A 57434-nucleotide genomic window follows, 5' to 3' on the forward strand; every position below is an offset into this window, starting at 1 on the left:
AGTGACCGAGAGCCGCGTCAGCCAGATCCACACCAAGTCCGTGCTCCAGCTGCGGGCCAAGCTGGCCGCCTTCGGACGGTGATGCCGTACTCACTCCCGCCGAGGGTGATGCGTCCGTAGAGTGGTTGACGTGCCAAGGATTCGAGCGGCCTCCGTGGCCGAGCACCGGTCGATGCAGCGAGCCGCCCTGCTGGATGCGGCCCGGTCGTTGCTGTCCGAGGGCGGGACGGAGGCGCTGACCTTCCCCGCCCTCGCCGAGCGGACGGGGCTGGCGAGGTCGTCCGTGTACGAGTACTTCCGGTCACGTGCCGCCGTGGTCGAGGAGCTGTGCGAGGCGGACTTTCCCGTGTGGGCGGCGGAGGTCGCCGAGGCCATGGCCGCGATGGACACGCCCGGGGACAGGGTCGGCGCGTATGTGCGCAAGCAGCTGGAGCTGGTCGGGGACCGGCGGCACCGGGCGGTGGTGGCGATCTCCGCGAGCGAGCTCGACGCGGGGGCGCGGGAGAAGATCCGCGCGGCGCACGGCGGGCTGGTCGCGCTGATCGTCGAGGCTCTGGGCGAGCTGGGGCACGCGGAGCCCCGGCTGGCCGCGATGCTCGTGCAGGGTGTGGTGGACGCCGCCGTCCGACGGGTCGAGCTGGGCGCCGCCGAGGAGCCGGATGTCATCGCCGCGACGGCGGTGGGACTCGTCCTGCGGGGCGTCTGCGGCTGACGCCGGGCCCGGGTGCACGGGCGCCCTTCGCCGCGGGGCCGCCCCCGGGGGAAGGCGGTTCCCCTGTGAGGCGACCCGGGCGTGAGCCCTGCGGCCCCCTCCGGACCGGCCGGGGCGAGCCCTCGTCGGCGGCCGGGGTCGCGTCCGGGGGCATGCTCTCCCCCGGTGGCCGGGGCAGCGGAGGGTGCGGCGCTCGCCGGCGGCCGGGAACGTGGCCGGAGCGGTGCTCCCAGCGGTGCCCGCCTCCGGATTCCCGCCTCAAGGGCAGGGGATGTCAACCGGGCAACGGCACCGAGAGCACCGGGAGCAGTCTCGGCGGGGTCCTCCGCAGGAGGCGAGGGGGCAGGAGGGTCAGCGGATCGAGGTAGACGTCCCCGCGCCGCAGGCCCCAGTGGACACAGGGTGCAGTGCAGTGGGAGCCCGTCGGCTCCACCGCGCCCACCACCTCGCCCGGCTCCACGGCGTCGCCCTGCGCCACGGACGCCGTCACCGGCTCGTACGTGGTCCTCAGCGGTGGATCGCCCGTGCCCGACAGCTCGACGGACACCACCCCCCTGCCCGCCACCCGCCCCGAGAACGACACCCGCCCCGCCGCCACCGCCCGCACCTCGGCCCCGGCCGGAGCCGCCAGGTCCACGCCCCGGTGGCCGCGGCCGTACGGCGTCGCCGGCGGTGCCCAGCCGCGGAGGACGGCGGGCCGCACCCCGACGGGCCAGGCGTGGCCCACGGCCGGCACACCTCCTGCCGGGGTCGGTGTGGGTGTGGATGCCGTTGGGCCGGCGGGCGCGGGGGGTGGTCCGTCCGCCCGCGCAGCCGGGGGCAGGGCCGTCAGAGCAAGCCCCAGCAGCATCGTGCGCACCGCCCGCATCACCCGTACGTATCGCTTCGCTCGCATGCGGGAACCGTCCCGCACCCCGCCCGATCATGGCCGGGACCTGTGGACCACCAGCCGGTTGGGGACAGTGGCGTCACCCGGTGCTTCGCCGGTCCCGTACACTTCTTCTGGCGATCCGGGTCACCGGGTCGACTTCGCACGCCCCGGTACGGCATCCGGAAACGGTCCGTATCAGCGCCTCTCGGTCCTTCGTGGCTCGGCGCACCGTGGGCGTCAGGCGCGGAAGCCGTCCGGCTGCCGCGGCACAACCGAGAAAATCAAGGAGAACGGCCATGGCCGTCGTCACGATGCGGGAGCTGCTGGAGAGCGGCGTCCACTTCGGTCACCAGACCCGTCGCTGGAACCCGAAGATGAAGCGCTTCATCTTCACCGAGCGCAACGGCATCTACATCATCGACCTGCTCCAGTCGCTGTCGTACATCGACCGCGCCTACGAGTTCGTCAAGGAGACCGTCGCCCACGGCGGCACGGTCATGTTCGTCGGCACCAAGAAGCAGGCGCAGGAGGCCATCGCCGAGCAGGCAACCCGCGTCGGCATGCCCTTCGTCAACCAGCGCTGGCTGGGCGGCATGCTCACCAACTTCTCGACCGTCTACAAGCGTCTGCAGCGCCTCAAGGAGCTGGAGCAGATCGACTTCGAGGACGTCGCCGCCTCCGGTCTGACCAAGAAGGAGCTCCTGGTCCTCTCCCGCGAGAAGGCCAAGCTGGAGAAGACCCTCGGTGGTATCCGCGAGATGCAGAAGGTGCCCAGCGCCGTCTGGATCGTGGACACCAAGAAGGAGCACATCGCGGTCGGCGAGGCCCGGAAGCTCAACATCCCGGTCGTCGCGATCCTCGACACCAACTGCGACCCCGACGAGGTCGACTACAAGATCCCGGGCAACGACGACGCGATCCGCTCCGTCACCCTGCTCACCCGTGTGATCGCCGACGCCGTCGCCGAGGGTCTCATCGCCCGCTCCGGCGTCAACGCCGGTGACAAGGGCGAGAAGGCCGCGGGCGAGCCGCTCGCCGAGTGGGAGCGCGACCTGCTCGAGGGCGAGAAGAAGGCCGAGTCCCAGGAGGCCGCTCCGGCCGCCGAGGCTCCGGCTGCCGAGGCTCCGGCTGCCGAGGCTCCGGCCACCGAGGCTCCGGCCACCGAGGCTCCGGCTGCCGAGGCTCCGGCCGCCGAGGCTCCGGCCGCCGAGGGCGAGCAGGCCTGACCCGTCGGCGTTGACGGCGGGAACGGTGACATGAACTCCGTTCCCGCCGTTCACCCGTAGGTCAGCGGCTGGACAGCGGCCTTTGCCCACATGGAGGCCGTACCCCGCAGATCTTCGATCCTCCAGACTTCGAGAAAGACTCACAGACTCATGGCGAACTACACCGCCGCCGACGTCAAGAAGCTCCGCGAGCTCACCGGCGCCGGCATGATGGACTGCAAGAAGGCGCTGGACGAGGCCGAGGGCAACGTCGAGAAGGCCGTCGAGGCGCTGCGCATCAAGGGCCAGAAGGGCGTCGCCAAGCGTGAGGGCCGCTCCGCCGAGAACGGCGCCGTGGTCTCCATCATCGCCGACGACAACTCCTCCGGCGTCCTGGTCGAGCTGAAGTGCGAGACGGACTTCGTCGCCAAGGGCGAGAAGTTCCAGGCCGTCGCCCACACGATCGCCGAGCACGTCGCCAGGACGGCCCCGGCGGACATCGAGGCGCTGCTCGCCTCCGAGATCGAGGCCGGCAAGACCGTCCAGGCGTTCGTGGACGAGGCCAACGCCAACCTCGGCGAGAAGATCGTCCTGGACCGCTTCGCGCAGTTCGCGGACGGCTTCGTGCTCGCGTACATGCACCGCACGATGCCCGACCTGCCCCCGCAGATCGGTGTCCTCGTCGAGCTCGACAAGCCGAACGCCGAGGTCGCGAAGGGCATCGCCCAGCACATCGCCGCCTTCGCGCCGAAGTACCTCTCCAAGGACGAGGTCCCGGCCGACGTCGTCGAGGCCGAGCGCCGCATCGCCGAGGAGACCACCCGCGCCGAGGGCAAGCCCGAGGCCGCCCTGCCGAAGATCGTCGAGGGTCGCCTCAACGGCTTCTTCAAGGACGCCACGCTGCTGGGCCAGCCGTACGCGCTCGACAACAAGAAGTCCGTCCAGAAGATCCTGGACGAGGCCGGTGTCACCCTGAAGCGCTTCACGCGCATCAAGGTCGGCATCTGAGTCCGTACCGCGACCGACGCTCGACCCCGATAGGGTCGACAACAGTCGCCCCTGCCGTACGCGTACGGCGACGCCCACGCGTGCGTCGCGGACGGCAGCTGATCTGACGAGGAGGCCATTGCCGCATGGGATGCGAACCACACCCCACCGGCAATGGCCTTCTTCGTATGTGCACCACGAGGAGAACGCCATGAGCACCAAGCCCGAGAAGAGCGACGACGGCAAAGTACACGGCCGGTTTCTGCTGAAGCTGTCCGGGGAGGCCTTCTCCGGCGGCGGGGGCCTCGGTGTCGACCCCGACGTGGTGCACAAGATCGCCCGTGAGATCGCCGCCGTCGTGCGTGACGGTGCGCAGGTCGCGGTCGTCATCGGCGGCGGGAACTTCTTCCGCGGTGCCGAACTCCAGCAGCGCGGCATGGACCGTGCCCGTTCGGACTACATGGGCATGCTCGGCACCGTGATGAACTGCCTCGCCCTCCAGGACTTCCTGGAGAAGGAGGGCATCGACTCCCGCGTGCAGACCGCCATCACCATGGGCCAGGTCGCCGAGCCGTACATCCCCCTGCGGGCCGTGCGCCACCTGGAGAAGGGCCGCGTGGTCATCTTCGGCGCCGGAATGGGCATGCCGTACTTCTCCACCGACACCACCGCCGCCCAGCGCGCCCTGGAGATCGACGCCGAGGCACTGCTCATGGGCAAGAACGGCGTGGACGGGGTCTACGACTCCGACCCGAAGGCCAACCCGGACGCCGTCAAGTTCGACGCGCTGAGCTACGGCGAGGTCATCACCCGCGACCTGCGGGTCGCCGACGCCACGGCCATCACGCTGTGCCGGGACAACCAGCTCCCCATCCTCGTCTTCGAACTCCTGAAGGAGGGCAATATCGCCCGCGCCGTCAAGGGTGAGAAGATCGGCACCCTCGTGGGTGAGCAGCGCGACCGGGACTGACCGGAGATTCACCCGGACCCTGACCGGGGGATGGACAATGTCCTGCCGGTCGGGAACCGTGCAGGACAGAAGACGCGACGCAGCCGGCCGCCGCCCCCACAGAGGAACCGCAGCCGGGCCTACTCAAGACACGCAGGAGCAAGTGGTGATCGAAGAGACCCTCCTCGAGGCCGAGGAGAAGATGGAGAAGGCCGTCGTGGTCGCCAAGGAGGACTTCGCCGCGATCCGCACCGGCCGAGCGCATCCGGCGATGTTCAACAAGATCGTCGCCGACTACTACGGCGCGCCGACGCCGATCAACCAGCTGGCCTCGTTCTCCGTGCCGGAGCCGCGCATGGCGGTCGTGACCCCGTTCGACAAGAGCGCGCTGCGCAACATCGAGCAGGCGATCCGCGACTCCGATCTCGGCGTCAACCCGAGCAACGACGGCAACATCATCCGTGTGGTGTTCCCCGAGCTGACCGAGGAGCGCCGCCGCGAGTACATCAAGGTCGCCAAGGGCAAGGGCGAGGACGCCAAGGTGTCCATCCGCTCCGTGCGCCGCAAGGCGAAGGACGCCATCGACAAGCTGATCAAGGACGGCGAGGTCGGCGAGGACGAGGGCCGCCGTGCGGAGAAGGAGCTCGACGACACCACCGCGAAGTACGTCGCCCAGGTGGACGAGCTCCTCAAGCACAAGGAAGCAGAGCTGCTCGAGGTCTGATGAACGACTCTTCCTGGGCGGCTCCGCCGCACGCCGGGCAGGCCGGGTACTGGGGCTCCACAGGTCAGGGGCACGTCCAGGGAGCCACCCCGGCGGGTCCCGCGTACGATGCGCAGGACGCACAGCTCACCCGCCCCATGCCCATCGCGCCCGACGTGTCCGCACCCGGCGGAGACCAGGATGACGAGCGGGGGGTCACTCGGCTGAGCGGCCCCTTGTTCCGCGACGAGAATCCGGAGTCCATGCCCGACGCCCCCCAGCCGGTGCCTCCACCGCAGAAGAAGAGCGCGGGCCGTGACCTGGGCGCCGCCATAGGGGTCGGCGTCGGGCTCGGTGCGGTGATCATCGCGTCGCTGTTCATCGTCAAGGCCGTGTTCGTCGGAGTGATCGCGGTCGCCGTCGTCGTCGGGCTGTGGGAGCTGACCAGCCGGCTCCAGGAGCGCAAGGAGATCCGGGCACCGCTGGCGCCGCTCGCGGTCGGCGGCGTCGCGATGGTGGTGACCGGGTACGTCCGCGGCGCGGAGGGCGCGTGGGTGGCGATGGCGCTCACCGCGCTGGCCGTGCTGGTCTGGCGGATGACGGAGCCACCCGAGGGCTATCTGAGGGACGTCACGGCGGGCGTCTTCGCGGCGTTCTACGTCCCGTTCCTGGCGACGTTCGTGGCGATGATGCTCGCCGCCGACGACGGCCCGTGGCGCGTGCTGACCTTCCTGCTGCTGACCGTCGTCAGCGACACCGGCGCGTACGCGGTCGGCTGGCGCTTCGGCAAGCACAAGCTCGCGCCGCGCATCAGCCCCGGCAAGACCCGCGAGGGCCTGTTCGGCGCCGTCGCGTTCGCGATGGTCGCGGGTGCGCTGTGCCTGCAGTTCCTCATCGACGACGGCGCCTGGTGGCAGGGACTGCTGCTGGGCCTCGCGGTCGCCGCCAGTGCCACACTCGGCGACCTCGGCGAGTCGATGATCAAGCGGGACCTCGGTATCAAGGACATGGGCACCCTGCTGCCCGGTCACGGCGGCATCATGGACCGCCTGGACTCGCTGCTGCCGACGGCACCCGTGGTGTGGCTCCTGCTGGTCCTCTTCGTCGGCGCCGGCTGACCGCCGCACACGCACGACAGGTGAGCCCCCGTCCTTCCCCGGACGCTGTTGGCCGATTCCGCCCCGCTGGCTATCCAGCGGGGCGGAGTGCTGCGAGGCGGGAGGTGCGGGTGCGGGCCGGCGGTCTGCCGGTCAGCCAGGCGTCAAGGCGGATGAGGTTCATGCCGGCAGCGGTCAGTTCCTGTTGCCGGCTTGTCCTGGCCAGGCCTCGGTAGCAGCGCGTCCCGCACCCTCATCGCCAGACACCCCTCGGGGAACACCGCACGCGCCACCCGCACGGTCTCCTCCGGGATCTCCTCCGGCTCCACCCCACGCAACGACACCGAACCCCACCCCTGAACACGATGACGGCCTGCACAACCCGAACGGGGTCACACAGGCCGTCGTCACGCAGCCCCCGCTTCGACCGACAGCGTCCGCGGAGGACGGGGACTCGCGCGCGTTTCGGCCACGAATGGTGCTCGCCGCGCTGCGGTGGGACGATTCCCGTGCGGACCCACCAGCGGGTGGGGCGCCCTGGGAAGGGGGCACCATGTCCGGATTCCACGACGAGATCTACCTCGACTGTCGCCCCGAGGACGTCTGGGCGTACGTCATCGACCCCGTGCATCTACCGGAGTGGCAGGCCAGCGCAGTGTCCGCGGAGCAGCTCGACGACGGCCCGTTCGGGCTGGGTTCCCGGATCAGGGTGACCCGGCACCTGGGCCGGCGCGAGGTGGCGATGACGATGGAGTGCACCGAGTACGAGCCGATGCGCTCCTGGAGCGTCCGCGGCATCGACGGACCCGTGCGGGGCGACTTCCACGGTGAGATCATCCCCATGGACGAGGGGCGCCGCACGCACATGACCATGGACCTCGACTTCGAGGGCCACGGGATCGGGAAGGTCCTGCTGCCCCTCGTCGTCCGTCCGCAGGTCCGCAAGGAGATGCCGCGCAACGAGCGGCTGCTGAGGGAGCACCTGGAACACGCCTGACCGGCGGAGACCCACCACCCGTGGGTCTCCCCCCGAGGCGGAGCGTCACGGCCACCCTCTCCGGTTGCCTCGGGTGGCCGGCGGAGCCCGGTCGCCCCGGCCCGGCCGTGGAGGGCGGGCCTGCTCCCCCGGTGGGCGGCGACCCCGGCCGCGCCGGTCGCGGCGCGGCCGGAGAGCCCCACGGCCGCCGGCTGCCCGTCGAGCGTCGCGCAGGTGGCGCCGTCGCCCTGGCCGGGGGTCCTCTCTGCGCCACGGGGTTCACCCACACGGGCGCCGGTGGCCTGCGGGGGCGCCGGGGACACGCCGTAGCTGCCGGGCGGGAAGCGCTGAACGGTACTCCCCACCCGGCAGCGCGCGTCAGTCGTCCTGCGCCGCGTCCTTCTCCGCCGACGCCGCGGCGGACTCGGCCGCGTTCACCTTCTTCAGCATCTGCTCATAGCCCGAGGGCGTGGCCGAGGGGGATGCCGAGGGAGTCGTAGGGGACGCGGTGTCCTGGGGCGCGCAGCCCCCGGTGAGCGCCGCGAGCAGGGCGGCCGCGGGGAGCGCGGCGGCGGCCGCTCGGCGTGCCCGCATCAGCTCGCCGCCTTGCCGCCGTTGTTCTCCTGGCACCAGGTCCGCACGTCCGACAGGTCCTTCCGCCGCTGCGGAAGGGAGGCCGCCAGTGACTTACGGAAGGCGAGCCGGTCCTTCAGATAGGTGGCGATCTCATCGTGGCCGGCCTTCTCGGCGTTGTCCACGCGCTGCTGCAGCCGGGCCACCGAACCGCGTGAGCCGGCACCGGCCTCCACCCGCTTCAGGGCCCGGTCGATCCGCCGTTCCAGCTTGGGCACCCGCTTGCACAGCGCCGCGGCACCGTCGCCGGTCGGCGCCGGAGCCGGGCTGCCGTCGGCCGCGGCCACTCCCGTCGTGCCCGCCAGCACCGCCGCCGCGGCGAGCCCGACCAGCAGGGTGCGCCGTCGTCGTACCAACATCTGTGCCTCCGTTTCCCGGACGGTCACACGGTCCGTCCGATGGTCCGCCGGACGGCCCCGTGGTCCGTCCGGCGCGACGGATGCTAGAAAGCGTCTTTGTGGGAACTCTGTGACCGATTCGTCCCGGCCGTTTCGATCAGCCAGTCACGCCGTTCGGGCGGGGCGGCGCCGCCCGACGGCAGCAGTACCTCGAAGCGTGCCCCGATGCCCTGCGGGCCGTCCGCCACCGTGACGGTCCCCCGGTGCAGCGCCGCCTGCTGGGCCACGAGCGTGAGGCCGAGCCCGGAGCCCTCGCTGTCCGGCCCCCGTCGGAACCGGTCGAAGACGTGCTGCCGCGCCTCGGCGGGGACGCCCGGTCCACCGTCGTCCACCGTCACCGCGGTCCACTCTCCCCTGTGCCGCACCGTGACCGAGACGACCGCCCGGCCCCGGGCGTCGCGGCCGTGGACCAGGGCGTTGGCCAGCAGGTTGTCGAGCAGCAGGCGCAGGCCCGGCTCCCAGCCGTGCACCGTGAGGCCGGGGGCCGCGTCCAGGGTGATCCGGGCGCCGGGGGCGCGGCGCCGGGCCTCGGCGACCGCCGCGTCGGAGATCTCGGCGAGGTCGACGGTCCGGAACGCCTCCGCCTCCACCAGGTCCCCGCGCCCCAGCTCGCGCAGCATCACCAGGAGGCCCAGCAGGCGGGTGTGTTCGCGGCGCAGGTCGCCGAGCACCTCGGTGCGGTCCCGATCCGGGAGATCGGGGTGTGCGGTGAGGATGTCGAGGTTGGTGCCCAGGCTCATCAGCGGCGTGCGCAGTTCGTGCGCCGCCGCCGCCGAGAACGAGCGTGCCGTGTCCAGTGCCTCGGCGGTGCGGCGGGCCTGCTCGTCGTAGCGGGCGAGCACGGTGCTCACGGTCGCCGCGAGGTCGTCGACCTCGGTCACCCCGGTCGGCCGGTGGTACGGACGGGCGCTGCTGGTGCGGGGGTCGAGCCCCGCGGTGCGCCGGGTGAGACGGCGCAGGGGTTTGGTGGCACCCGCCGCCATGGCCCAGGCCATGAGACCGGACACCGGAGCGGCCAGCAGGGTGTTCACCAGCACGCGGCGCCCCACGAGCCGGAGCTGGCCGTGATCGGCGCTGTCCGGCGAGAAGACCCACAGGGTGCCCGAGGCGTCGGCGGTGCGGACCGGCCGGGACAGCGCCCGCCAGCCGGTGCCGCCCGCCCGGACGGTGACCGGACCGGTGGCGTTCGCGGGCAGCGGCACCGAGGCCGCGGGCTGTGGGCCGCCGCTGAAGGTGCCGTCCGGTCCTATGACGCGGATGCCCACGTCGAGCGCGGCGCTGTAGAGCCGCCGCTCCTTGGTGTCGGCCGCCTTGGGCCGGTCGGCGGTGCTGGCACGCAGCAGTGCGCGGGCGTCCGGCAGGAGGGCCGCCGCACGCTGCCGGAGGTGCTGGTCCTCCGCGCTGTGCAGGTCGCGGGCGACCAGATGCAGCAGCAGCCAGCCGAAGGCGAGCACCAGGAGGGGCACGGTGCAGCCCACCGCGAGTCCGATGCGTGTCGACAGCTTCACGGCGCGTCCCGCAGGACGAAGCCCACACCACGAACGGTGTGGATGAGCCGCCGCCGGCCGCCCTCCTCCAGCTTGCGCCGCAGATAGCTGACGAACGTGTCGACGGCGTCGGTGCGCACGTCGAAGCCGTAGCCCCACACCCGGTCCAGGAGCTGGTCGCGGGTGAGGACCAGCCCGGCGTTGCGGGCGAGGGTCTCCAGCAGTTCGAACTCCCTGCGGGTCAGCTCCAGCGGCCGTCCGTCCCGCTCGGCGGTGCGCGCCGCCGGGTCGATCACCAGGCCCGCCGCCCTCAGCACCTCCCGTCCGTCCGGCGGCCGCCGGCGCAGCAGCGCGCGCAAACGCAGCACGAGTTCCTGCAGGGCGAAGGGCTTGACCAGGTAGTCGTCGCCGCCCGCCTGGAGGCCGGCGATGCGGTCGGCTGTCTCGTCCAGCGCGGAGAGCATCAGCACCGGAAGGTCCCGGTCGGCCCCACGGAGCCGGGTGCACACCTCGATGCCGCTCATACCGGGCATCGACACGTCCAGCACGAGCACGTCGGGCGGCGCGTCTGCGACGGCGGCGAGCGCCTCGGGACCGCTGCCCGCGGTGCGTACCGCGAAGCCGCTCAGCCGGAGTCCGCGCTCCAGCGAGCGTCGGATCGCCGCGTCGTCGTCGACGACCAGGACAGCTCCCTGACCTGCCGTACCCCCCATGTGCCCCTCCTCGTCGTCGGGCAAGAGTACGACCCTCCCCGGCCGGGGGACCGCCGCGGTACGGCAGCGGACCGGGATCCTGCGCGACGATCTGCGACACTGGTACCGCCATGCCTAAGCCCGGTGATGCACTTCCGGTACCTCCCGGGAGCGCGGACCTTCCGGCACTACATGCGGAGCTTCGACTACGCGTGGCAGCGGGGCCGGGAGGCGTAACGGGCTCCGGACGTGCAACGCTGAACGCATGGCCCGTGTCGACTACTTCAACGATCCCCACGCCCCGAAGGCGAACAGCCTCGTCCCCTCCGTGACCGCCGTAGCCCGCAACGACGCCGGAGAGGTCCTGCTGATCCACAAGACCGACAACGACCTCTGGGCCCTGCCCGGCGGCGGCGTCGACCTGGGCGAGTCAGCCCCGGACGCAGCCGTACGCGAGACCAGGGAAGAGACCGGCTTCGAGGTGGAGGTGACCGGCCTCGTCGGCATCTACACCAATCCCGGGCACGTCATGGCGTACGACGACGGCGAGGTCCGCCAGCAGTTCTCCGTCTGCTTCCATGCCCGTATCACCGGCGGCCGGCTGCGGACGAGCAGCGAGAGCAAGGAAGTCGCCTTCGTCGACCCGAGCAAGCTGGACGAGCTGAAGATCCACCCGTCGATGCGCATGCGGATCGAGCACGGCTTGGCCGACCGGGCAGAGCCCTACCTCGGCTGATGCGCCAGGCGGTCGCGAGTCCGCTCCACCGCGCCCTGAAGGTACGGCCGTGCCTTGCTGATCGCGTTGTGAACCTCGCTGCCCGGCTCGTAGCGGACGAGGATCTCGTCGATCCGGGTGTCGAAGTCGAAGGACTGCCCGGCGGGTCCGGTCGTCATGTCGGCGAAGATCAGGGCGTCCAGGACCGGGGAGTCTTCCCGCTCGTAGACGGCCAGCTCCGCCGAGAGCCCGCGTTGCTCTGCCTCGTACACCGCCCCGGAGTGATGAGCGACGAGCCGCACCAGGCGCGCCGGCGCACCGAGCGATTCGAGGTGCCGGGCACCGTCGAGGGGATGGAAGCCGGTGTCCCGCAGCTCGGGCGCGTAGCCGATGTCGTGCAGCCACGCGGCAGCGACGAGGAGATCCCGGTCCGCCTCGGACACAGCCGCGGAAGCTTCGCGGGCCCGAGCAGCCACGGCCTGAGTGTGCAGCCAGCGGTTCCCGAGCTGGGGGAGCAGAGACTCGGCGAGTTCGGCCGCTCCCTGGGGCGTGTCCAGTGCAGAAGGCATGCATGGAACGGTAGCCGAGTCGAGCCGAGAGCCGACAGGCCGTGATCGTGGCGACTGCCGATCATGGGTGCGGTACGACTTTCCCTACGTTCATCAAGAGCCCGCGCATGGCGCGGGCGCGCGCCGCCTCTGCGGCGCGGCCTGCCTCCTGTCTTCGCCCCGGCTGGCCGCGCCCGGCGGCGCGCTCGGCGGCTGCGGGCATGAAGTGGGGAGACACCCTCTGTGGCTGGGGCGGTCAGCTCCACGGCTTTAGGCAGCCACTTTGGGGCGAGCCTCTAAGATCATGGCCCCAACGTCGTGCTTTAACGGGCAGGTCCACAGACTGCCCGACGCGCCGGAAGCTTACGGGGCCATGATCACTCGCCCCAAAGCAGCTCCAGCCCAAAGCCGCTCCGCCGACCTCGTCCGACGCTACTGGCGATGTACCTGCAGGACAGGTACGGTTTGAGGGGCGATCAGGGCGGCATCCGTCCTAGAACAGGATGAAACTGCACCTAGCTAGTGAGGTAATCATGCTCCTGAGGTTCCGCGTCACCAACCACAAGTCCATCCGTGACACCACTGAGCTCGTACTCACCAAGTCGAGCTTCGCGGGAGTACGCCCTAAGGGCGGCGACTGGGGCTCAGTAACTAATCGAGTAGTTGGCATCTTTGGCCCCAATGCGTCAGGGAAAACTACACTCCTCGATGCAATGGATTTTGCCGTCAAGGCCATTAGTAATTCTGCTAGGTGGAGTGACCGGGAATCCTTCCCCTACTTTCCGTTCCTCCTTTCTAAGGAATCCAAGAGGGAGACTTCCGCATACGAATTTGATTTCACGGTCGGCGGGACGCGTCACGCGTACGGATTCGAAAGTAGCTCCGCAGGAATCACCTCTGAGTGGCTCTACGCCTTCCCGGAAGGGCGACGCCGCAGTCTATTCGAGAGGAGTGGCTCAGGGGCGGAAGATTTGACATTCAGCAGAAGCCTGAAAGGGGAGAATGTTCGAATTTCCCGTCTAATGGGAAAGTATAATCTTTACCTTTCCACGGCGAGCATGGCAAATCATGCCCAGCTGGCGCATATTAATCACTATCTAACCAGGCATTTGCGCTACGCTGCGTTCTCTGAATTCTATAAGCAGGGTCGAATTAGGGCAGTCAAGAAATGGATCGAAGAAGAGGAGACCTTGGGGCAGGCTCAAACTCTGCTGCGCTTTGCAGACCTGGGAATTCATCGACTCTCATTGGAGGAAATTGACGTCGATGAGAAGACTCAGTCGGCAATGCGTAAAACAATCAGAGCCCTAACGGACGAAGAGGATGACGAAGAGGCGTTTTTCGCCGAACTCTTGGAAGAGCAGAGGAAAGTGATCAGTTTTTGGCACACTGGCTCATCCGATGAGGAGTCTCACAATCTCGACCTGAGTGATGAGAGCAGCGGCACGGTGGCGTGGCTCGCCCTTGCTCTGCCTGCGATGCGAGAGATTAAGTACGGCGGAGTGTTGATCGTTGACGAACTCGACTCTAGTCTGCACCCGAGGCTCGCGTCGGCACTCATCGCCATGTTTAAGTCTCCAGAGATCAATCGGCGCGGGGCCCAGCTTGTCTTCACCTCGCACGACACCTCCCTCATGGGGCACCTCTCGGGTGAGGGACTAGATCGGGAGGAGATGTGGTTTTCGGAGAAATCTCCCAATGGAGTCACGGAGATTTATCCCCTGACAGATTTCCCCATCAAGAAAGATCATAACGTGGAGCGCCGTTATCTCGGCGGAAGGTATGGGGCGGTCCCAACGCTTGCCTGGGAGGAATTGCTTGCGTCTCTGCGGGTGGAGGGGAAGGCGTGAGTAATCGTCAGTTGCGCGGCACTCGGAGAATCTCGAAGTCAAAGAACAAACGTTTCGAGCACACAAAGATCCTCATCGCCGCCGAAGGTGCCAACACGGAGCCGCAGTACTTTGAGAAATTCACTGCATCAATTAGGGCCAAAGCCGTCCGAGTCGTCAGTGTCAAGCCGGTCGGCGTCGGTCGAGATCCTTTAAGTGTGGTAAACGAAGCGAAGCGACTTCGGGATCTCGAAAAGAGGGGTGGCGATCCATATGACGCGGTTTGGTGTGTTGTTGATGTAGACGAGCACGCGAGTCTAGAGAGGGCATGCATCGAAGCCAGTCGTCTGGGTATCGAAATAGCGATCAGCTCGCCATGCTTCGAGATTTGGCTATGGTGGCATTTTGAGAACCGTACGGCATGGGTAGATGCAAATGCGCTCTCTAAACTGCTGCAAAAAAAGGGATTTTCCGGGAAGAATATGCCGGACGGATTCCCTTATGGGCAGTACGTAGAGGCAATGAATCGTGCCGCTAAATGTGAATCGGCTAAAGTGAAGCACGCGCCGCCAAATCCGCATAGTTCAGTTCCGAAACTGATTTCGGCGTTGCTTGAAGCGCACGGACAGGGGTCTTGACGTTCGGCCTGTCGCGGTCGCGTCAGGCAGACGAGCCGAGCCCTCTGGGCCGTCCCTGGGCCGTCCGAGGTTGACCAACACTGACAGTCGGCACCCACGGGTGACCACCCCCACCCCGCTCTGGCCTGGGCTCCCCGAGTTGATCTGCGACACTGGTACCGCCATGCCTAAGCCCGGAGAACTCACCTTTGTCGCGCCGCGCGGAGCCAAGAAGCCGCCGCGGCATCTCGCCGATCTCTCGCCCGCCGAGCGGAAGGAGGCGGTGGCTGCGGTCGGTGAGAAGCCGTTTCGCGCCAGGCAGCTGTCGCAGCACTACTTCGCGCGGTTCGCCCACGACCCGGCGGAGTGGACGGACGTTCCCGCCGCGTCGCGCGAGAAGCTGCGGGAGGCGCTCTTCCCGGACCTGATGACCGTCGTGCGGCATCTGTCGACCGACCAGGGCACCACCCGCAAGACGCTGTGGCGTCTGTTCGACGGGACGCTCGTGGAGTCGGTCCTCATGCGCTACCCCGACCGCGTGACCATGTGCATCAGCTCGCAGGCCGGGTGCGGCATGAACTGCCCCTTCTGCGCCACCGGGCAGGCGGGACTCGACCGGAACCTGTCGACGGCCGAGATCGTGCACCAGATCGTGGACGGCATGCGCGCGCTCAGGGACGGGGAGGTGCCCGGCGGCCCGGCGCGGCTGTCGAACATCGTCTTCATGGGCATGGGCGAGCCGCTCGCCAACTACAGGCGGGTCGTCGGCGCCATCCGGGCCCTCACCGACCCCGCGCCGGACGGGCTCGGGCTGTCGCAGCGCGGGATCACCGTGTCGACGGTCGGGCTCGTGCCCGCCATCCACCGGTTCGCGGACGAGGGCTTCAAGTGCCGGCTCGCGATCTCCCTGCACGCCCCCGACGACGAACTGCGTGACACCCTGGTGCCGGTCAACACGCGCTGGAAGGTGCGCGAGGTCCTCGACGCCGGTTTCGAGTACGCCGAGAGGTCCGGCCGTCGGCTGTCCATCGAGTACGCCCTGATCAGGGACATCAATGACCAGGCGTGGCGGGGCGACCGGCTGGGCCGGCTGCTCCGGGGCAAGCCGGTGCACGTCAACCTCATCCCGCTCAATCCGACGCCCGGGTCCAAGTGGACCGCCTCGCGGCCGGAGGACGAGAAGGCGTTCGTCGAGGCGATCGCCGCGCACGGGGTGCCGGTGACCATCCGGGACACCCGGGGTCAGGAGATCGACGGGGCGTGTGGTCAGCTCGCGGCCACCGAGCGGTAGTCTGAGGACCGTCCACATCTTCATATTCCGACAGGGGAGCGCCACAGCGCTGAGAGTGCGGCGATCGGGCCGCAGACCCTCTGAACCTCGCCCAGGTCATTCTGGGTAGGAAGTTCGGTCACCACTCAAGCTGTTGCGCCCTGCCCGGACACGTCCGGTCAGGGCCGCGTCTCTTCCTGGTCACCTCCAGGAGGAATCCAGTGCACACCAGGACGTTCGTGGCCGCGGCCGTCGGCCTCGGCCTCGTCACGCTGTCCGCCTGCGGCTCGTCGTCCGGCGGCAGCGGCTCCGGCTCCGGCGCCGCCTCCGGCGGCTCCCGGACCGTCACCCTCGTCAGCCACGACTCCTGGGCCGCCTCCAAGAGTGTGATCGCCGCGTTCGAGCGGCAGTCCGGCTACAAGGTCAAGGTCCTCACCAGCGGCGACGCCGGCCAGGCCGTCAACAAGGCCATCCTGACCAAGGACAACCCCCAGGGCGACGTCTTCTTCGGCGTCGACAACACCCTGCTCTCCCGCGCGCTCGACAACGGCCTGTTCCAGCCGTACGCGGCCAAGGGGCTCGACCGGGTCGACGCGGCCTACCAGCTCGATGCGGACCGGCACCGCGTCACCCCGATCGACCACGGTGACATCTGCGTCAACTACGACAAGAAGTACTTCGCCGATCACCACCTGACCCCGCCGGCCTCCTTCGACGACCTGATCAAGCCCGAGTACAAGGACCTCCTGGTCACGGAGAACGCCTCCACCTCCTCCCCGGGCCTCGGCTTCCTGCTGGGCACCGCCGCGAAGTACGGCGATGGGGGCACCTCCGGCTCCAGCGACGCCGGGAGCGGGGGAGGCTGGCCGGACTACTGGAAGAAGCTCAAGGCCAACGGCGTGAAGGTCGTCAACGGCTGGGAGCAGGCCTACAACGAGGAGTTCTCCGGATCGGCCGGCGGCAAGAAGGCCAAGGGCGACCGGCCCCTGGTCGTGTCGTACGCCTCCTCCCCGCCCGCCGAGGTCATCTACGGCGACCCGAAGCCGACGACCGCGCCGACCGGCGTCGCCATGGGCACCTGCTTCCGGCAGATCGAGTTCGCCGGGCTGCTCGGCAACGCCCGGAACAGCGCGGGTGGCAAGGCCCTCATCGACTTCCTGATCTCGCGGCAGTTCCAGGAGGACATGCCGCTGAACATGTTCGTCTACCCGGTGGTCGGGGACGCGAAGGTGCCGGCCGAGTTCACGCAGTACGGCCCTCCGGCCAAGGACCCCGAGACCATGGCCCCCGGCAGGATCGCCGAACACCGTGACCAGTGGGTCAAGTCGTGGACCTCGCTCGTACTGCAGTAGCGCGGCGCCGGCGCCGGAACGTGGCGCGGCCGGCCCTGATGGCCGTGCCCGTCGCGTTCTTCGCCGTCTTCTTCGTCTACCCCGTCGCCGCCATCGTCGCGCGCGGCCTGCACGTCGACGGGCACTGGCGACTCGGGCGCATCGTGGAGGTGGCCGCCCAGCCGGACATCCGGCACGTGCTGTGGTTCACCACCTGGCAGGCGTTCGCCTCCACCGCGCTCACCCTGCTCGTCGCGCTGCCCGGCGCCTACGTCTTCGCCCGCCTCGACTTCCCCGGCAAGCAGGTGCTGCGAGCGGTGGTGACCGTGCCGTTCGTGCTGCCCACGGTCGTCGTCGGCACGGCGTTCCTCGCGCTCGTCGGACGTGGTGGCCTCCTCGACGAACTGTGGGGCGTCCGGCTCGACAGCACGGTGTGGGCGATCCTGCTCGCGCACGTGTTCTTCAACTACGCGGTCGTCATCCGCACGGTCGGCGGCCTGTGGGCCCAGCTCGACCCGCGCCAGGAGGAGGCGGCGCGGATGCTCGGTGCCTCCCGCCTGCGAGCCTGGCGCACGGTCACCCTGCCGGCCCTGGCCCCCGCGGTCGCCGCCGCCGCGCTGATGGTGTTCCTGTTCACCTTCACCTCCTTCGGTGTCGTCCAGATCCTCGGCGGACCGACCTTCTCCACCCTGGAGGTGGAGATCTACCGGCAGACGTCCGAGGTCTTCGACCTGGCCACGGCCGCCGTGCTCACGCTGGTCCAGTTCGCCGCGGTCGGCGCGGTCCTCGCGGTGCACGCGTGGACCGTACGGCGCCGGGAGAGCGCCCTGACGCTGGTGGACGCCGCCGCGACCGCCCGCCGGCCGCGCGGCGCCGCACAGCGGACCCTGCTCGCCGGCGTCCTCGCCACCGTCGCCGTGCTGGTGCTGCTGCCGCTGGGCGTCCTGGTGCGGCGGTCGCTCGACGCCCCCCGCTTCGCCTACTACCGGGCGCTGACCAGCGAGGACGGCGGCATGTTCCTGGTGCCGCCCATCGAGGCGATCGGCAACTCGCTGCGGTACGCGGCCGTCGCCACCGTCGTCGCCGTCGCCGTCGGCTCGCTCGCTGCCGCCGCGCTGGCCCGGCGGGACGCCGGCCGGTTCGTGCGCGGGTTCGACGCGTTGCTGATGCTGCCGCTCGGTGTCTCGGCGGTGACCGTCGGCTTCGGTTTCCTGATCGCGCTGGACGAGCGGCCCCTCGACCTGCGGGCCTCGTGGATCATCGTGCCGCTGGCCCAGGCACTGGTCGGTGCCCCCTTCGTGGTGCGCACCATGCTGCCGGTGCTGCGCGCGGTGGACCTGCGGCTGCGGGAGTCGGCGGCCGTGCTGGGGGCGTCGCCGTGGCGGGTGTGGCGGGAGGTGGACCTTCCGCTGGTGCGGCGGGCGCTGCTGATCGCGGCGGGCTTCGCCTTCGCGGTGTCGCTGGGCGAGTTCGGTGCGACGGTCTTCCTCGCCCGGCCGGACCACCCCACGCTGCCCGTTGCCGTGGCCCGGCTGCTGTCCCGCCCCGGGGAACTCAACTACGGGCAGGCGATGGCCCTTTCGACGATTCTCATGCTGGTGTGCGCCGCGTCGCTGCTGCTGCTGGAGCGGCTGCGCGGCGCGGACCGGACGGGGGAGTTCTAGATGCTGCTGAGTCTTGACGCCGCGACCGTCCGCTTCGGTGAGCGGGTGGTGCTCGATGCGGTCGGCCTGGACGTCGCCGAGCACGAGGTGGTGTGCGTGCTCGGGCCCAGCGGCAGCGGTAAGTCGACGCTGCTGCGGGCGGTGGCGGGGCTGCAGCCGCTCGCCTCCGGTCGGGTGCTGCTGGACGGCCGGGACCAGTCGGGGGTGCCCGCACACCGGCGGGGGGTGGGACTGATGTTCCAGGACCATCAGCTCTTCCCGCAGCGGGACGTGGCCGGGAACGTGGCGTTCGGGCTGCGCATGCGTCGCACACCGAAGGCCGAACAGGCCGCGCGCGTGCAGGAGTTGCTGGGGCTGGTCGGGCTGCCGGGGGCCGGTCCGCGGGCGGTGTCCGCCCTCTCCGGGGGCGAGCAGCAGCGGGTGGCGCTGGCCCGGGCGCTCGCGCCCGGGCCGCGGCTGCTCATGCTGGACGAGCCGCTGGGGCAGCTCGACCGCTCCCTGCGGGAACGGCTCGTCGTCGAACTGCGGGAAGTCTTCGGCCGGTTGGGCACGACGGTACTGGCGGTCACCCACGACCAGGGGGAGGCCTTCGCGCTCGCCGACCGGGTGGTGGTGATGCGGGACGGGCAGATCGCGCAGTCCGGTACGCCTCTGGAGGTGTGGCAGCAGCCGGCGGACGCGTTCGTGGCGCGTTTCCTCGGCTTCGACAACGTGGTGCCGGCGACGGTCGTGGGGGAGGCCGCCCAGACGCCGTGGGGGAAGGTGCCGGTGCCCGCCGGGGCGGTGCAGGGGGACGGGACACTGCTGGTGCGGCCGGCCGGGGTGCGGCTGGTCGCGGCGGCGCAGGGACTGCCCTGCACGGTCGCCGCGCGCACGTTCCGGGGTACGCACGTCGCCGTGCACCTCCAGCCCGAGGGGGCGCCGCGGATCGAGGCGGCGTGTGCGCTGCGGCAGGCCCCGGAGGTGGGGGACGTGGTGGGCGTGGACTTCGACGCCGCCGAGGTCGTGGTCCTGGGCTGAGCGGCGGCACAGCCGCCCTCCCCGCGCTGCGGGGCCTTCTCGGTGCGGGGCCGGCGCCGCCGTGTCGCGAGTGCCGTGGGTGTGGCCCGCCCGTGCCGGTGCTGCCGGTGGCGTCGGCGCCGCCTGCCGCCGCCTGCGCGGCCCGCCCGCCCGTGCTGCTCCCGTTGCCCGTACCGCCCGCGGCGCCCGCCCGGCTCGTGCCGTCCGCGATGCTGTGCCGCCCCCGCGGCTCACCCGCCCGCACACGACGATGGCCCGCCGCGGGTGGGGGCGGGCCATCGGGTGGTGCGGGGTCAGCGGTTGCCGCTCGCTCCACGGCGGCGCAGGCCGAGGAAGACGGCGCCGCCGCCCACGGCGACCAGCGCGGCCGCGATGCCGGCGATCAGGCCGGTGTTGGAGCTCGCACCGGTCTCGGCGAGGTGGGACTCCTGGGCCGCCGGGGACGGTGCGTTGCTGGGGGTGGCCGCGGGCGGGGTGCTCGTGGTGGGGGTCGGCGTGGCGGTCTCCGCGGGGGTGGACTCCGACGGCGCCGGGCTGCTCGGCGTGGCCGGCGGCGTCGGCTCCTCGGTCGTGCAGCCCGTCGAAGGCGTGGTCAGGTTCGGCTTGATGTCCTTGTCCACGACGGGCTCGGCCTTGTCGCCGGCCAGCACGTGGACGCGGTACTCCGCGTTCGGCTTCCAGTCCTCGGCGAAGGTGACGGTCACGCCCTCCTTGGAGCCCTTCACCTCCTGCTCACCGACCTTCCTCTCGTCGGCGCCGTTGTTCTCCAGGAACACGGAGACGACGGCCGGCGTGCCGGTGGCGTCCATGTCGGTGACGGTGATCACGCCCTTGCCGTCGGCGCACTTGGCTTCGGCGGAGAACTCGCTGATGTCGCAGGCGAGCGCGTTTCCGGCGGCGCCGAGCGCGAGCGCCGCGGAGGCGGTGGCCACGCCGAGGGCGCGTACGGAGCGGGCGGTGGTGCGGCGAGATATGGACACGTTTGTCCTTTACAGGATGCAACTGCGGGGGGCTGGTGGGGAGATGGGACGCCGGCGAGTGCCGGGGAAACATCTCCATCACGAGGCTCACAGGTCTATAAGCGCGCCATAAGCAGTGTCAATGCATATGCGCCCCGCAGCAGTTGCCTTTACCTGCTTATTAACCGCCGGAACGTTTCAACGCGTTGGATGCCCGCTCCGCTCAGCCCTCCAGCGCGGCCGGATCCATCCACACGACCTCCCAGGTGTGGCCGTCGAGGTCGTCGAAGGCGCGGCCGTACATGAAGCCGAGGTCCTGGGTCCGGCCGGTGGAGCCGCCGCCGAGGGAGATCGCGCGGTCGACCAGTTCGTCGACCTTCTCGCGGCTCTCCGCGCTGAGCGCGATCAGCACCTCGCTCGTCTTCGCCGCGTCGGCGATCTCCTTGTCGGTGAAGGTGGCGTAGAAGGGTTTGGTCAGCAGCATCGCCACGATCGTGTCGCTGATCACGACGGAGGCCGCGTTCTCGTCGCTGAACCGGGGGTCGATCCGGTATCCCAGGTCCGTGAAGAACCGCTTCGAGGCGTCGAGGTCGTTCACGGGAAGGTTCACGAAGATCATCTGCTGGTACATGGGCCTCTCCTGTCGCGGTTGTGCCGATGCCGCCGGTGCGGTGTCGTTCGGTGGGCAGACCCGGGAGCGGGACGGAACTCATCGGTGGCGCAGGGATCTCTTCGGATGCGCCGCGCGGACCGCCCCGTCAGGGGGTCAGGGGGAGTGCCGCGAGCTCGGCGACGATCAGCGTCAGCGGGCCGAAGACCGCCAGCAGCGCCCCGGCGCGCAGGGCGGCGGCACTGCGCAGCACGGTCGCCGGGGCACCCACCCGCAGCAGTGCGGCGGTGGTCTCGGCCCGGTCCTGCCGGGCCTCGACGGCCGCGGTGAGCAGGGTGGCGAGGGTGCAGCCGGCGACCAGGAGGACGCCGAGGGTGGTCAGCGGGCCCAGGTCGCCGTCCCGGTGCAGCATGGGCAGGGCGTAGGCCGCCGACGCGACCGCGCTGACCACGCCGAGGGGACGGCCGATCCGGCCGGACTCCGCCATCAGCACCCGGCCGGCCAGCAGGCGCAGGGCACCGGGGCGCACGGCCTGGAGGAGGCGTCCGCACAGGTGGGTCAGGCCAGGGCCGGCGAGGGCCAGCCCGACGGCGGTGAGGGCCCAGCCGACGAGGACGGCGGCGGGACCGCCCGCCAGGCCGCCGGGAAGGTGCAGGGTGGCCGGTGCGGTGTCGCGGAGGGCGTACGCCTCCACGGCGAGGCCGGCGGCGAGCAGGGTGATGCCCCAGGGGAGCGCGGCGGTGGGTTCGGCGCCCGGCGCCCTGCCCCGGCTGCCCGCCCGGGTGGGGGCGCCGGCGGACGCAGGGACGCCGTCGGCGTCCGGGGACCGGCCGGCCGCGCCGTCCGCCGGCTCACGGTCCTGGTTCCGCCACCGCGCCCCGAACCGGCCGTACGCGCCGAACGTGTCCGGCGTCCCTGCCCGCCCGTACTCCCCGAACCTGCCGAAGCCCCGGTTCGCCGCCGTCGGGCGTGCCTCCTTCGGCCGCAGGGCCAGCGCGACGGTCGCGGACGCCGTCGCCGGGACCACGGCCAGCAGGGTGAGCGCGGCCGGGAGCGGCAGCGGCCGGTGGGAGGCCAGGAACTCGGAGGCCGCGCCGTCGAAGGGCATGCCGGTGAGGTCGCCGCGGAGGTGGAGGAAGACCAGGAGCGCCAGCGTCGAGCCGAGGAGGGTCGACAGCGCCGTCGTGATCGCCGAGACGGCCATCAGGCGGGTGGGGCCGAGGCCGATGGCGGACAGGCCGGGCCGGGGCCGGGAGGCGGGGTCGGTGCGGGCCACCGCCAGGGCGAGGTACGCCGTGGCGGCCAGCGGGACGGCGCACCACGCCAGGCGCAGCAGCAGCGAGCCGGCCGGGGTGCCGGGGTGGCCGAGGGCGTAGCCGAGGACGCACAGGAGGAGGAATCCGGTGCCGGCGGACGCGGTTGCCACCAGCAGGCGGCGGAGCTGGACGGCCGGGCGGGCGCTGCGGGTCAGGCGGAGAGCGAGCACGCGGCCCGGCCTTCCGTCTCGGTGACCGCGGGAAGGTGGACGGTGTTGACGCGCCGGCCGTCCAGCAGCGACACCGTGCGGTCGGCGAGGGACGCCGTCTCGGCGTCGTGCGTGGCCAGCACCACCGTGATGCCGTGCGAGCGGGCCGCGGTGGTCAGCGTGCGCAGCACGTGGCCGCGGTCGGCGTGGTGCAGCGGGGCCGTCGGCTCGTCGGCGAAGAGGACCGAGGGGGCCGGGGCCAGGGCGCGGGCGATGCAGACGCGCTGGCGTTCCGCCTGCTGGAGTTCCTGAGGGTGTTTGCGTGCCGTGCCGCCGATGTCGAGCCGTTCCAGCCACTCCTGGGCGGTGACCTTGGCCCGGCGCCGGCCGGTGCCGCGCAGCATCAGCGGCAGGGCGGTGTTCTCCCAGACGTTCAGCTCGGGGACGAGCACGGGCGCCGGGTCGATCCAGCCGAAGCGGTCGCGGCGCAGCCGCTCACGGGTCAGCGGGCCCATGGTGTGCACGGGCACGCTGTTGAACCACACCTCCCCGCGCTGCGCCGGCACCAGTCCGGACAGACAGCGCAGCAGGGTCGTCTTGCCGCTGCCGCGCGGGCCGCCGACGGCGAGGATCTCGCCCTCGCGCACGCCCAGGGAGACGCCCTGCAGGGCGGGCGAGCCGTCGTGGTGCGTGAAGTGCAGGGACCGTGCCCAGAGCACGTCGTTGTCCGGCGGGGCCTCCATGGGCGTACACCTCGGTTCAGATCCGTAGTTCCCGTGCCTTTCCCCCGAGCGGGGGAACGAAGGCGGGGCCGATCGGTCACCAGGCACGCTAAGGATCGGGGGCCGCGACGCCGGACAGCACGCGGCCCGGGGGCACCCCTTCTCACTCGTACGGGTGCACCCCGGGCCGTTCACCGGCTGACCGGGTGGGGCCCGTACCGTGACCGGAAGGGCTTTCCGGTCGCGGCACGGGCGGATGTTCCGGCTACAGCTTCGTCCAGGCCTCGGTGAGGGTCGCGCGCAGGATCTGCTCGATCTCGTCGAAGGTCCCCTGGTCGGAGATCAGCGGCGGGGCGAGCTGGACGACCGGGTCGCCGCGGTCGTCGGCACGGCAGTACAGGCCGTTCTCGAAGAGCTTCTTGGACAGGAAGCCGTAGAGGACGCGCTCGGTCTCCTCCTCGTCGAAGGACTCCTTGGTCGCCTTGTCCTTGACCAGTTCGATGCCGTAGAAGAAGCCGTTGCCGCGGACGTCGCCGACGATCGGCAGGTCGTGCAGCTTCTCCAGCGTGGCGCGGAAGGCGCCCTCGTTGTCGAGGACGTGCTGGTTGATCGCCTCGCGCTCGAACAGGTCGAGGTTGGCGAGACCGACGGCCGCGGAGACCGGGTGGCCGCCGAAGGTGTAACCGTGCAGGAAGGTGTTGTCGCCCTTGTAGAACGGCTCGGCGATCCGGTCGGAGACGATGCACGCGCCGATCGGGGAGTAGCCCGAGGTCATGCCCTTGGCGCAGGTGATCATGTCCGGTACGTAGCCGAACTTGTCGCAGGCGAACATCGTGCCCAGGCGGCCGAAGGCGCAGATGACCTCGTCCGACACCAGCAGGACGTCGTGCCGGTCGCAGATCTCGCGGACCCGCTGGAAGTAGCCGGGCGGCGGCGGGAAGCAGCCACCGGCGTTCTGCACGGGCTCCAGGAAGACCGCGGCGACGGTGTCCGGGCCCTCGAAGAGGATCTGCTGCTCGATCTGGTCGGCGGCCCAGCGGCCGAAGGCCTCGGGGTCGTCGCCGAAGATCGGGGCGCGGTAGATGTTGGTGTTCGGCACCTTGTGCGCGCCGGGGACCAGCGGCTCGAAGGGGGCCTTCAGAGCCGGCAGGCCGGTGATGGACAGGGCGCCCTGCGGGGTGCCGTGGTAGGCGACCGCGCGGGATATCACCTTGTGCTTGGTGGGCTTGCCGACGAGCTTGAAGTACTGCTTGGCGAGCTTCCAGGCGGTCTCGACCGCCTCGCCGCCGCCGGTGGTGAAGAAGACCTTGTTCAGGTCGCCCGGTGCGTGGCCGGCCAGCCGCTCGGCCAGTTCGACGGCCTTGGGGTGCGCGTAGGACCAGACCGGGAAGAACGCCAGTTCCTGCGCCTGCTTGAAGGCCGTCTCGGCGAGTTCGGTGCGGCCGTGTCCGGCCTGGACCACGAACAGACCCGCGAGACCGTCGAGGTAGCGCTTGCCCTTGTCGTCGTAGATGTAGGTGCCCTCGCCCCGGACGATGGTGGGGACCGGGGAGTTCTCGTACGACGACATGCGGGTGAAGTGCATCCACAGGTGGTCGTAGGCGGATTGGCTGAGGTCCTTGGTGCTCACGGTTATCGGGTCCTCACGGTTAACGGGTTCCCCACATGTAGGTCTGCTTCTTGAGCTTCAGATAGACGAAGCTCTCGGTGGTGCGGACACCGGGCAGGGACCGGATGCGCTTGTTGATGACGCCCAGCAGGTGGTCGTCGTCCTCGCAGACGATCTCGGCGAGGATGTCGAAGGAGCCCGCGGTCATGACCACGTACTCGACCTCCGACATGGCGGTCAGTGCGTCGGCGACGCCCTCCGCGTCGCCCTCGACGTTGATTCCGACCATCGCCTGCCGGCGGAAGCCCACGGTCAGTGGGTCCGTGACGGCGACGATCTGCATCACGCCCTGGTCGAGCAGCTTCTGCACGCGCTGGCGGACCGCGGCCTCGGAGAGCCCGACGGCCTTGCCGATGGCGGCGTACGGCCGGCGGCCGTCCTCCTGGAGCTGTTCGATGATGGCGAGGGAGACGGCATCCAGGTGGGGGGTGCCGTTCCTCGGCTCACGGGAGTCCCGTGGGTCTCTCGGGTCTGCGCTTCGACTGGCCACGAGCTCACTCTGCACGACGTCTCGACAGTTTTGCAAGGTCTGAGCGATGAAATTCGTTGTTTACGAGAGTGAGACCTGCGGATTTCGAAGCCGTGATGCGATCGGGGGTGTTGAAAACGTGGGATGCCCGACTAGTCTGTGTGTCTCAGTGATTGGACACCCGAACTTGGAGGGCCGGCAGTGAGCACCGAGCTGCGTCGTCTGCGCAACTACATCGACGGTGAGTTCCGGGACGCCGCCGACGGACGGACCACCGAGGTGGTCAACCCCGCGACGGGCGAGGCCTACGCGACTGCGCCCCTGTCCGGCCAGGCGGACGTGGACGCCGCCATGGAAGCCGCCGCCCGCGCCTTCCCGGCCTGGCGGGACACCATCCCGGCCGAGCGCCAGAAGGCTCTCCTGAAGGTCGCGGACGCCTTCGAGGCCCGCGCCGAGGAACTCATCGCGGCCGAGGTGGAGAACACGGGCAAGCCCGTCGGGCTGACCCGTTCCGAGGAGATCCCGCCGATGGTCGACCAGATCCGCTTCTTCGCGGGCGCGGCGCGGATGCTGGAGGGCCGGTCGGCCGGCGAGTACATGGACGGGATGACCTCGATCATCCGCCGCGAGCCGGTCGGCGTCTGCGCGCAGGTCGCTCCGTGGAACTACCCGATGATGATGGCGGTGTGGAAGTTCGCCCCGGCGATCGCCGCGGGCAACACGGTCGTCCTCAAGCCGTCCGACACCACCCCGGCCTCCACCGCCCTGATGGCCGAGATCCTCGGCGAGATCCTGCCCAAGGGCGTCTTCAACGTCATCTGCGGCGACCGCGAGACCGGCCGCATGATGGTCGAGCACCCGACCCCGGCGATGGCCTCCATCACCGGTTCCGTCCGCGCCGGCATCCAGGTCGCCGCCTCCGCCTCCCAGGACGTCAAGCGCGTCCACCTGGAACTGGGCGGCAAGGCCCCCGTCGTCGTCTTCGAGGACACCGACATCGCCAAGGCCGTCGAGGACATCTCGGTGGCCGGCTTCTTCAACGCCGGCCAGGACTGCACGGCCGCCACGCGCGTGCTGGTCCACGAGTCGATCCACGAGGAGTTCGTCTCCGCGCTCGCCAAGGCGGCCAGCGACACCAGGACCGGCCAGCCGGACGACGAGGACGTGCTGTACGGCCCGCTGAACAACCCCAACCAGCTGAAGCAGGTCGAGGGCTTCATCGAGCGGCTGCCCGCCCACGCGCGCGTGGAGACCGGTGGCAAGCGGGTCGGCGACAAGGGCTACTTCTTCGCGCCGACCGTCGTCTCCGGACTGAAGCAGGACGACGAGATCATCCAGAACGAGGTCTTCGGCCCGGTCATCACCGTCCAGTCCTTCACCGACGAGGACCAGGCGGTGGAGTGGGCCAACGGCGTCGAGTACGCCCTCGCCTCCTCGGTGTGGACCAAGGACCACGCCCGCGCCATGCGGATGTCCAAGCGGCTCGACTTCGGCTGCGTGTGGATCAACACCCACATCCCGCTGGTCGCGGAGATGCCGCACGGCGGCTTCAAGAAGTCCGGCTACGGCAAGGACCTGTCGGCCTACGGCTTCGAGGACTACACGCGCATCAAGCACGTGATGACCTCGCTGGACGCGTGAGGCGGCGCCCGCGGGCGCTCTGAGGTCTCGCGGCCCCGGACGGAGGACGGACCGTCCGGGGCCGCGGTGCGTCCGGACCCGGCCGTACCCCGGCCGCACGTCTCGCGTCGCCCCCTCCCCGGCCCCGTCCCGCCGCCTGGCCGCTCGTGCCGCACCGCCTTCGTTCCGCGCCGTCCTCGCCTCGCCCGTCCCGCCCGTCCGGTCGGCGCCCGTCCGGCGGCCACCCCGGCAGTCGCTCCTCCCTCCGTCACGGGGTCGGCCCGATTCCGGCGCGGACCCCGCTGCGCCCGTGTCGCGATTGCGTCCCGGCCGCGGCGTCGGCACGCTGAGTGACGTTCGATCACACGGCGTGACACGGCGATCGGTAGGTGTCCATGGCTCCGAGGCGGCCCCGAGGGCTGTACGTGATCTCCGCCTGCGCGGCGCTCGCGCTGGCGGCGGGAGGGGCCCAGGTCCCCGTCGCGGCCGTTCCCGCGACGGCGGCGGCAGGACACCCCGCCGGGGGGTCTCGCGCGCTGTCCACCGGCCGGGACGCCGACGCGCAGCCGCCCGGCCTGCCCGCCGCGCCTCCCGCCGACGCGCTCCCCTCGGTGACGGACGCCTTCACGGCCGGATCCCTCACCGGATGGCGGACGGTGAGCGGTTCCTGGCGGACGACCGCCGGAGTCCTGCGCGGCAGCGGTGAACTGCGCCGTCCACTGTGCGCCTGCGCGGAGACCGAGGAACTGAGCCGGGCCCGGGTCTCCCTGCGCTTCCGGGTCCCGGACACCGCTGCCGACCCCCTGGCCTCGGTGTCGGTGGCGCTCGACGGATCCGCCGACCGCGACCGCCTGTGGCTGACCGCGCTGCCCTTCGGGGCGGCGCCGCGGCTGCAGCTGGTCCGCTCCACCGCCACCGGCGAGACCCGGTACGCCGACACGCTGCGCACCACCGCCCTGGCCCGCGGATCCTGGTACCGCCTGGAACTGGAGTGGCGCCACGGCATCGCCTTCGCCCGCATCCAGCCGGACGGCGCCGCCCGCCCCGCGGCCCCGGTCGCCGGCCATGTCGTCGGCGCCGGCTTCCACCCCGTCGCCGGAGGCCTGCGCACCCGTGCCCTGCCCTCGGTCGACGTGGACGACTTCGCCGCGAGCCGGCTGCGTCGCGGCCCGCGCCGCAGCAGCGCCGAGCGGGGCGTCTTCGCCCCGGTGGCCCGGCACCTGGTGCCCCCGCCCGCCTACGATCCCGCCCGGGTGCCCCGGCCGGTGATCGACGGCAGGCCCGAGTGGCTCGCCCTGTACGACCGGGCCTGGTCCCTGCTCCACACCGGTCACATCAGAAGACCGGCCGCCGGTTCGCCGCTGGTGCGCACCTACCTGGACGAGGCCTTCGGCCCGGACCTGCTCTTCCAGTGGGACACGATCTTCATGACCGTCTACGGGCGCTACCTCCAGCCCGGCTTCGACGTCATGGGGTCGCTGGACAACTGGTACGCCCTCCAGGAGCCGACCGGCGCCATCTGGCGCATCTACCGCGAGTCCGACGGCACCCGGCACCCCTGGGCGGACGGCGCGCGCGGCGTCAACCCGCCGCTGTTCGCCTGGGCCGAGCTGAAGTCGTACCGGCTCACCGGCGACCTCACCCGGGTGCGCCGCGTCCTGCCGGCCCTGCGGGCCTACGCCGACTGGGTCTCCGTCAGCCGCTGGTCGCAGGCCGCGCCGCACCAGCTGTACTGGAACGACGGCGAGGGCAACGGCATGGACAACCTGCCGACGCAGCCGGGCCCCGCCGGTGACGGCACGGGCACCGGGCAGGTCGACATGAGCAGCCAGATGGTGCTGATGTGGCGGAGCCTGGCCGAGCTGGAGACCGCCGCGGGCGGCACCGAGCGCGCCGCCGACGACCGTGCCCTGGCCGACGCGACGGCCGACCGGCTCAACCGCTGGTCGTGGAACGCCGCAGACGGCCGCTACTACGAGGTCACCGCCACCGGGGCGCAGTACGAGGTCGACAGCATCGCCGGCTTCTGGACCCTGCCCGCCGGGGTGGCCACCGGTGACCGCGCCCGGCGCCTCGCCGAAGCGCTCGCCGACCCGGGTGCCTACTGGACCGACATGATCTTCCCTGCCCTGGCGAAGGGCTCGCCGTCGTACGACCCGACCGGGCGGTACTGGCGGGGCGGTGTCTGGGCGCCGACGAACTACGCCGTCGTCGAGGGCCTCCGGGACACCGGCAGCACCGGCCTCGCCCGCAGGGCCGCGGAGAGGTACCTCACGGGGCTGACCGAGGTGTACGGCACCACGGGCACTCTCTGGGAGGCCTACGCACCCGAGAGGCTGCCGGGGGCCTGGCTCGCCGCCTCCCGCAGCGGCGGCACGCCGGTACCGGCCCACGGCGTGGCCCTCGACCCGGGGGGTGCCTATCTCGCGCCCGCCACCACCAAGCCGGGCGACGTGCCGAACCCGGCGGGTGGCACCGACGGCGTCGTCAAGCGGGACTTCGTCGGCTGGACCGGTCTGGGTCCCGTGGCGATGCTGATCGAGGACGTCATCGGCATCGAGGCCGACACCCCGCGCCGCACGATCACCTGGCACCTCACCCGCACCGACCGTCACGGCGTCGACCACCTTCCCCTCGGCGCTCTCGGCACCGTCTCCCTCGTGGCCGACGCGCGCTCCGACACGTCCGCGCCGGTACGGGTGTGCGCGAGCAGCACCGCGCCGGAAGCCCTGACCCTCGTCGTCACGGACGAGGCCGGGAACGCCCGCAGTGTGAGCGTCGCCCCCGGCGCCGACCGGCAGTGCCGGACCCTTCGCTGACCTACGCCGCCGGGGCGTGGGCCCCGTGAACGCCCCGGAGCAGGTCCGCGCACGGGAACGCGGCGTGGTCGCGCGCATCCGGAGGCGGGGCGCGGTGTCGTCCGCGGTGCCGCCCCCGCCGCGCCGGTGCTCGCCACCCGAGGGCGGAGACGGAGGGCGATACGGAGGAAACGGCACGGGCATGGACGAACCGCTGCACCGCGTGCCCCCGCGGAGTCGTCTGACCGGTGGCCCGGCGGGGCACGAGTGGGCCGCCGGGCGATCTGGCGGGGGCGCCGGATGGCCCGGCGGCGAGGAGGACCCGCCAACCGGTCGGGGGCGCGGGGGCCTTTCAGCCCGCGCGCAGGCCGAGCAGGACGTCGACGCGGTTCGTGGTGATCGAGTCGACGCCCGCGTGAAGCAGGCGGCGCATGGAACGGCGGGTGTCCGGGGTCCACACCGACAGCAGGCGGCCGTCGCGGTGGACGCGTTCGGCCAGGGCCCGGTCGACCAGCGAGAAGCGGTAGTTGAGCCAGCGCGGACGGACGGCGTCGAGAAGAGCGGGGCGCGGCGGCGCCACGGTCGTCCACGTCAGGGCGATCTCGGCGGAGGGATCGGCGGCGCGCACGGCGAGCATGGCCGCGGCGTCCGCGCAGTAGTACACCCGGTCCTGCGCCCCGGCCTCCCGCACGGCGTCCACCACCCGCCGGGCCGCCCGCACGTCGGGGGCGCCCGGCAGGTCGAGCATGACCCGGCTGTCGCCGGTCACCGCCAGCGCCTCCGCCAGCGTCGGCACCCCGCCGCCGGTCAGGCGCCGCACCTCGGACGCCGACAGGCTGAGCAGCGGCCGGTCCAGCTCCCACAGCCGCTTCAGCGTGTCGTCGTGCAGCAGCACGGCAACGCCGTCCCGGGTGAGGCGTACGTCGATCTCGACCACGTCCGCGCCGAGGCCGAGCGCGGAGCGCAGTGAGTCGAGGGTGTTCTCACGGACGCGGTAGGGGTCGCCGCGGTGGGCGACGGCGGTCACGTTCTGCATGGGGCCATTGTGGTGGGGCGCGGCCGTCCGGCGTCAGGGGGCGAGCCAGGCGGCCGTGTAGGCGTCGATCTCGTCCTTGATCCGGGCCTTGCCGGGCCCGTCGAGGAAGGATGCCTCGACGGCGTTCTTCGCGAGACCGGCGAGGCCGTGTGCGTCGAGGTCGAGGAGGCGGGCGGCGACGGCGTACTCGGTGTTGAGGTCGGTGCCGAACATCGGCGGGTCGTCGGAGTTGATCGTGACCATCACCCCGGCCTGCACGAACGCGCTGATCGGGTGCTCGTCCAGGGTGGCCACCGCCCGCGTGGCGATGTTGGAGGTCGGGCACACCTCCAGCGGGATGCGCTGCTCGGCGAGATGGGCGAGCAGCTTCGGGTCCTGCGCGGAGCTGGTGCCGTGCCCGATGCGCTCGGCCCGCAGATGGGTCAGCGCGTCCCACACGGTCTCCGGGCCGGTCGTCTCCCCGGCGTGCGGCACCGAGTGCAGCCCGGCTGCGATCGCCCGGTCGAAGTACGGCTTGAACTGCGGGCGCGGCACGCCGATCTCGGGTCCGCCGAGCCCGAAGGAGACCAGGCCCTCCGGCCGCAGCCGGTCGTCGGTGGCCAGCCGCGCGGTCTCCTCGGCCGAGGTCAGGCCGGCCTCGCCGGGGATGTCGAAGCACCAGCGCAGCACTGTGCCGAACTCGGCCTCCGCCGCCGTGCGCGCGTCCTCGATCGCGTCCATGAAGGCCCGTTCGTCGATGCCGCGCCGGGTGGAGGAGTAGGGCGTGATGGTCAGCTCCGCGTAGCGGACCTGCTGCCGGGCGAGGTCGCGTGCCACCTCGAAGGTGAGCAGGCGCACGTCCTCCGGGGTGCGGATCAGGTCCACGACGGAGAGGTACACGTCGATGAAGTGCGCGAAGTCGGTGAAGGTGAAGTAGTCGGCCAGCGCCTCGGGGTCGATGGGGACCTGGGAGTCGGGGTGGCGTGCGGCGAGTTCGGAGACGATCCGGGGGGAGGCGGACCCGACATGGTGGACGTGCAGTTCCGCCTTGGGCAGTCCGGCGACGAACCCGTCCAGGGAACGGGCGCCGGGTGCGGCGGGGGCGGTGGATGCGACGACGCGGTCGGTGAAGCGGTCGGTCAAGGGGTCCTCCCCGGGACGGCGGCCCGGGCCCCTGCGGGGGCGGGCGGGACGCGGGTGATCGGCTGATCGGTGACTCGGGATCATCGTAGGCCGGAGCAACGGCGGATCATCCCTGGCCTTAGCATGACGGAACGCACAGACAGAGGGGGTCCCGCGCATGTCCGACGACGCGCCGACGCCGGAGGTGCCGGAGAGCACCCCCGCGCAGCGGCCGACTGCACCGCCCGGCTCCGCCCGCGACCCGTGGGCCCCGCCGGCGGACGGGGAACCGCAGGGTGAGGCGCCGCGGGTGTCCCTGGACAAGCCGGGCCCGTCCCCGCAGCCGCGGGACGGCGTAGCGCCGGTGTCGCCCGGCGGGGCGGAGCGGCAGCCGGAACCGGGCCGGGCCGCGGAGAACGGGGGAGCGGGACACACGCTCGCCCCGGGCGTTTCGGAGTCCGTCTCGCCGTCCGTCCACGACCAGCGGACGGTCGCCTCGATGCCGGGTCCCGCCGAGGGTGGGAGCCAGACCTCCGGGGCCGCCGCGTCCGCCCAGTCGTGGGCAGGACCCGCCGGCGCGGGCCGGCCGTTCGCGCCCCCCGGCCCGATGGCGCCTCCCGGTCCCGTGGCGCCGGCGGGCGCGGCCAATCCCTTCGCGCCGCCGGGACCGGCCGGGCCGGGAGCTCCCGGGGGGCCGTTCGCGCCGCCCCCCGGCGTGGGCGGCGCCTTCGCCCCGCCCGGTCCCCAGGGCGAGCCCGTGCCCCCGCCGCCGATCGCCCCGGACGGGCCCGGGCGAATGCCCTACGGCCATCCCGGCGCGGGCTACGGCCAGCCGCCGCTGGCCGGCTACGGCCCCGGTGCCCACGCACCGGGGACGCCCGGCGTCCCGGCCGGGTACTACGGCTGGCCCGGTGTCCCCGTGATGCCCAGCAACGGGATGGGCACCGCGGGGCTCGTGCTCGGCATCCTGTCGACCGTCATCTTCTGCCTGTGGCCGCTGGCCATCATCCTCGGCATCCTCGGCGTGATCTTCGGCGCGATCGGCCGCCGCAGAGCCGACCGGGGCCAGGCCACCAACGCCGGCCAGGCCCTGGCCGGCATCATCTGCGGCGCCGTGGGCATCGTCCTCGGCATCGGCCTGCTCGTGCTCACGCTCGTGGCGCACTGACCGACGGCGCCCCGGGCCGGCGGAGGGCGCCCGGGGTAGCCGGGCCCTGCCGAGCCGTGCCCCGGGATTCGCGCCGCGGCCCTCGATCGAGGGCCGCGGCGCCCTGCGCTCAGTGCCGCGCCCCGGGGAGCCGCGACCCGCGGGGTGCCGGCCCCGCGGCCCGCCGCGTGCCGCCCCGCGTCAAACGGCGTCCCGCAGCCGTCCGCGGGCCGCCATCAGGGCGAAGCCCAGCAGGTTCGGCCCGCGCCACCGCTCCGGATCAGAGGCGGCCTCGTCCGTCGCGGCGAGGCCGATGCCCCACACCCGGTCCATGGGGCTGGCCTCGACCAGGACCCGGCCGGCGGTGCCCACCAGGAACGCCCGCAGGTCCGGATGGGCGCCGAACTTGTGGACACTGCCCTCCACGACGATCCGGAAGCGCTCCCGCTCCCACGTCTCCTCGTCGAAGCCGCGGACCAGGCGTCCCGCCTTCTTGGCCTCCGCAGGGTGCCGTGCGTCCAGCACCTGCCGCTCGGCCTCCGGGTCCGCGAACAGCCGGGCCTTCTCCGCCATCATCCAGTGCTCGGCCGTCCGGTACGTCACCCCGGCCACGCTGAACGGCGACGGCCACCACTGACTCAGGCAGCCCGGCCCCACCCGGCCGTCGGGCCGCGGCCGGTGCCCCCAGAAGAGGAGGTACCTCACCGCTGCTCCCGCGCGGATCTGCCTGGTCAGGGACTCCAGGGAGTCGATCGTCGCCGCTTCGTCCCCCGTGGTCCTTCCCATGCACGCGAGTCTGACAGGTACCACGGACAGTGCGTCCCCCCTTTTCCGCTCTGACTCGACACCTGGTCGACAGATTTCGTCGCGTAACCAAAAGGCAACAACGGAATCCCTTGTTGGAGTCCCATTGCTCTGTCAGGATCGGCACTCAAATCGAGCTGGAGCTACGCCACCCACCCCCCCGAAGAGGAGGGGGGTGACGGCGGAGGAGAGCCATATGCAGTTCGCCGCACAGGAACGTTTCGCGGACGGTGCGCAGTTCATCGCGGGCCGTCTCACCCGGGGCAGTTCGGGCCGCACCCACGCCGTGGTGGACCCGGCCACCGGCGACGACGTCCACACGTACGAACTGGCCGGCGCCGACGATGTCGACGCGGCCGTCGCCGCCGCCCGCGAGGCCTTCCCGGGCTGGGCGGGCGCCACCCCCGCCGAGCGCTCGGAGGCGCTGCACCGCTTCTCCGCGGTCCTCGCCGACCGCGCCGAGGACCTCGCCCGCGCCGAGTCCCTGCAGTGCGGGAAGCCGCTGAGGCTGAGCCGCGAGTTCGACGTCCCGGGCACCGTCGACAACACCGCCTTCTTCGCGGGCGCCGCCCGCCACCTGCAGGGCCAGTCGGCCGGTGAGTACTCGGGCGACCACACCTCCTACGTCCGCCGCGAGGCCATCGGCGTCATCGGGTCCGTCGCGCCCTGGAACTACCCCCTGCAAATGGCCGCCTGGAAGATCCTCCCGGCGATCGCCGCGGGCAACACCGTCGTGCTCAAGCCCGCCGAGCTCACCCCGCTGACCTCGCTGCTCTTCGCCGAGGCCGCCACCGAGGCCGGCATCCCGGACGGTGTGGTCAACATCGTCACCGGTACCGGCCGGGAGGCGGGCGAGCACCTGGTCGGCCACCCCGACGTGGCCATGACCTCCTTCACCGGCTCCACGGCCGTCGGCAAGCGCGTCGCCGAGATCGCCACGTCCACCGTCAAGCGCCTCCACCTGGAGCTCGGCGGCAAGGCGCCCTTCGTCGTCTTCGACGACGCCGACCTCGACGCGGCGGCCAACGGCGCGGTCGCGGGTGCCCTCATCAACACCGGGCAGGACTGCACGGCCGCCACGCGCGCGTACGTGCAGCGGCCCGTGTACGAGGAGTTCGTGGCCCGCACCGCCGCCCTCATGGAGACCGTCCGGCTCGGCGACCCCTTCGCCCCCACCACCGACCTCGGCCCGTTGATCTCGCACGTCCAGCGCGACCGGGTGGCCGCCTTCGTGGACCGGGCGCGCGGCTACGCGCGTATCGTGACCGGCGGCGAGGCGCCCGGCGGGGACCTCGCCGGGGGCGCCTACTACCGGCCCACGCTCGTGGTGGACGCGCCTCAGGACAGCGAGATCGTGCAGTCCGAGATCTTCGGCCCGGTCCTCGTCGTCCTCCCCTTCGACACCGACGACGAGGGGATCCGGCTCGCCAACGACACCCCGTACGGGCTGGCCGCCTCGGCGTGGACCCGGGACGTGTACCGGGCCGGCCGTGCGACGCGTGACATCAGGGCCGGGTGCGTGTGGATCAACGACCACGTCCCGATCATCAGCGAGATGCCGCACGGCGGCTTCAAGCAGTCCGGCTTCGGCAAGGACATGTCAGCTTATTCGTTCGAGGAGTACACCCAGATCAAGCACGTCATGTTCGACAATACGGCGGTGGTCAGGAAGGACTGGCACCGCACCATCTTCGGGGACCGATAGCCAAGACGAGGGCCGCCGACCACGGCCGAAACCTTCCCGAAAGGGCACCACGCGCATGGAGCAGTACGAGCCCGACCGCCTGAACCCGGTCCAGCGGGCCGCCGTCAGGCGCAGCCTCCGCAACGGCAGGGCATCCCTGACCCGTCGTTCGCTGCTGCGCGCCTCCGCGGGCGGCGCGCTCACCGTCGGCGGACTCGGGGCGCTGAGCGCCTGCGGGATCCCCGCGGCCGGCAAGACCGCGGGCGGTACGTCCGCGGAGGACCACTCGGCCAAGGAGAAGACCGTCCACTTCTCCAACTGGACCGAGTACATGGACGTCGACGACAGCGGCAAGCACCACCCGACGCTGGACGCCTTCACCGAGCGCACCGGCATCTCGGTGAAGTACACCGAGGACATCAACGACAACAACGAGTTCTTCGGCAAGATCAAGCCGCAGCTCGCCGCGGGCCAGGACACCGGCCGCGACCTGATGGTGCTCACGGACTGGCTGGCCGCGCGCCTGATCCGGCTGGGCTGGGTCCAGAAACTCGACCCGTCCAACCTGCCGCACGCCTACGCCAACCTCTCGTCGCAGTTCCGCACCCCCGACTGGGACCCGGGACGGGCCTACTCCTACCCCTGGCAGGGCATCGCGACCGTCATCGCCTTCAACCGGAAGGCCCTGGACGGCATCGAGGTCAGGTCGGTCTCCGACCTGCTCGACAACCCCAAGCTCAAGGGCCGCGTCGGCTTCCTCACCGAGATGCGCGACAGCATGGGCATGACCCTGCTCGACATGGGCAAGGACCCGGGGAAGTTCACCGACGACGACTACGACGCAGCCGTCGCCCGTCTGCAGAAGGGCGTGGACAAGGGCCAGATCCGCCGCTTCACCGGCAACGACTACACCTCCGACCTCACCAAGGGCGATCTGGCGGCCTGCCTCGCCTGGGCCGGTGACGTCGTCCAGCTCAAGGCGGACAGCCCCGACGTCGACTTCATCATCCCCGACAGCGGGTACATGACGTCCAGCGACAACCTGGTCATCCCCAGCAAGGCGCGCCACAAGACGAACGCCGAGCGGCTGATCGACTACTACTACGAGCCACAGGCCGCCGCGGAGCTCGCCGCGTACATCAACTACGTCTGCCCCGTCGACGGGGTGAAGGACGAGCTGGCGAAGATCGACGAGGACGCGGCGAGCAACCCGCTGATCCTTCCCGACAAGGCCATGCAGGCCAAGTCGCACGCCTTCCGCTCACTGAGCCAGAAGGAAGAGACGACGTACGAAGAGAAGTTCGCGAAGCTGACTGGGGCGTGAGGACGATGAAGACCACCGAGAACAGCGGCGACGTCCGCCTCTCCGGAATCAGCAAGACCTACGGCTCCTTCACCGCCGTGCACCCGCTCGACCTCACCGTGCCGCAGGGATCCTTCTTCGCCCTGCTTGGCGCCTCGGGCTGCGGGAAGACGACCACCCTGCGCATGATCGCGGGCCTGGAGGAGCCCAGCAGCGGCACCGTCCGGCTCGGCGACCAGGACGTGACCGCGCTGCCGCCGTACAAGCGACCGGTGAACACGGTCTTCCAGTCCTACGCCCTCTTCCCGCACCTCGACGTCTTCGAGAACGTCGCCTTCGGTCTGCGCCGGCGCGGCATCAGGAGCGTGAAGAAGCAGGTCGACGACATGCTGGAGCTGGTCCAGCTCGGTGAGCAGACCCGCAAGAAACCGCACCAGCTCTCCGGCGGTCAGCAGCAGCGCGTCGCGGTGGCCCGCGCCCTGATCAACCACCCCCAGGTGCTCCTCCTCGACGAGCCGCTCGGCGCCCTGGACCTGAAGCTGCGCCGCCAGATGCAGCTGGAGCTCAAGCGGATCCAGACCGAGGTCGGCATCACCTTCGTCCACGTCACGCACGACCAGGAGGAGGCCATGACCATGGCCGACACGGTCGCCGTGATGAACGCGGGGCGGGTCGAGCAGCTGGGCGCGCCCACCGACCTGTACGAGAACCCGCAGACCACCTTCGTCGCCAACTTCCTCGGCACCTCCAACCTCATCGAGGCCGAGGTCGGCACCCGCAGCGGGGACGAGATCGTCCTGAAGGCGGGTGGCGGCAAGCTGGTGCTGCCCGTGGCGCGCTGCTCCGCGCCGACGACGGCCGGTGGCCGCGTGCTGGTCGGTGTCCGGCCGGAGAAGATCTCCCTCACCCACGCCGACGACGCGGGCGAGATCCCCGAGGGCCGCAACCGTGTCACCGGCCGGATAGCCGACGCCAGCTTCATCGGCGTGTCCACCCAGTACGTCATCGACAGCCCGGTCTGCCCCGATCTCGACGTCTACGTCCAGAACATCGAGCGCGACAGCCGCCTGGTGCCCGGTGCCGAGGTCGTCCTGCACTGGAACCCGGCGCACACCTTCGGCCTGGACGCGGCCCAGTCCGTGCTCGCGGGGACGGTGGGCTCCGCGGGTCTTGAGGAGGAGGCCGCCTGATGTCGACGCTCACCGAGGCGCCACCGCCTCCCTCCCCGACCGTTCCCGACGAGAAGACGCCCCGCAGGCGTGGCCGGTTCACGCCGTACTGGCTGCTGCTGCCGGGCGTGCTGTGGCTGGTCGTCTTCTTCGCGCTGCCGATGATCTACCAGGCCTCCACGTCCGTGCAGACGGGCTCCCTGGAGGAGGGCTACCGGGTCACGTGGCACTTCGCCACCTACTGGCACGCCCTGGCCGACTACTGGCCGCAGTTCCTGCGCTCGGTCGCCTACGCCGCCTCGGCCACGGTCCTGTGCCTGCTGCTCGGCTACCCCCTGGCCTACCTGATCGCCTTCCGCGCGGGCCGCTGGCGGAACCTGATCATGATCCTGGTGATCGCGCCGTTCTTCACCAGCTTCCTGATCCGCACCCTGGCCTGGAAGACGATCCTCGCCGACGGCGGCCCGGTCGTCGGCGCCCTCAACACGCTGCACGTCCTGGACGTCACCAGCTGGCTCGGCTGGACGGCCGGCGACCGCGTCCTGGCCACCCCGCTGGCCGTCGTGTGCGGTCTGACGTACAACTTCCTGCCGTTCATGATCCTTCCGCTGTACACCTCGCTGGAGCGGATCGACGGGCGGCTGCACGAGGCGGCCGGAGACCTGTACGCCAAACCGTGGACGACCTTCCGCAAGGTCACCTTCCCGCTGTCGATGCCGGGCGTGGTCTCCGGCACCCTGCTGACCTTCATCCCGGCGGCCGGCGACTACGTCAACGCCGAGCTGCTCGGCTCCACCGACACCCGCATGATCGGAAACGTGATCCAGACCCAGTTCCTGCGGATCCTGGACTACCCGACGGCCGCGGCGCTGTCCTTCATCCTCATGGCGGCGATCCTGCTCATGGTGACCGTCTACATCCGCAGGTCCGGGACGGAGGATCTGGTCTAAATGCCCTTCGTCAACTGGCTCAAGAGAAATCTCGTCGTCATCGCGGGACTGCTGACGCTGGCCTATCTGCTGCTGCCGAACGTCGTCGTCACCGTGTTCTCCTTCAACAAGCCGAACGGCCGCTTCAACTACCAGTGGCAGCAGTTCTCCACGGACGCCTGGACCGATCCGTGCGGCGTCGCCGGCCTGTGCGGCTCGCTGGGGCTCAGTCTCCAGCTCGCGGTGTGGGCGACGCTCGGCGCGACGCTCCTCGGCACGATGATCGCCTTCGCCCTGGTCCGCTACCGCTTCCGGGCGCGCGGCGTGGTCAACTCGCTGATCTTCCTGCCGATGGCGATGCCCGAGGTCGTGATGGCGGCCAGCCTGCTCACGCTGTTCCTCAACATGGGTGCGCGGCTCGGCTTCTGGACGATCCTCATCGCCCACATCATGTTCTGCCTCAGTTTCGTCGTCACCGCGGTCAAGGCCCGCGTGATGTCCATGGACCCGCGCCTGGAACAGGCCGCCCAGGACCTCTACGCCGGCCCGGCGCAGACGTTCCTGCGCGTCACCCTGCCCATCGCGGCCCCCGGGATCGCCGCGGGCGCACTGCTCGCCTTCGCCCTCTCCTTCGACGATTTCATCATCACCAACTTCAACGCCGGTTCGACCGTCACGTTCCCCATGTTCGTGTGGGGTTCGGCCCAGCGCGGCACGCCGGTGCAGATCAACGTCATCGGTACGGCCATGTTCCTGGTCGCCGTGCTGTTCGTGCTGGCCTCGATGGTCCTCGGCAACCGCCGCAGCCGCCGGAAGGCCTAGGGGGAGTCTCGAAAGTCCCGCACAGCACCCGCGGCGCCCGGCATGCACTCTCGCCGCACCGGCCGTAAGTCCGAGTACATCCGGTACGAGGTCTTTCGTCCGGCACGCCGAGAGCACGCACCGGACACCGCGGGCACCGCACCGGACCTTCGAGACTCCCCTGGGACGCCCCGGGGCGCCCGGCGGCACCGGGCGCCCCGGCACATACCTCGTAGGGAGTTGAAATCATGGCCCCTGGCGCCATGAGCCGTGGCAGTGACTGGACGAAGTCCCTCTCCGACGCCCAGCCGGTCCCGTACTGGCTGGACGACCCCGGCCGCCCCCGCCCCGAACCCGCCCTCACCGCCGCCGAGACCTGCGACCTGCTCGTTGTCGGCGGTGGCTACAGCGGACTGTGGACCGCGCTCCTGGCCAAGGAGCGCGACCCGCAGCGGGACGTCGTCCTGCTGGAGGGCCGTGAGGTGGGCTGGGCCGCCTCCGGCCGCAACGGGGGCTTCTGCGCCGCCTCCCTCACCCACGGCCTCCCCAACGGGCTCGCCCGCTGGCCGGACGAGATCCACACCCTGGAGGAGCTGGGCGCCCGCAACCTCGACGAGATCGAGAAGGCGGTCGCCCGCTACTCCCTCGACTGCGACTTCGAGCGCACCGGCGAGATCGACGTCGCGACCGAGGCCTACCAGGCGCGGGAACTGCGCGACTGGTACGAGGAGATGGAGCGCCGGGGCCTCGCTGGCGGCGTGGAGTTCCTGGACGCGGAGGCGGTCCGGGAACAGGTCGACTCGCCCACCTTCCGGGCCGGCCTGTTCGACCGCCGTGGCGTGGCCATGCTCAACCCGGCCAAACTCGCCTGGGGCCTGAAGCGAGCCTGCCTCGCCCTCGGGGTCCGCGTCCACGAGCACACGCCCGCGCTGACGCTGAAGCCGTACGGCGCCGGCGTGGCCGTGCGCACCCCGTACGGGCAGGTCCGCGCCCGCCGGGCGGCCCTCGCCACGAACATCTTCCCCAACCTGCTCAGACGGGTGCGGGCCTACACCGTCCCCGTCTACGACTACGCGCTGATGACCGAGCCGCTCAGCGCCGACCTGCTCGCGTCGATCGGCTGGAAGAACCGGCAGGGACTCGGCGACAGCGCCAACCAGTTCCACTACTTCCGGCTCTCCGCCGACAACCGCATCCTGTGGGGCGGCTACGACGCGATCTACCCCTACGGTGGCCGGGTACGCGCCGAGTACGACGACCGCCCGGAGACCTACGCCAAGCTCGCCGGCCACTTCTTCACCTGCTTCCCGCAGCTGGAGGGCGTCCGCTTCACGCACGCCTGGGGCGGCGCGATCGACACCTGCTCCCGCTTCTCGGCCTTCTTCGGCACCGCCCACCAGGGCAAGGTGGCGTACGCGGCCGGCTACACGGGCCTCGGCGTCGGCGCGACCCGCTTCGGCGCGGACGTGATGCTGGATCTGCTGGCGGGGCGGGCCACCGAGCGCACCGCGCTGGAGATGGTCCGCAGGAAGCCGCTGCCGTTCCCGCCGGAGCCCTTCGCCTGGACCGGCATCGCACTCACCAAGTGGTCGCTGGCCCGCGCGGACGCGCACGGCGGCCGGCGCAACCTGTGGCTGCGGACGATGGACAGGCTGGGGCTCGGTTTCGACAGCTGACCTCGCGCCGCGGCGGGCCGTGTCGGCTGCGCGGGGACGCCCGGTGCGCCCCCACCGCACGGGTCGAGGACCCGGGTCCGTCTGGTACGAGCCCTGCCGCCTGCCGCCTGCCGCCTGCCGCCTGCCGCCTGCCGCCTGCCGCCTGCCGGCCTCGGGCCGGCGAAGACGGACCGGCCGCCGCTCCCCGACGGGCGCAGGCGTTCTGACGCGGTGCCGGGCGGCGGACGGGTGCGCCCGCGTCCGGGCCCGGGCCGGTGCGGACCGCCCCCGAAGGGCCGCCGGACGCCCGCCCGCAGGGGCCGACCCCGACGGCCGATCCAGGGTGCGCCCCGCGGCCGAGGGGGCGCGGGAGGGCGGTGCCCGCTCCCCGTCGATGCGCCTGTGACCCACCTCACCCGAAAGAGGTGCCGGAATCCGCGTAATGTCCGTGAGCGGCCCGCCTCTCTTCCGCTGACGCGCCCGCGTCCACGCAACGGAGAGAGAGGTCTTCTGATGGCTGCGGCTAAGACGGCGGTCGAATGGCTGGCATCCGTCGCACCGGATCCCGATGCCTGCCGCTGGGAGTGGGAGCGCAACCCGCTCGGGGTCGCCCTGCTGCCCGCCGGCAGGGCCTGGGACGTGCTGATCCTGCCCGGCGAACTCGGCTACCCCACTCTCGACGTGCTCACACGCATTCTCGACCACCCCGGTCCCGTCCTGGTCGACTTCGGTGACGACCGCATGGGTTTCTTCGTCCCGCCGGGCACGGCCGCCCGCTGGCTCGGCACCGGCATCCGATCCGTCGGTGCCGGCACCTGGATCGTCGTGCCGTACCCCGGTCGGCAGGCCAACGGGATCCGCTGGCTCGTCCCGCCGGACGGATCAGGCACCCTGACCGATCCGGGCCTGCTGGAACTGGCCATGCACGAGGCGGCGGCCGAACTGGCGCGGGAGCCGTCGAGGAGGCCGTCGAGGGACGGCGACTGACCCCGCGGACGAGGCGCCCCGGCGACCGGCGGTCTTCACGACGGAATTGGTCCGGACCAAGTGGAGCGCGCTCCACCCTTCCGAAATCCCCCACACCCGGAGGCGGTTGTGGACCGCTCCAGACCTGCCCCCGTCAACGCGGGCAACGGGGACGTCTCTCCGGCCGAGGCCACCCGGACCCTGACTGCCTGACGAAGGGGACGGACTGCGGGTCGTACGCCACCCACGGAACCCGGCCCGGCCTGCGCGGCCTGATGACCTGGTCGATCAACTGGGACCGGTACGGGAGCCGGGAGTTCCAGCGGGCCTTCGACGGCTGCTTCGGCTGAGCGGCGAGCCCAGCAGCACGAGCAGGACGGTGCCCAGGCACCAGCCGGCGACGACGTCCAGCGGCCAGTGGTAGCCGCGGCGGACCAGTCCGTAGGAGACGCCCAGGACCAGGGCCGCCCCCGCGAGGACCAGGACCCGCCGGGCGGCCGCCGACCGCAGCCAGGGCAGTAGGAGGAGCACCGCACCGCCGTAGGCGACGGCGGCGGTGGTGGTGTGGCCGGACGGGTAGTAGCCGGACGCCGGCGGGACGACGGGGGTGCCGGGACGGTCGGTCCATTCCTTCAGGGGCACCACCAGGGCCGGCACGAGCGCCATGACCACGGCCGCGGCGGCCGGCGGCAGCCACCACCGGTCCGCGCCCGCGGCGCGCCCGCGCACGGTCACCCGGACGGCGGCGACGGCCAGGACCGGGACCGCCACCTGGACGTTCCCCAGGTCGGCAAGGAGTTCGGAGAAGCGGTCCGGGGCGACCAGCAGGCGGCTGAGCCGCGCGTCCAGCCGGAGCAGCGGGCCGTCGGCCAGGACCTGCCAGGTGATCAGCGCGAACACGACGGCCGGGAGAACGAGCAGTGGGGGGAGCCGGGAGCGCGGCGGGAAGGAGGCCGGCCGCCCCGGAACAGGGGGGGAAGTTCCGGGGTGGCCGTCCGGATCGGAACGTCGCGCGCCCCGGGGGGTATGGGGCGGGCGACCGTCCGATCGGTGAGGAGATCCGGAGCCGCTGGCTCCGGCTGTGTGCGCGAGGGCACGGCCAGGTCGCAGCTCGTCAAGCCCCGGCCCGGGATCGCCCACGGTTCCCCGCGGGCGAGGTGTTTCTCTCATCCGGGTAGAACCTACGGCAGGGGGTGCCGGTGCGACAGCCGGAAGCGGCTCCTGCCATCCACCTCGCACACCTTCTTCACACGCTCTGCCGCAGGTGCACGCGGCGGTCCGCCTCAGACGCGGGCGAACGCCTGCTCGATGATGTCGAGACCCTCGGCGAGCAGGTCCTCGCCGATGACCAGCGGGGGCAGGAAACGCAGCACGTTGCCGTAGGTGCCGCAGGTCAGGACGAGCAGGCCCTCCTGGTGGCAGGCCTTCGCGAGCGCGGCCGTCGCCTCCGGGTTCGGCTCCTTGGTGGCACGGTCCTTGACTAGTTCGACGGCGATCATCGCGCCACGCCCGCGGATGTCGCCGATGATGTCGAACTTCTCGGCCATGGCCGTGAGGCGGGCCTTCATGACCGACTCGATGTCCTTCGCCCGGGCGTTGAGATCGAGCTCCTTCATCGTCTCGATCGCGCCGAGCGCGCCCGCGCAGGCCACGGGGTTACCGCCGTAGGTGCCGCCCAGGCCGCCCGCGTGCGCGGCGTCCATGATCTCGGCGCGGCCGGTGACGGCGGCGAGCGGCAGACCGCCCGCGATGCCCTTCGCCGTCGTGATCAGGTCCGGGACGATGCCCTCGTCCTCGCACGCGAACCACTGGCCGGTGCGGCAGAAGCCGGACTGGATCTCGTCGGCGACGAAGACGATGCCGTGCGCGGAGGCGAACTCGCGGATCGCGGGCAGGAAGCCCTTGGCCGGTTCGATGAACCCGCCCTCGCCCAGCACCGGCTCGATGATGATCGCGGCCACGTTCTCCGGGCCGACCTGCTTGGTGATCTGGTCGATGGCCTGCGCCGCGGCCTCCGGGCCGGCGTTCTCGGCGCCGGTCGGCCAGCGGTAGCCGTAGGCCACCGGCACCCGGTAGACCTCCGGGGCGAACGGGCCGAAGCCGTGCTTGTACGGCATGTTCTTCGCCGTCAGCGCCATGGTCAGGTTGGTGCGGCCGTGGTAGCCGTGGTCGAAGACCACGACCGCCTGGCGCTTGGTGTAGCTGCGGGCGATCTTGACGGCGTTCTCGACGGCCTCGGCGCCGCTGTTGAACAGTGCCGACTTCTTGGCGTGGTCACCCGGCGTGAGCTCGGCCAGCGCCTCGGCGACGGCCACGTAGCCCTCGTACGGCGTGACCATGAAACAGGTGTGCGTGAAGTCCTGGAGCTGCGCGGTGGCGCGGCGTACGACGGCCTCGGCGGACGCGCCCACGGAGGTGACCGCGATGCCGGAGCCGAAGTCGATCAGACGGTTGCCGTCGACGTCCTCGATGATGCCGCCGCCCGCACGCGTGGTGAACACGGGCAGCACGGAGCCCACGCCCCGCGCGACCGCGGCGGTACGGCGGGCCTGAAGCTCCTGCGACTTCGGGCCGGGGATGGCGGTGACGACGCGGCGCTCCTGCGGAAGTGCGGTCATGCGGGGCTCCTGGGGGTATTGCGGACGCTTTCCTTCTTTTCTCGCAGGTTAGGACGGGCGGGGAGGGGTGGGCATGCTCCATGTGGGCGTTGTCGGCAGGTCCCGTTGTCCGCCGTGGACATAGAGGGCGCGGGGACGGCGCACACGGCGGACGGGCCGCTGGCCCGGACCGCGGTCACCGCTTCCCGGACGCCCGGCCGCGTAAGCGGTGAACTCCCCTTGCCGGGGCGTTAGATTGGCTCGCTGATGGTGGACGGAACGGCTGGTCAGGGGGCAACCGCGATGGACAGCGACGGGACGCACGACACACGGGGCACGCACGCGAACCCGGTGCCGCGTCCGGCGGGACCCAGGGAGGGCCTCGCCGTGCCGCCGATGCCCCAGGCCCCGCCGGGAACACCGCCCAGGCCGGACGGATCGGCCTTCCTGACGTGGCTGCGGGCGCCCCGGCCGCAGACGGCCCCGGGAGTGTGGCGGTTCGGGCACCGGCCGCGACCCGAGGAGGAACCCGAGCTGCTCCCCGCCCGGCAGCTGATCAGCGGAGCCCTGATCGCCTTCCTCGTCGGCTGGCTGCTCTGGTCCCTGCTGTGGAACGGCTACCTCGGCGGCTGGTGGCTGCTCCCGCTGTACGCGATGATCCCGGACTCCTGGGCCCAGCCGCACAGCTTCGGCGCGGTCGTGGTGGTCTACGCCTACTACGTGCTGATCGCGCTCACCATCATGGTCGGTGTGGGCCGCCTCGGCCGCTGGGGTGAACTGTGGCGGCGCTACGGGCCGCCCGCCTGGCGCCGCACCGAGCGGGTCGACCGCCGCCCGCCCGCCCCCGACGAGGATCCCGCCGAATGGCCCCAGCTGCGTGCAGCCGGCGCCACCGACGCCGCCGAGCGGCTCGCCGCCGAGGCCCGGGCCGGGCTGATGCGGGACGTCGACCAGGCCCGGATCGCCCGCGCCTGGCAGGGCGTGCGCAACGGCCGGCACAGCCTCGCCGCCTTCACCGGCGCGGTGCTCAGCGAGGGCGCCGCCGCCTGCCTGCACCCCTCCGGCGCCCGCGACCTGCCCACCCGGCAGGCCCGGCACGACCTCCTCACCGGCCAGGTGCGGCTCGGTACGACCGCCGACGACCCGCGCAACCCCTACGCCTACCGCGGCACCGGGCTCGCCCTCGGCCCCGACCTGCTCGGCACCTCGCTGCTCGCCGTCGGCCCGGCAGGCTCCGGCAAGACCGGCAGCGTGGTCCGGCCGCTCGCGGAGTCCCTGTGCCTGCACGCGCTCGCCGGACGGGCCGCGGTCGTGGTGGTCGGCGCGGCCGGTGCCGGACTCGGCCCGGCCGGCGCCTACGACGTCGTCGTGCGCATCGGCCACCCGGACTCCGTCCACGACCTCGACCTGTACGGCGGGACCACCGACCCCGACGAGGCGGCGGCCGTGCTCGCCGAGGCGCTCGTCGGCGACCTCGCCGACCCCCACCCCGGCGGCGACGGCCGGCGGGCCACCACCGTGCTGGCGCAGCTGCTGGGGCCGTTCCGGGCCGTCCACGGGCACTTCCCGTCCGTGCCGGAGCTGAGGCAGTTGCTCGACGGCGCACCCGGCCCACTGGCCGCGCTGCGCAAGGCGCTCCAGGAGAGCGGGCAGGAGTCGCTGCTGCGCGAACTCGACGCGCGGGAGCGGCAGATGGGGCACCCCGGAGACATCGGCGGGGTGCTCGCCGACCGGGTCGCGCTGCTGGACCGGCCCGCCTTCGCCGGGTTCTTCGACACGTCCCCGACCGCGCGCCCGTTCTCGCCCCAGGCCCTCGACCACCCCGTCCGGGTCCGCATCGACCTGCCCGAGCGCGGACACGCCGACGCCTCCCGGATGCTGGCCCGGCTCGTGCTGGCCCAGTTCACCGCCGGTGTGGCGGCCCGGGAGGACCGGTCGCTCTTCGCCTGCCTGATCCTGGACGACGCGACCGGGACCGTCACCCCGCAGGCCGTGCGCGGCATCCAGCGACTGCGGTCCGCCAACGCCGGTGCCGTGCTGACCCTGCGCACCCTGGACGACGTGCCGCGCCCGCTGCGCGGGCCGCTGCTCGGGGCCACCGGATGCCGGGTCGCGCTGTCCGGGCTGACCCCGTGGGACGGGCAGGACTTCGCCGAGGTGTGGGGCAAGGAGTGGACCGAGGCCCGGGACGTCACCGACCGGCAGATCATCGCCGAGACGCCCGCCGGGAAGGCCGTGCACATGCTGCGCCGTGTGATCACCGGCAAGGCACCGACCGCCCGCGCGGTCACCGTCCGGCAGGTCGAGCGGGAGCGCTGGTCCGCTTCCGAACTGGCGCACGCGGTCCCGCCGGGACACGCCGTGCTGTCGCTCACCGACGTCAAGGGCGAGCACGCGCCGCCGCTGCTGGTGGACCTGCGCCGCTGACCCGGGCGGCGGAGGGACCGGGGAGCGGGCCCCGGGCCGCCACCCGGAATCCGGTGGCGGCCCGCGCAGGACCTTACGGTGAGGCAGAATCGCCATAGGTCGTTCATACGCGGCGGCCAAAAGATCAGTGAGATCTCGTCGACCTGAAGGCCCCATGCCCCCCACCCTCGCCTCGCTCGTCCACCACTCCGCACTCAAGCTGACCGTGCGCGCGGGCGGGGACCGCCTGGACGTGCCCGTGCGGTGGGCGCACGTGAGCGAACTCGCCGACCCCGTGCCCTACATGCAGGGCGGCGAGCTGCTGCTGATCACCGCGCTGAAGCTGGACGCCGAGGACCCCGAGGCGATGCGGCGCTATGTGAAGCGGCTGGCCGGGGCCGGTGTCGTCGGGCTCGGGTTCGCCGTCGGCGTCAACTACGAGGAGATCCCCGGCGCCCTCGTCGACGCTGCCCGCGAGGAGGGGCTGCCGTTGCTGGAGGTGCCGCGCCGCACCCCCTTCCTCGCCATCAGCAAGGCGGTGTCGGCGGCCATCGCCGCCGACCAGTACCGGTCGGTCACCGCCGGGTTCGCCGCGCAGCGGGAACTGACCAGGCAGGCCCTCAACGCCGGCCCCGAGGGGCTGCTCGGCGCGCTCGCCGCACAGGTCGACGGCTGGGTGGCCCTGTACGACGCGTCCGGCGCCGTCGTCGCCGCCGCGCCGGAGTGGGCCGGGCGGCGCGCCGCCCGGCTCACCGCGGAGGTGGAGCGGTTGCGCGACCGCCCCGCACCGGCCTCCTCCGTCGTCGGCGGCCCCGGTCACGAGGACCGCGTCGAGCTGCACTCCCTCGGCACCGGGCGCCGCCCGCGCGCCGCGCTCGCCGTCGGCACGGCCACCGCGCTGGGCACCGCCGAGCGGTACGCCCTCCACTCCGCCATCGCCCTGCTCACCCTCACCACGGAGCGCTCCCGGTCCCTGCACGCCGCCGAGCAGCGCCTCGGCGCCGCGGTGCTGCGGATGCTGCTCGCCGGGGAACCCGACCACGCGCGAGCGGTCGCCGGGGACCTGTACGGCGCGCTGCTGGACGCGCCCTTCCGGATGGTCGTCGCCGAGTCGGCGTCCTCCTCCGCCGCCCGGGTGCACGCCGACGCGCACGCGCGCATGACGGCGGCGAGGCCTTCCCCCGCCGCCGTGCCGGCACCCGCCGACACGGGTGGCGACTCCCTGGGCAGTCTGGCCGAGGCCGTGGAGTCCGCCGCCGCCCGGGCCGGGGAGGCCGTGCTCGTCGTTCCGGAGAGGGGACGGCTCGTGGTGCTCGCCGCCGACGGGGGCGCCGCCGCCGGAGCCTGCACCGAGTACGCGGCGGCGCTGGAGGCGGCGCGCGCCGCGGAGGGCGCCGAGCGGGCGGCCGGCGAGGAGGGCGAACTCGTCGTCGGCCTGTCCGCTCCGGCCGGCCCCATCACCGCCGCGGCCGCGTACCGGCAGGCCGAGCAGGCACTGTCGGTGGCGCGGCGTCGGGGCAGGGTGTGCGTGGAGCACGAGCAACTGGCGGCCGGGTCGGTGCTGCCGCTGCTCGCCGACGACGCGGTCAGGGCCTTCGCCGACGGGCTGCTGCGCGACCTGTACGAGCACGACGCGACCGGGCGGGGCGACCTGGTGGCGTCGCTGCGGGCATGGCTCTCGCGGCATGGTCAGTGGGACGCCGCCGCAGCCGACCTGGGCGTCCACCGCCACACCCTGCGTTACCGGATGCGGCGGGTGGAGGAGATCCTCGGCCGCTCCCTGGACGACCCGGACGTGCGGATGGAGCTGTGGCTCGCGTTGAAGGCGACGACCACGGAGTGACGCCCTCGCCTGCGCGAGGACAACGCCGCGCCCCGACGGGCCGCCAGGATCCGGATGCCCCGCACCTCCACACCGAAGGGTGGAGCGGTGGGCCGGAGTTCGGTGGCGACGGCCACGGAGCGGGACCGTGCCCCGCCGGGGCAGTGGCCCGGCGGGGCACGGTCCCGGCAAGGGGCGGGGGACCACGGTGTTCCGTTCCGGCCCGGGCCCCGGTCACGGCGACGCGCACCCCGCGCGCCGCCGTGACCGGGGCCGACCGGACCGCCCGGACCCGGAGGCGGTCACAGGTGCTGCGGGGCTCCCAGCAGGGGAGTGCGCACCGGAGCGGCGAGACCGACGAACACCACCATCTCCCGGCCGCCCGGGTTGGTCTGCACGGGCACGTTCCGCCAGTTGTTGGCCAGCCACACGTTGCCGGACGGGTCGATCTGGACGGCCGTGTTGCGTTCCAGGCCCTGCTCCGGGTAGCCGGTCGCGGCCGGTGAGATCGGGTCGCCCGTGTGCAGCCCCTCGGGGCACGCGGACTCGCGCGCGCCGCACAGGTTGGCCACGCGGTGGCCGCCGAAGTTCGCCACCCAGACCGTGTCGTTGCCGTCGACGGCGATGCCCCAGGGCAGGAACAGGCCGTCGTTGACGAACGGCTTCGCGGGCGTCGACCCGTCCGGCCGGATCATCGTCACCGACGCGTCGACGTCCCGGGTGACGATGTCCTTGATCGCCTCGGCGACCATGGCGGGCGTGGTGCCCTCGCACGGTGCGACCACGGCGCCGCCGTTGGCCACCCAGACGTTGCCGAGGCTGTCGGACGCGACCCCCATGGGGCGCTTGATCCCGCCGCCGGTGACCGTGCGCATCGGCCTGCCCTGCGGGGACAGCATCATGACGTTGTTGCTGCCGTTGCCGGCCACCCAGGCCCGCCCGCGGGTGTCCACCGTGATGCCGAACGGCTTGACCAGCTGGTCGCCGCCCGGCGCGATGTTCCGGGCCCGGCGCGCGTCCCCGTCCGGGATCCGCGTCACGCTCCGGCCGCCGCAGTTGGCGATCCAGACGTTGCCGTCGCGGTCCGCCTGGGCGCCCTGCGGCTGGAGGATGTCGCCGTACCGCCAGCCCCGGGGCGGCGAGAGCGGCCGGCCGTTCGGCGTGAACTCCGAGACGCTGCGGTACAGGCGGCTCGCGTCCAGCGGGCAACCGGTTCCCTGGAAGCCGAAGTTGGCTGCCCAGACATGGCCCCTGGGGTCGATGGTGGTGCCGAAGCCGACGCCGTACAGCCCGCCGCCCCGGTACGGGGCCCCGGGGACGTCCTCACCGGTGGGCGTCAGCCGGGACAGGATCCGCGAACCGCAGGTCGACTGCAGGGGGTCGGGGTTGAACCGGTAGTTGTTGCCGATCCAGGCGGTGCCCTGCGCGTCGAACGCGACGTTGCCCGGCCCGTCGATCTCGTGCCCGTTGCCCGCGTAGCGCAGGGCGAGGGTCCAGGCGGCGGGTGCCTCCTCCAGCCTCGGGCGGTACACCTTGCGGTGGTCGGCCAGGGCGAACAGCTCCGCGGCGTTGTTGCCGGGCAGGCGGGCGATGTCGGCGACGGCCTGGAAGGTCTCGCGCGGCGCGCCGCCCCCGGGGTGCGTGGCCAGGTCGAAGAGCGTGCCGCAGGTCTCGCCCGCGGTGCAGCCGGTCAGGATGTCGGCCAGCGTGTTGAAGGCGCGCAGGGTGGACGTCTGGTCGCCGTTCGGGGCGGTGGCGAGCGTCCGGGCCACCGAGCCGTCGGTGACGTCGGCCAGGTTGTGCGAGACGGCCGCCGCGTTCTGCAGGCCGGGACTGCGGCCGGCCACCTCGCCGCCGTGGGTGAACTGCGCCATCGCGAAGCCCGCGGCGACCGTGGTGCGTTCGTTGAGGACCACCTTGCCCGGCCGCTGGCGCGTGCCGAGCATCGCGACGAGGCGGACCGGCTCGACCCGGTGCGCGGCCCGCGGCTTGCCGTGGCCACGCCCTCGCGTGTCGGCGGTCACGTACAGGACGGCGTCGGGGTCGTGCGGGGCACGGTAGTCGAGGCGGAATCGGCCCTTGGCGTCGCTGTGCCCGTGGGCCAGCGGGCGGGCACTCCCGCCGAATCGGTCACCGGCCTGCAGGAGCGTGACCTCGGCACCGGCGATGGGCCGGTTGCCGCTGCGGACGACACCCCGCTGGTGCAGGGTCTCGTGTGAGGCGGGCGGTTCGCCGCCGGCCTCCGGGAGGGAGGCCCCCACGGCCAGGGAGGCCATGAGGGCGGTGATCAGGGCGGCACTGCGACGACGCACGGTGACTCCGTTTCTTCGGCTTCTTCGGCTGAGCAGAACGGCGGCCGGGCCCTTCGCCGACGCGGTCTCGGGCCGCGTCGACGGCTTCACGGTGTCATCGAGGCGGGCGCCGAAACGGTCCGCCGTGGTGGCGTCGCGCCGCCGCCACCCGTTCGGTCGACCGCCGGTCGGCGGCCCGTCCCCGGCACGGCCCGGCGGGACGGGACCGGTGCCCGGCCGTTCCCGTGCCGCCGGGGGCACCGCCGGTGTCCCGGCCGGGGAGCCGGGACCGGGGCCGTGCGGCACCGGCACCCGGCGGTGGGGACGGCAGCGGTGCCACCGGGCCCCGTCGCCCGCCGCGCACCGCGGGGACACGCGGAGCACCACCGGCGCGGAAGGGGGGCCGCTGAGCGGCCCCCACCAGCCAGCCGTACGCCAAACCGGAGCATGCCCCTCGCCCACTGCTACGCCCCGGACAAACGCCCCCCGGTCGCCGCCGCCCTACCGTGGACCGGGACAGGCAAGAACACCCCCAACGCGGAAGGGCCGGGACTCGCACATGACTTCCACCCACGCCTTCTGGCTCGCCGGCCGCCAGGCCACCGGCGAGGACACCTTCGACGTCACCTCCCCGTGGGACGGCCGGCTCGTCGGCAGGGCGAGCGTGCCGTCCGAGGCGCAGGTCGAGGAGGCCGTGGCCACCGCGCACGCCGTGCGGGACGAGTTCGCCGCCACCCCGGCGCACGTCCGCGCCGCCGCCCTCGACCACGTCAGCAAGCGCCTCGTCGAGCGCACCGAGGAGATCGCCCGGCTGATCTCCGCCGAGAACGGCAAGCCGGTCAAGTGGGCCCGCGGCGAGGTCGGCCGCGCCGTGTCCGTGTTCCGCTTCGCGGCCGAGGAGGCCCGCCGGTTCAACGGCGGCGAGGCCCAGCGCCTCGACACCGACGCCGGCGGCGAGGGCCGGCTGGCGCTCACCCGCCGCTTCCCCAAGGGCGTCGTACTCGGCATCGCGCCGTTCAACTTCCCGCTGAACCTGTGCGCACACAAGGTCGCCCCGGCGATCGCGGTCGGCGCGCCGATCATCCTCAAGCCGGCCCCGGCCACGCCCCTGTCCGGGCTGATCCTCGGCGAACTGCTCGCCGAGACGGACCTCCCGGCCGGCTCCTGGAGCATCCTGCCGGTTCCGAACGACCGTATGCCCGCCCTGGTCCAGGACGAGCGCCTGCCGGTCATCTCCTTCACCGGCTCCGACAAGGTCGGCTACGCGATCATGGACTCGGTGCCGCGCAAGCACTGCACCCTCGAACTGGGCGGAAACGGCGCGGCCGTCGTGCTGGCCGACTTCGCGAGCGACGCCGACCTGGACCGGGCCGCGGCCCGGATCGCGACCTTCTCCAACTACCAGGGCGGCCAGTCCTGCATCTCCGTGCAGCGTGTGATCGCCGACGCGTCGATCCACGACCGTCTCCTGCCGCGCATCGTCGCCGCCGTCGAGGCCCAGGTCACCGGTGACCCCTCCGACGACACGACCGACGTCGGCCCGCTGGTCAGCGAGGATGCCGCCAAGCGGGTGGAGTCCTGGGTCGACGAGGCGGTCGCCGCGGGCGCCACCCTCCTCACCGGTGGCAAGCGCGACGGCGCGTCCTACGCGCCGACCGTCCTCACCGACGTGCCGGCCGATGTGACGCTCTCCTGCGAGGAGGTCTTCGGCCCGGTCCTCACCGTGCAGAGGACCGACGGCGAGGACGAGGCCTTCGCCGCCGTCAACGACTCCAAGTACGGCCTCCAGGCCGGCGTCTTCACCCACGACCTGCAGACCGCCTTCCGCGCCCACCGCGCCCTGGAGGTCGGCGGCGTCGTCGTCGGTGACGTTCCGTCCTACCGCGCCGACCAGATGCCCTACGGCGGCGCCAAGCAGTCCGGCGTCGGCCGTGAGGGCGTGAAGTTCGCGATGGACGACTACACCTACGAGCGCGTGCTCGTGCTCACCGGTCTCGCTCTCTGACCGGCCGACCGCGGACCGGCGACGGCCCGAGCCCACTGTGCGGGGGCTCGGGCCGTCGTGCTCCCGGCGTCCCGGCCGGAAGTCCTCGTACGGGGCGTACCCGGGCGGCCCTCGGCCGGTGCGGCGGGAGCGCGCGCCGCCGCAGGGCCCGGGCCCCCGCCGGTACGCCGGTACGCGTGCCTCCGGCACCGGGGTCCGCGCCGGGCCGCCGGGAAATCCGCGGTCCCTGCGGAATCCCGGGGCGGTGGACACCGGGACGTGTTCCGTCCAGATCGGCCGAACGGCCGCACGCGGACTGGTGGCCCCGCTCCGGATCAGGTACATACGATCGGGTAGCACCCGTCGGTAACCAAAACGGTCCGAGATCCCGATTCGCGGCGAGGTGACCCTCATGTCCGCAAGCCCCGAAGCCCCCTCAGGACGACCCGTCGTCACCGAACGAGAGGCCCGCCAGGTGGCGGAGGCCGCCCGTGAGCAGACCTGGCGCAAGCCCAGCTTCGCCAAGGAACTGTTCCTCGGGCGGTTCCGGCTCGACCTCATCCACCCTCACCCGCTCCCGCCCGACGAGCACGTGCAGCGCGGCGAGGACTTCCTCGCCAAACTCCGCGACTTCGTCGAGACCAAGGTCGACGGTCCCCTCATCGAGCGCGAGGCCCGCGTCCCCGACGAGGTGGTCAACGGGCTCAAGGAGCTCGGCGCCTTCGGCATGAAGATCGACACCAGGTACGGCGGTCTCGGTCTCACCCAGCTGTACTACAACAAGGCGCTCGGGCTGGCCGGTTCCGCGTCCCCCGCGATCGGCGTCCTGCTCTCCGCGCACCAGTCCATCGGCGTGCCCCAGCCGCTGAAGATGTTCGGCACCCAGGAGCAGAAGGAGCGGTTCCTGCCGCGCTGCGCCCGCACCGACATCAGCGCCTTCCTGCTCACCGAGCCCGACGTCGGCTCCGACCCGGCCCGGCTCGCCACCAGCGCGGTACCCGACGGCGACGACTACGTCCTCGACGGGGTGAAGCTGTGGACCACCAACGGCGTGGTCGCCGACCTGCTCGTGGTCATGGCCCGCGTCCCCAGGAGCGAGGGCCACCGCGGAGGCATCACCGCCTTCGTCGTCGAGACCGACTCGCCCGGCATCACCGTCGAGAACCGCAACGCCTTCATGGGGCTGCGCGGCATCGAGAACGGCGTCACGCGCTTCCACCGCGTCCGCGTCCCCGCCGCCAACCGCATCGGTGAGGAGGGCCAGGGTCTGAAGATCGCCCTGACCACCCTCAACACCGGACGGCTGTCCCTGCCCGCCTCCTGCGTCGCCGCCGGAAAGTGGTGCCTGAAGATCGCCCGCGAGTGGTCGGCGGCCCGCGAGCAGTGGGGCAAGCCGATCGCCCACCACGAGGCCGTCGGCTCGAAGATCTCCTTCATCGCCGCCACCACCTTCGCGCTGGAGGCGGTCACCGACCTCGCCTCGCAGATGGCCGACGAGGACCGCAACGACATCCGCATCGAGGGCGCCCTCGCCAAGCTCTACGCCTCCGAGATGGCCTGGCTGATGGCCGACGAACTCGTCCAGATCCGCGGCGGCCGGGGCTTCGAGACCGCCGAGTCCCTGCGGGCCCGCGGCGAGCGCGGCGTGCCCGCCGAACAGCTCCTGCGCGACCTGCGCATCAACCGCATCTTCGAGGGCTCCACCGAGATCATGCACCTGCTGATCGCGCGCGAGGCCGTCGACGCCCACCTGTCCGTCGCGGGCGACCTCATCGACCCCGAGAAGTCCCTGCCGGACAAGGCCAGGGCGGGCGCGAACGCGGGCGTCTTCTACGCGAAATGGCTCCCGAAGCTGGTCGCCGGCCCCGGTCAGGTGCCGGGTGCCTTCGGCGAGTTCAAACGCGAGGTGGACCTCTCGGTACACCTGCGTCACGTCGAGCGCCACGCCCGCAAACTCGCCCGCTCCACCTTCTACGCCATGTCCCGCTGGCAGGGGCGCATGGAGGCCAAACAGGGCTTCCTGGGCCGGATCGTCGACATCGGCGCCGAACTGTTCGCGATGAGCGCCGCCTGCGTCCGCGCCGAGCTGCTGTACCGCAGGGGTGACCACGGACGCGAGGCCTACCAACTCGCCGACGCCTTCTGCCGCCAGTCCCGCATCCGCGTGGACGAACTGTTCGACCGCCTGTGGACCAACACCGACGACCTCGACCGCAGGGTCGTCAAGGGCGTCCTGGGCGGCGCCTACACCTGGCTGGAGGAGGGCGTCATCGACACCTCGGGCGACGGGCCGTGGATCGCCGAAACCCCGCCGGGCCCCAGCGAGAGCGAGAACGTCCACCGCCCCGTCCGGTGAGAACGCGGTGAGAACCCGGTGAGCATCCGCGGGCGCGGCCGGCGGATGCTCACCCCACGTTCCGCCACGGCCCCCCGGAAGGGGGGACACCCTGTCCTGCTGCCCGCCTCCTGCGGCCACAATGGGAGAATGACCGACAGTCCCGCCAGCCCAGCCAGCCCAGCACCCCTCGCCGACCCGCACCTGGTCTACGACCCGGTGACGGGCGACGGACCCAAGGACGTGGTGATCCTCGGCTCCACGGGGTCGATCGGCACCCAGGCCATCGATCTCGTGCTGCGCAACCCGGACCGCTTCCGGGTCACCGCCCTCTCCGCCAACGGAGGCCGGGTCGCCCTGCTGGCCGAGCAGGCCCGCCGGTTGCGGGTGCGGACCGTCGCCGTCGCCCGCGAGGACGTCGTACCGGCGCTGCGCGACGCCCTCGCCGCCCAGTACGGCAGCGGCGAGCCGCTCCCCGAGATCCTCGCCGGACCCGACGCGGCCGCGCAGGTCGCCGCCGCCGACCCCGCGGAGTGCCACACGGTCCTGAACGGCATCACCGGCTCCATCGGCCTCGCACCCACCCTCGCCGCGCTGAAGGCCGGCCACACCCTGGCCCTGGCCAACAAGGAGTCGCTCATCGTGGGCGGCCCGCTGGTCAGGGCGCTCGCCGAGCCCGGCCAGATCATCCCCGTGGACTCCGAGCACGCCGCCCTCTTCCAGGCGCTCGCCGCCGGCACCCGCACCGAGGTCCGCAAGCTCGTCGTCACCGCCTCCGGTGGCCCCTTCCGCGGCCGGACCAAGGACCAGCTGGCGGACGTCACCGTCGACGACGCCCTCGCGCACCCCACCTGGGCGATGGGGCCGGTGATCACGGTCAACTCCGCCACGCTCGTGAACAAGGGGCTGGAGGTGATCGAGGCGCACCTCCTCTACGACATTCCCTTCAGCCGCATTGAGGTGGTCGTGCACCCACAGTCGTATGTTCACTCGATGGTGGAGTTCACGGACGGATCGACGATGGCGCAGGCGACGCCGCCCGACATGCGCGGGCCCATCGCCATCGGCCTGGGCTGGCCCGAACGCGTCCCCGACGCGGCGCCCGCCTTCGACTGGGGCAAGGCCTCCACCTGGGAGTTCTTCCCGCTGGACGACGAGGCCTTCCCCTCCGTGAACCTCGCCCGGCACGTCGGTGAGCTGGGGGGCACCGCCCCGGCGGTGTTCAACGCGGCGAACGAGGAGTGCGTGGACGCCTTCCTCAAGGGCAACCTGCCCTTCGCCGGAATCATGGATACCGTCATCCGGGTGGTGCAGGAGCACGGAACCCCCCGTACGGGAACCTCACTGACGGTGCCGGACGTCCTCGAAGCGGAGGCCTGGGCGAGGGC

The 57434-nt window shown here is 71.9% G+C and carries 47 protein-coding genes, 2 pseudogenes and 1 riboswitch (2 of these 50 only partly in view); of the genes and pseudogenes, 31 read left to right on the top strand and 18 right to left on the bottom strand.

Annotation, left to right across the window (positions count from 1 at the left end; all coding sequences use genetic code 11):
* Nucleotides 1-82: the end of an RNA polymerase sigma factor WhiG gene (whiG, locus tag I3F54_RS19450; protein ID WP_240120093.1), read on the top strand. 761 nt of this gene lie to the left of the window's left edge; 82 of the gene's 843 nt are visible here — the last part of the coding sequence; its start codon lies off the left edge, out of view; it ends in the stop codon at nt 80-82.
* Nucleotides 83-154: 72 nt separating this feature from the next.
* Nucleotides 155-712 (top strand): TetR/AcrR family transcriptional regulator, encoded by a 558-nt coding sequence (locus I3F54_RS19455; RefSeq protein ID WP_240120140.1) that lies wholly within the window; start codon nt 155-157, stop codon nt 710-712.
* Between the two features lie 274 nt (nt 713-986).
* On the opposite strand, the gene I3F54_RS19460 is transcribed toward I3F54_RS19455, so the two are convergent.
* Entirely contained in the window at nt 987-1562 is a 576-nt protein-coding gene (locus I3F54_RS19460; RefSeq protein WP_374205940.1) for a murein hydrolase activator EnvC, read from the bottom strand.
* A 317-nt stretch (nt 1563-1879) separates the two neighbouring features.
* Here I3F54_RS19460 and rpsB point away from each other — a divergent pair, with 317 nt between their 5' ends.
* From rpsB to I3F54_RS19490, 6 genes are all read left to right on the top strand, one after another.
* A complete protein-coding gene (gene rpsB / locus I3F54_RS19465) occupies nt 1880-2809 on the top strand; it encodes a 30S ribosomal protein S2 (protein ID WP_240120095.1) in 930 nt (309 codons plus the stop codon).
* A gap of 150 nt (nt 2810-2959) precedes the next feature.
* A complete protein-coding gene (gene tsf, locus I3F54_RS19470; protein ID WP_240120096.1) occupies nt 2960-3796 on the top strand; it encodes a translation elongation factor Ts in 837 nt (278 codons plus the stop codon).
* Nucleotides 3797-3986: 190 nt separating this feature from the next.
* Nucleotides 3987-4745, top strand: coding sequence for a UMP kinase (gene pyrH, locus I3F54_RS19475; RefSeq protein ID WP_240120097.1), 759 nt, complete (start codon nt 3987-3989; stop codon nt 4743-4745).
* 145 nt (nt 4746-4890) lie between these two features.
* The gene (frr, locus tag I3F54_RS19480) at nt 4891-5448 is read left to right on the top strand and encodes a ribosome recycling factor (RefSeq protein ID WP_014675285.1); all 558 of its coding nucleotides are present in this window, start codon (nt 4891-4893) and stop codon (nt 5446-5448) included.
* Nucleotides 5448-6545 (top strand): phosphatidate cytidylyltransferase, encoded by a 1098-nt coding sequence (locus tag I3F54_RS19485; RefSeq protein WP_240120098.1) that lies wholly within the window; start codon nt 5448-5450, stop codon nt 6543-6545. Before frr ends, I3F54_RS19485 begins: the two co-directional genes overlap by 1 nt.
* Before the next feature lie 532 nt (nt 6546-7077).
* A complete protein-coding gene (locus I3F54_RS19490) occupies nt 7078-7521 on the top strand; it encodes an SRPBCC family protein (RefSeq protein ID WP_240120099.1) in 444 nt (147 codons plus the stop codon).
* A 357-nt stretch (nt 7522-7878) separates the two neighbouring features.
* On the opposite strand, the gene I3F54_RS19495 is transcribed toward I3F54_RS19490, so the two are convergent.
* The 4 genes from I3F54_RS19495 to I3F54_RS19510 form a co-directional block, all read right to left on the bottom strand.
* Nucleotides 7879-8094, bottom strand: coding sequence for a hypothetical protein (locus I3F54_RS19495; protein WP_240120100.1), 216 nt, complete (start codon nt 8092-8094; stop codon nt 7879-7881).
* Nucleotides 8094-8492, bottom strand: a complete 399-nt coding sequence (locus tag I3F54_RS19500) for a hypothetical protein (protein WP_240120101.1) — start codon at nt 8490-8492, stop codon at nt 8094-8096. Before I3F54_RS19500 ends, I3F54_RS19495 begins: the two co-directional genes overlap by 1 nt.
* An 83-nt stretch (nt 8493-8575) precedes the next feature.
* Nucleotides 8576-10039 carry a sensor histidine kinase KdpD gene (locus tag I3F54_RS19505; RefSeq protein ID WP_240120102.1) on the bottom strand — a complete coding sequence of 488 codons (1464 nt, stop codon included), beginning with the start codon at nt 10037-10039 and terminating at the stop codon, nt 8576-8578.
* On the bottom strand, nt 10036-10731 hold the full coding sequence (locus tag I3F54_RS19510) for a response regulator transcription factor (protein ID WP_240120103.1): 696 nt from the start codon (nt 10729-10731) through the stop codon (nt 10036-10038). Before I3F54_RS19510 ends, I3F54_RS19505 begins: the two co-directional genes overlap by 4 nt.
* A 244-nt stretch (nt 10732-10975) precedes the next feature.
* Here I3F54_RS19510 and I3F54_RS19515 point away from each other — a divergent pair, with 244 nt between their 5' ends.
* Nucleotides 10976-11446, top strand: coding sequence for an NUDIX hydrolase (locus I3F54_RS19515; protein WP_240120104.1), 471 nt, complete (start codon nt 10976-10978; stop codon nt 11444-11446).
* Here I3F54_RS19515 and I3F54_RS19520 read toward each other — a convergent pair.
* Nucleotides 11434-11994, bottom strand: coding sequence for an HDIG domain-containing metalloprotein (locus I3F54_RS19520; RefSeq protein ID WP_240120105.1), 561 nt, complete (start codon nt 11992-11994; stop codon nt 11434-11436). The two genes, I3F54_RS19515 and I3F54_RS19520, sit on opposite strands and share 13 nt — an antisense overlap.
* A gap of 512 nt (nt 11995-12506) precedes the next feature.
* On the opposite strand from I3F54_RS19520, the gene I3F54_RS19525 reads away from it, so the two are divergent.
* From I3F54_RS19525 to I3F54_RS19550, 6 genes are all read left to right on the top strand, one after another.
* Nucleotides 12507-13823, top strand: coding sequence for an ATP/GTP-binding protein (locus I3F54_RS19525; protein ID WP_240120106.1), 1317 nt, complete (start codon nt 12507-12509; stop codon nt 13821-13823).
* Nucleotides 13820-14440 (top strand): RloB family protein, encoded by a 621-nt coding sequence (locus tag I3F54_RS19530; RefSeq protein ID WP_240120107.1) that lies wholly within the window; start codon nt 13820-13822, stop codon nt 14438-14440. Before I3F54_RS19525 ends, I3F54_RS19530 begins: the two co-directional genes overlap by 4 nt.
* 163 nt (nt 14441-14603) lie before the next feature.
* The gene (gene rlmN / locus I3F54_RS19535) at nt 14604-15710 is read left to right on the top strand and encodes a 23S rRNA (adenine(2503)-C(2))-methyltransferase RlmN (RefSeq protein WP_240120108.1); all 1107 of its coding nucleotides are present in this window, start codon (nt 14604-14606) and stop codon (nt 15708-15710) included.
* Nucleotides 15711-15732: 22 nt separating this feature from the next.
* A riboswitch (TPP riboswitch) is annotated at nt 15733-15840 on the top strand.
* Between the two features lie 70 nt (nt 15841-15910).
* Nucleotides 15911-17041 carry a thiamine ABC transporter substrate binding subunit gene (locus tag I3F54_RS19540; RefSeq protein ID WP_240120109.1) on the top strand — a complete coding sequence of 377 codons (1131 nt, stop codon included), beginning with the start codon at nt 15911-15913 and terminating at the stop codon, nt 17039-17041.
* A 38-nt stretch (nt 17042-17079) separates the two neighbouring features.
* Nucleotides 17080-18684, top strand: a complete 1605-nt coding sequence (locus I3F54_RS19545) for an iron ABC transporter permease (protein ID WP_240120110.1) — start codon at nt 17080-17082, stop codon at nt 18682-18684.
* Nucleotides 18685-19704 carry an ABC transporter ATP-binding protein gene (locus I3F54_RS19550; protein ID WP_240120111.1) on the top strand — a complete coding sequence of 340 codons (1020 nt, stop codon included), beginning with the start codon at nt 18685-18687 and terminating at the stop codon, nt 19702-19704.
* A 293-nt stretch (nt 19705-19997) separates the two neighbouring features.
* Here I3F54_RS19550 and I3F54_RS19555 read toward each other — a convergent pair whose 3' ends face one another.
* The 6 genes from I3F54_RS19555 to I3F54_RS19580 form a co-directional block, all read right to left on the bottom strand.
* On the bottom strand, nt 19998-20684 hold the full coding sequence (locus tag I3F54_RS19555) for an LAETG motif-containing sortase-dependent surface protein (protein WP_240120112.1): 687 nt from the start codon (nt 20682-20684) through the stop codon (nt 19998-20000).
* 202 nt (nt 20685-20886) lie between these two features.
* Complete coding sequence (locus tag I3F54_RS19560) at nt 20887-21294, bottom strand: VOC family protein (protein WP_240120113.1); 408 nt, start codon at nt 21292-21294, stop codon at nt 20887-20889.
* 127 nt (nt 21295-21421) lie between these two features.
* Nucleotides 21422-22759 (bottom strand): hypothetical protein, encoded by a 1338-nt coding sequence (locus tag I3F54_RS19565; RefSeq protein ID WP_240120114.1) that lies wholly within the window; start codon nt 22757-22759, stop codon nt 21422-21424.
* A complete protein-coding gene (locus I3F54_RS19570) occupies nt 22741-23481 on the bottom strand; it encodes an ABC transporter ATP-binding protein (protein WP_240120115.1) in 741 nt (246 codons plus the stop codon). The genes I3F54_RS19565 and I3F54_RS19570 overlap by 19 nt, the downstream gene beginning before the upstream one ends.
* A gap of 244 nt (nt 23482-23725) precedes the next feature.
* Complete coding sequence (locus I3F54_RS19575; protein WP_240120116.1) at nt 23726-25090, bottom strand: aspartate aminotransferase family protein; 1365 nt, start codon at nt 25088-25090, stop codon at nt 23726-23728.
* A 19-nt stretch (nt 25091-25109) separates the two neighbouring features.
* Nucleotides 25110-25634, bottom strand: coding sequence for an Lrp/AsnC family transcriptional regulator (locus I3F54_RS19580; RefSeq protein ID WP_240120117.1), 525 nt, complete (start codon nt 25632-25634; stop codon nt 25110-25112).
* Nucleotides 25635-25799: 165 nt separating this feature from the next.
* On the opposite strand from I3F54_RS19580, the gene I3F54_RS19585 reads away from it, so the two are divergent.
* Together I3F54_RS19585 and I3F54_RS19590 are read left to right on the top strand one after the other, a co-directional pair.
* On the top strand, nt 25800-27239 hold the full coding sequence (locus I3F54_RS19585) for a gamma-aminobutyraldehyde dehydrogenase (RefSeq protein WP_240120118.1): 1440 nt from the start codon (nt 25800-25802) through the stop codon (nt 27237-27239).
* Nucleotides 27240-27613: 374 nt separating this feature from the next.
* Nucleotides 27614-30037 carry an alpha,alpha-trehalase gene (locus I3F54_RS19590; RefSeq protein WP_240120119.1) on the top strand — a complete coding sequence of 808 codons (2424 nt, stop codon included), beginning with the start codon at nt 27614-27616 and terminating at the stop codon, nt 30035-30037.
* 331 nt (nt 30038-30368) lie between these two features.
* On the opposite strand, the gene I3F54_RS19595 is transcribed toward I3F54_RS19590, so the two are convergent.
* Together I3F54_RS19595 and I3F54_RS19600 are read right to left on the bottom strand one after the other, a co-directional pair.
* A complete protein-coding gene (locus I3F54_RS19595) occupies nt 30369-31052 on the bottom strand; it encodes a glycerophosphodiester phosphodiesterase (protein WP_240120120.1) in 684 nt (227 codons plus the stop codon).
* Nucleotides 31053-31085: 33 nt separating this feature from the next.
* A pseudogene (locus I3F54_RS19600) lies at nt 31086-32268 on the bottom strand (adenosine deaminase); the annotation flags it as partial.
* 63 nt (nt 32269-32331) lie between these two features.
* Between I3F54_RS19600 and I3F54_RS32130 the strand changes: the two are divergent.
* Nucleotides 32332-33321 (top strand): DUF4190 domain-containing protein, encoded by a 990-nt coding sequence (locus tag I3F54_RS32130; protein ID WP_275676455.1) that lies wholly within the window; start codon nt 32332-32334, stop codon nt 33319-33321.
* 180 nt (nt 33322-33501) lie between these two features.
* Here I3F54_RS32130 and I3F54_RS19610 read toward each other — a convergent pair whose 3' ends face one another.
* Complete coding sequence (locus I3F54_RS19610; protein ID WP_240120122.1) at nt 33502-34086, bottom strand: NADAR family protein; 585 nt, start codon at nt 34084-34086, stop codon at nt 33502-33504.
* Nucleotides 34087-34300: 214 nt separating this feature from the next.
* Here I3F54_RS19610 and I3F54_RS19615 point away from each other — a divergent pair, with 214 nt between their 5' ends.
* The 8 genes and pseudogenes from I3F54_RS19615 to I3F54_RS19650 form a co-directional block, all read left to right on the top strand.
* Nucleotides 34301-35809, top strand: a complete 1509-nt coding sequence (locus I3F54_RS19615; RefSeq protein WP_240120123.1) for a gamma-aminobutyraldehyde dehydrogenase — start codon at nt 34301-34303, stop codon at nt 35807-35809.
* A 55-nt stretch (nt 35810-35864) separates the two neighbouring features.
* Complete coding sequence (locus I3F54_RS19620; RefSeq protein WP_240120124.1) at nt 35865-37112, top strand: PotD/PotF family extracellular solute-binding protein; 1248 nt, start codon at nt 35865-35867, stop codon at nt 37110-37112.
* 5 nt (nt 37113-37117) lie between these two features.
* Nucleotides 37118-38281, top strand: a complete 1164-nt coding sequence (locus I3F54_RS19625; protein WP_240120142.1) for an ABC transporter ATP-binding protein — start codon at nt 37118-37120, stop codon at nt 38279-38281.
* On the top strand, nt 38281-39210 hold the full coding sequence (locus I3F54_RS19630) for an ABC transporter permease (protein WP_240120125.1): 930 nt from the start codon (nt 38281-38283) through the stop codon (nt 39208-39210). The genes I3F54_RS19625 and I3F54_RS19630 overlap by 1 nt, the downstream gene beginning before the upstream one ends.
* The gene (locus I3F54_RS19635) at nt 39211-40011 is read left to right on the top strand and encodes an ABC transporter permease (protein ID WP_240120126.1); all 801 of its coding nucleotides are present in this window, start codon (nt 39211-39213) and stop codon (nt 40009-40011) included.
* A 227-nt stretch (nt 40012-40238) separates the two neighbouring features.
* On the top strand, nt 40239-41666 hold the full coding sequence (locus tag I3F54_RS19640) for an FAD-binding oxidoreductase (protein ID WP_240120127.1): 1428 nt from the start codon (nt 40239-40241) through the stop codon (nt 41664-41666).
* 492 nt (nt 41667-42158) lie between these two features.
* On the top strand, nt 42159-42632 hold the full coding sequence (locus I3F54_RS19645) for a hypothetical protein (RefSeq protein WP_240120128.1): 474 nt from the start codon (nt 42159-42161) through the stop codon (nt 42630-42632).
* A gap of 123 nt (nt 42633-42755) precedes the next feature.
* Nucleotides 42756-42961: pseudogene (locus tag I3F54_RS19650) on the top strand (chitinase); the annotation flags it as partial.
* Here I3F54_RS19650 and I3F54_RS19655 read toward each other — a convergent pair.
* Nucleotides 42900-43781 (bottom strand): phosphatase PAP2 family protein, encoded by an 882-nt coding sequence (locus I3F54_RS19655; protein ID WP_240120129.1) that lies wholly within the window; start codon nt 43779-43781, stop codon nt 42900-42902. The pseudogene I3F54_RS19650 and the gene I3F54_RS19655 overlap by 62 nt on opposite strands.
* A 113-nt stretch (nt 43782-43894) precedes the next feature.
* Nucleotides 43895-45229: a 4-aminobutyrate--2-oxoglutarate transaminase gene (gabT, locus tag I3F54_RS19660; RefSeq protein ID WP_240120130.1), complete on the bottom strand. Its 1335-nt coding sequence runs from the start codon at nt 45227-45229 to the stop codon at nt 43895-43897.
* A gap of 282 nt (nt 45230-45511) precedes the next feature.
* On the opposite strand from gabT, the gene I3F54_RS19665 reads away from it, so the two are divergent.
* Together I3F54_RS19665 and I3F54_RS19670 are read left to right on the top strand one after the other, a co-directional pair.
* Nucleotides 45512-47635 (top strand): ATP-binding protein, encoded by a 2124-nt coding sequence (locus I3F54_RS19665; protein ID WP_240120131.1) that lies wholly within the window; start codon nt 45512-45514, stop codon nt 47633-47635.
* 154 nt (nt 47636-47789) lie between these two features.
* Complete coding sequence (locus tag I3F54_RS19670; RefSeq protein WP_240120132.1) at nt 47790-49457, top strand: PucR family transcriptional regulator; 1668 nt, start codon at nt 47790-47792, stop codon at nt 49455-49457.
* 281 nt (nt 49458-49738) lie between these two features.
* Here the strand turns inward: I3F54_RS19670 and I3F54_RS19675 are convergent, their stop codons facing one another.
* On the bottom strand, nt 49739-51748 hold the full coding sequence (locus I3F54_RS19675; RefSeq protein WP_240120133.1) for a hypothetical protein: 2010 nt from the start codon (nt 51746-51748) through the stop codon (nt 49739-49741).
* Between the two features lie 538 nt (nt 51749-52286).
* Between I3F54_RS19675 and I3F54_RS19680 the strand changes: the two genes are divergently transcribed.
* From I3F54_RS19680 to dxr, 3 genes are all read left to right on the top strand, one after another.
* Nucleotides 52287-53732 (top strand): aldehyde dehydrogenase family protein, encoded by a 1446-nt coding sequence (locus I3F54_RS19680; protein ID WP_240120134.1) that lies wholly within the window; start codon nt 52287-52289, stop codon nt 53730-53732.
* A gap of 391 nt (nt 53733-54123) precedes the next feature.
* Nucleotides 54124-56067 (top strand): acyl-CoA dehydrogenase family protein, encoded by a 1944-nt coding sequence (locus tag I3F54_RS19685; RefSeq protein ID WP_240120135.1) that lies wholly within the window; start codon nt 54124-54126, stop codon nt 56065-56067.
* A gap of 129 nt (nt 56068-56196) precedes the next feature.
* Nucleotides 56197-57434 carry the 5' portion of a 1-deoxy-D-xylulose-5-phosphate reductoisomerase gene (gene dxr / locus I3F54_RS19690; RefSeq protein ID WP_240120136.1) on the top strand. The gene runs 46 nt beyond the window's last position, so only the first 1238 of its 1284 coding nucleotides appear in the window; its start codon is at nt 56197-56199; its stop codon lies beyond the right edge, outside the window.

The organism is Streptomyces sp. MUM 2J, from assembly GCF_022414535.1.
In the GTDB taxonomy this organism is placed as follows: Bacteria; Actinomycetota; Actinomycetes; order Streptomycetales; family Streptomycetaceae; genus Streptomyces.

Bases quoted from the DNA above. Each gene is read 5' to 3' on its own strand.
- I3F54_RS19495 (WP_240120100.1), bottom strand. From the start codon at position 8,094: ATGCGGGCACGCCGAGCGGCCGCCGCCGCGCTCCCCGCGGCCGCCCTG.
- I3F54_RS19560 (WP_240120113.1), bottom strand. From the start codon at position 21,294: ATGTACCAGCAGATGATCTTCGTGAACCTTCCCGTGAACGACCTCGAC.
- I3F54_RS19615 (WP_240120123.1), top strand. From the start codon at position 34,301: ATGCAGTTCGCCGCACAGGAACGTTTCGCGGACGGTGCGCAGTTCATC.
- I3F54_RS19620 (WP_240120124.1), top strand. From the start codon at position 35,865: ATGGAGCAGTACGAGCCCGACCGCCTGAACCCGGTCCAGCGGGCCGCC.
- I3F54_RS19645 (WP_240120128.1), top strand. From the start codon at position 42,159: ATGGCTGCGGCTAAGACGGCGGTCGAATGGCTGGCATCCGTCGCACCG.
- I3F54_RS19550 (WP_240120111.1), top strand. From the start codon at position 18,685: ATGCTGCTGAGTCTTGACGCCGCGACCGTCCGCTTCGGTGAGCGGGTG.
- I3F54_RS19590 (WP_240120119.1), top strand. From the start codon at position 27,614: ATGGCTCCGAGGCGGCCCCGAGGGCTGTACGTGATCTCCGCCTGCGCG.
- I3F54_RS19525 (WP_240120106.1), top strand. From the start codon at position 12,507: ATGCTCCTGAGGTTCCGCGTCACCAACCACAAGTCCATCCGTGACACC.
- I3F54_RS19640 (WP_240120127.1), top strand. From the start codon at position 40,239: ATGGCCCCTGGCGCCATGAGCCGTGGCAGTGACTGGACGAAGTCCCTC.
- I3F54_RS19570 (WP_240120115.1), bottom strand. From the start codon at position 23,481: ATGGAGGCCCCGCCGGACAACGACGTGCTCTGGGCACGGTCCCTGCAC.
- I3F54_RS19545 (WP_240120110.1), top strand. From the start codon at position 17,080: ATGGCCGTGCCCGTCGCGTTCTTCGCCGTCTTCTTCGTCTACCCCGTC.
- I3F54_RS19490 (WP_240120099.1), top strand. From the start codon at position 7,078: ATGTCCGGATTCCACGACGAGATCTACCTCGACTGTCGCCCCGAGGAC.
- I3F54_RS19685 (WP_240120135.1), top strand. From the start codon at position 54,124: ATGTCCGCAAGCCCCGAAGCCCCCTCAGGACGACCCGTCGTCACCGAA.
- rlmN (WP_240120108.1), top strand. From the start codon at position 14,604: ATGCCTAAGCCCGGAGAACTCACCTTTGTCGCGCCGCGCGGAGCCAAG.
- I3F54_RS19460 (WP_374205940.1), bottom strand. From the start codon at position 1,562: ATGCTGCTGGGGCTTGCTCTGACGGCCCTGCCCCCGGCTGCGCGGGCG.
- I3F54_RS19520 (WP_240120105.1), bottom strand. From the start codon at position 11,994: ATGCCTTCTGCACTGGACACGCCCCAGGGAGCGGCCGAACTCGCCGAG.
- I3F54_RS19635 (WP_240120126.1), top strand. From the start codon at position 39,211: ATGCCCTTCGTCAACTGGCTCAAGAGAAATCTCGTCGTCATCGCGGGA.
- gabT (WP_240120130.1), bottom strand. From the start codon at position 45,229: ATGACCGCACTTCCGCAGGAGCGCCGCGTCGTCACCGCCATCCCCGGC.
- I3F54_RS19625 (WP_240120142.1), top strand. From the start codon at position 37,118: ATGAAGACCACCGAGAACAGCGGCGACGTCCGCCTCTCCGGAATCAGC.
- rpsB (WP_240120095.1), top strand. From the start codon at position 1,880: ATGGCCGTCGTCACGATGCGGGAGCTGCTGGAGAGCGGCGTCCACTTC.
- I3F54_RS19485 (WP_240120098.1), top strand. From the start codon at position 5,448: ATGAACGACTCTTCCTGGGCGGCTCCGCCGCACGCCGGGCAGGCCGGG.
- I3F54_RS19500 (WP_240120101.1), bottom strand. From the start codon at position 8,492: ATGTTGGTACGACGACGGCGCACCCTGCTGGTCGGGCTCGCCGCGGCG.
- I3F54_RS19665 (WP_240120131.1), top strand. From the start codon at position 45,512: ATGGACAGCGACGGGACGCACGACACACGGGGCACGCACGCGAACCCG.
- tsf (WP_240120096.1), top strand. From the start codon at position 2,960: ATGGCGAACTACACCGCCGCCGACGTCAAGAAGCTCCGCGAGCTCACC.
- I3F54_RS19515 (WP_240120104.1), top strand. From the start codon at position 10,976: ATGGCCCGTGTCGACTACTTCAACGATCCCCACGCCCCGAAGGCGAAC.
- I3F54_RS19630 (WP_240120125.1), top strand. From the start codon at position 38,281: ATGTCGACGCTCACCGAGGCGCCACCGCCTCCCTCCCCGACCGTTCCC.
- I3F54_RS19670 (WP_240120132.1), top strand. From the start codon at position 47,790: ATGCCCCCCACCCTCGCCTCGCTCGTCCACCACTCCGCACTCAAGCTG.
- I3F54_RS19510 (WP_240120103.1), bottom strand. From the start codon at position 10,731: ATGGGGGGTACGGCAGGTCAGGGAGCTGTCCTGGTCGTCGACGACGAC.
- pyrH (WP_240120097.1), top strand. From the start codon at position 3,987: ATGAGCACCAAGCCCGAGAAGAGCGACGACGGCAAAGTACACGGCCGG.
- I3F54_RS32130 (WP_275676455.1), top strand. From the start codon at position 32,332: ATGTCCGACGACGCGCCGACGCCGGAGGTGCCGGAGAGCACCCCCGCG.
- I3F54_RS19680 (WP_240120134.1), top strand. From the start codon at position 52,287: ATGACTTCCACCCACGCCTTCTGGCTCGCCGGCCGCCAGGCCACCGGC.
- I3F54_RS19595 (WP_240120120.1), bottom strand. From the start codon at position 31,052: ATGCAGAACGTGACCGCCGTCGCCCACCGCGGCGACCCCTACCGCGTC.
- I3F54_RS19610 (WP_240120122.1), bottom strand. From the start codon at position 34,086: ATGGGAAGGACCACGGGGGACGAAGCGGCGACGATCGACTCCCTGGAG.
- I3F54_RS19655 (WP_240120129.1), bottom strand. From the start codon at position 43,781: ATGAGAGAAACACCTCGCCCGCGGGGAACCGTGGGCGATCCCGGGCCG.